General features: G+C 32.3%; 51 protein-coding genes (1 of these 51 only partly in view). 30 read left to right on the top strand and 21 right to left on the bottom strand.

Features of this window, described 5'->3' with window-relative positions:
- Positions 1-9: 9 nt before the first annotated feature.
- Positions 10-999 carry a type I glyceraldehyde-3-phosphate dehydrogenase gene (gap, locus tag O9267_RS06290; protein WP_298177259.1) on the top strand — a complete coding sequence of 330 codons (990 nt, stop codon included), beginning with the start codon at positions 10-12 and terminating at the stop codon, positions 997-999.
- 100 nt (positions 1,000-1,099) lie between these two features.
- Here the strand turns inward: gap and O9267_RS06285 are convergent, their stop codons facing one another.
- The 4 genes from O9267_RS06285 to O9267_RS06270 are packed head-to-tail and all read right to left on the bottom strand — an operon-like array spanning position 1,100 to position 3,434.
- On the bottom strand, positions 1,100-1,912 hold the full coding sequence (locus O9267_RS06285) for a purine-nucleoside phosphorylase (protein ID WP_298177256.1): 813 nt from the start codon (positions 1,910-1,912) through the stop codon (positions 1,100-1,102).
- Positions 1,884-2,921, bottom strand: coding sequence for a tetraacyldisaccharide 4'-kinase (gene lpxK / locus O9267_RS06280; RefSeq protein ID WP_298177254.1), 1,038 nt, complete (start codon positions 2,919-2,921; stop codon positions 1,884-1,886). Before lpxK ends, O9267_RS06285 begins: the two co-directional genes overlap by 29 nt.
- A 1-nt stretch (position 2,922) precedes the next feature.
- The gene (locus tag O9267_RS06275; protein ID WP_298177252.1) at positions 2,923-3,204 is read right to left on the bottom strand and encodes a Txe/YoeB family addiction module toxin; all 282 of its coding nucleotides are present in this window, start codon (positions 3,202-3,204) and stop codon (positions 2,923-2,925) included.
- On the bottom strand, positions 3,180-3,434 hold the full coding sequence (locus O9267_RS06270; RefSeq protein ID WP_298177250.1) for a DUF2683 family protein: 255 nt from the start codon (positions 3,432-3,434) through the stop codon (positions 3,180-3,182). Before O9267_RS06270 ends, O9267_RS06275 begins: the two co-directional genes overlap by 25 nt.
- Positions 3,435-3,548: 114 nt before the next feature.
- Here O9267_RS06270 and O9267_RS06265 point away from each other — a divergent pair, with 114 nt between their 5' ends.
- The 6 genes from O9267_RS06265 (at position 3,549) to O9267_RS06240 (ending at position 9,211) form a co-directional block, all read left to right on the top strand.
- Positions 3,549-4,112 (top strand): hypothetical protein, encoded by a 564-nt coding sequence (locus O9267_RS06265; protein ID WP_298177248.1) that lies wholly within the window; start codon positions 3,549-3,551, stop codon positions 4,110-4,112.
- Between the two features lie 13 nt (positions 4,113-4,125).
- Complete coding sequence (locus O9267_RS06260; protein WP_298177246.1) at positions 4,126-5,241, top strand: Nif3-like dinuclear metal center hexameric protein; 1,116 nt, start codon at positions 4,126-4,128, stop codon at positions 5,239-5,241.
- A gap of 3 nt (positions 5,242-5,244) precedes the next feature.
- Positions 5,245-6,024 (top strand): hypothetical protein, encoded by a 780-nt coding sequence (locus tag O9267_RS06255; protein WP_298177244.1) that lies wholly within the window; start codon positions 5,245-5,247, stop codon positions 6,022-6,024.
- A gap of 57 nt (positions 6,025-6,081) precedes the next feature.
- Entirely contained in the window at positions 6,082-6,930 is an 849-nt protein-coding gene (locus O9267_RS06250; RefSeq protein ID WP_298177242.1) for an alpha/beta hydrolase, read from the top strand.
- A 162-nt stretch (positions 6,931-7,092) separates the two neighbouring features.
- Positions 7,093-8,502 (top strand): FAD-linked oxidase C-terminal domain-containing protein, encoded by a 1,410-nt coding sequence (locus O9267_RS06245; RefSeq protein ID WP_298177240.1) that lies wholly within the window; start codon positions 7,093-7,095, stop codon positions 8,500-8,502.
- A gap of 271 nt (positions 8,503-8,773) precedes the next feature.
- On the top strand, positions 8,774-9,211 hold the full coding sequence (locus tag O9267_RS06240; RefSeq protein ID WP_298177238.1) for a hypothetical protein: 438 nt from the start codon (positions 8,774-8,776) through the stop codon (positions 9,209-9,211).
- 93 nt (positions 9,212-9,304) lie between these two features.
- On the opposite strand, the gene O9267_RS06235 is transcribed toward O9267_RS06240, so the two are convergent.
- The 8 genes from O9267_RS06235 to O9267_RS06200 form a co-directional block, all read right to left on the bottom strand.
- Positions 9,305-10,552, bottom strand: coding sequence for a peptidylprolyl isomerase (locus tag O9267_RS06235; protein WP_298177236.1), 1,248 nt, complete (start codon positions 10,550-10,552; stop codon positions 9,305-9,307).
- 47 nt (positions 10,553-10,599) lie between these two features.
- Entirely contained in the window at positions 10,600-11,709 is a 1,110-nt protein-coding gene (locus O9267_RS06230; protein WP_298177234.1) for a peptidylprolyl isomerase, read from the bottom strand.
- Positions 11,710-11,724: 15 nt separating this feature from the next.
- Positions 11,725-12,291 (bottom strand): gliding motility-associated peptidyl-prolyl isomerase GldI, encoded by a 567-nt coding sequence (gldI, locus tag O9267_RS06225; RefSeq protein WP_298177231.1) that lies wholly within the window; start codon positions 12,289-12,291, stop codon positions 11,725-11,727.
- Position 12,292: 1 nt separating this feature from the next.
- Positions 12,293-13,300, bottom strand: coding sequence for a bifunctional oligoribonuclease/PAP phosphatase NrnA (locus O9267_RS06220; RefSeq protein ID WP_298177229.1), 1,008 nt, complete (start codon positions 13,298-13,300; stop codon positions 12,293-12,295).
- Positions 13,301-13,351: 51 nt separating this feature from the next.
- Complete coding sequence (crcB, locus tag O9267_RS06215) at positions 13,352-13,732, bottom strand: fluoride efflux transporter CrcB (RefSeq protein ID WP_298177227.1); 381 nt, start codon at positions 13,730-13,732, stop codon at positions 13,352-13,354.
- A gap of 4 nt (positions 13,733-13,736) precedes the next feature.
- Positions 13,737-14,129 carry a biopolymer transporter ExbD gene (locus O9267_RS06210; RefSeq protein ID WP_298177224.1) on the bottom strand — a complete coding sequence of 131 codons (393 nt, stop codon included), beginning with the start codon at positions 14,127-14,129 and terminating at the stop codon, positions 13,737-13,739.
- Positions 14,119-14,838 (bottom strand): MotA/TolQ/ExbB proton channel family protein, encoded by a 720-nt coding sequence (locus O9267_RS06205; RefSeq protein WP_366521993.1) that lies wholly within the window; start codon positions 14,836-14,838, stop codon positions 14,119-14,121. Before O9267_RS06205 ends, O9267_RS06210 begins: the two co-directional genes overlap by 11 nt.
- Before the next feature lie 237 nt (positions 14,839-15,075).
- On the bottom strand, positions 15,076-15,522 hold the full coding sequence (locus O9267_RS06200) for a cytochrome c (RefSeq protein WP_298177222.1): 447 nt from the start codon (positions 15,520-15,522) through the stop codon (positions 15,076-15,078).
- Between the two features lie 217 nt (positions 15,523-15,739).
- Between O9267_RS06200 and guaA the strand changes: the two genes are divergently transcribed.
- From guaA to yidC, 8 genes are all read left to right on the top strand, one after another.
- A complete protein-coding gene (gene guaA, locus O9267_RS06195; RefSeq protein ID WP_298177720.1) occupies positions 15,740-17,269 on the top strand; it encodes a glutamine-hydrolyzing GMP synthase in 1,530 nt (509 codons plus the stop codon).
- A gap of 18 nt (positions 17,270-17,287) precedes the next feature.
- Positions 17,288-18,076: a LysM peptidoglycan-binding domain-containing protein gene (locus O9267_RS06190; RefSeq protein ID WP_298177220.1), complete on the top strand. Its 789-nt coding sequence runs from the start codon at positions 17,288-17,290 to the stop codon at positions 18,074-18,076.
- Positions 18,077-18,112: 36 nt separating this feature from the next.
- A complete protein-coding gene (locus O9267_RS06185) occupies positions 18,113-20,125 on the top strand; it encodes a LysM peptidoglycan-binding domain-containing protein (RefSeq protein ID WP_298177218.1) in 2,013 nt (670 codons plus the stop codon).
- Positions 20,125-20,526, top strand: a complete 402-nt coding sequence (locus O9267_RS06180; RefSeq protein ID WP_298177216.1) for an OsmC family protein — start codon at positions 20,125-20,127, stop codon at positions 20,524-20,526. The genes O9267_RS06185 and O9267_RS06180 overlap by 1 nt, the downstream gene beginning before the upstream one ends.
- Before the next feature lie 7 nt (positions 20,527-20,533).
- Positions 20,534-20,974: a DUF805 domain-containing protein gene (locus O9267_RS06175; protein ID WP_298177213.1), complete on the top strand. Its 441-nt coding sequence runs from the start codon at positions 20,534-20,536 to the stop codon at positions 20,972-20,974.
- Positions 20,975-21,208 carry a DUF3820 family protein gene (locus tag O9267_RS06170; RefSeq protein ID WP_298177211.1) on the top strand — a complete coding sequence of 78 codons (234 nt, stop codon included), beginning with the start codon at positions 20,975-20,977 and terminating at the stop codon, positions 21,206-21,208.
- A 110-nt stretch (positions 21,209-21,318) separates the two neighbouring features.
- Positions 21,319-22,929 (top strand): CTP synthase, encoded by a 1,611-nt coding sequence (locus O9267_RS06165; RefSeq protein WP_298177210.1) that lies wholly within the window; start codon positions 21,319-21,321, stop codon positions 22,927-22,929.
- Between the two features lie 204 nt (positions 22,930-23,133).
- Positions 23,134-25,029, top strand: coding sequence for a membrane protein insertase YidC (gene yidC, locus O9267_RS06160; protein ID WP_298177209.1), 1,896 nt, complete (start codon positions 23,134-23,136; stop codon positions 25,027-25,029).
- Between the two features lie 52 nt (positions 25,030-25,081).
- Here yidC and O9267_RS06155 read toward each other — a convergent pair whose 3' ends face one another.
- Entirely contained in the window at positions 25,082-26,053 is a 972-nt protein-coding gene (locus O9267_RS06155) for a fasciclin domain-containing protein (RefSeq protein WP_298177208.1), read from the bottom strand.
- Positions 26,054-26,396: 343 nt separating this feature from the next.
- On the opposite strand from O9267_RS06155, the gene O9267_RS06150 reads away from it, so the two are divergent.
- From O9267_RS06150 to O9267_RS06105, 10 genes are all read left to right on the top strand, one after another.
- Complete coding sequence (locus O9267_RS06150) at positions 26,397-27,098, top strand: hypothetical protein (RefSeq protein WP_298177207.1); 702 nt, start codon at positions 26,397-26,399, stop codon at positions 27,096-27,098.
- A 52-nt stretch (positions 27,099-27,150) separates the two neighbouring features.
- The gene (locus O9267_RS06145) at positions 27,151-28,005 is read left to right on the top strand and encodes a choice-of-anchor J domain-containing protein (RefSeq protein ID WP_298177206.1); all 855 of its coding nucleotides are present in this window, start codon (positions 27,151-27,153) and stop codon (positions 28,003-28,005) included.
- A gap of 98 nt (positions 28,006-28,103) precedes the next feature.
- On the top strand, positions 28,104-29,291 hold the full coding sequence (gene mnmA, locus O9267_RS06140; protein ID WP_298177205.1) for a tRNA 2-thiouridine(34) synthase MnmA: 1,188 nt from the start codon (positions 28,104-28,106) through the stop codon (positions 29,289-29,291).
- 24 nt (positions 29,292-29,315) lie between these two features.
- Complete coding sequence (locus O9267_RS06135; protein ID WP_298177204.1) at positions 29,316-30,935, top strand: S8 family serine peptidase; 1,620 nt, start codon at positions 29,316-29,318, stop codon at positions 30,933-30,935.
- A 2-nt stretch (positions 30,936-30,937) separates the two neighbouring features.
- Positions 30,938-31,876 carry a nitronate monooxygenase gene (locus tag O9267_RS06130; protein ID WP_298177203.1) on the top strand — a complete coding sequence of 313 codons (939 nt, stop codon included), beginning with the start codon at positions 30,938-30,940 and terminating at the stop codon, positions 31,874-31,876.
- 10 nt (positions 31,877-31,886) lie between these two features.
- Complete coding sequence (locus O9267_RS06125; protein WP_298177202.1) at positions 31,887-32,312, top strand: hypothetical protein; 426 nt, start codon at positions 31,887-31,889, stop codon at positions 32,310-32,312.
- Between the two features lie 231 nt (positions 32,313-32,543).
- Positions 32,544-38,942, top strand: coding sequence for a gliding motility-associated C-terminal domain-containing protein (locus O9267_RS06120; RefSeq protein WP_298177201.1), 6,399 nt, complete (start codon positions 32,544-32,546; stop codon positions 38,940-38,942).
- A gap of 10 nt (positions 38,943-38,952) precedes the next feature.
- Complete coding sequence (locus O9267_RS06115) at positions 38,953-39,903, top strand: type IX secretion system membrane protein PorP/SprF (protein ID WP_298177198.1); 951 nt, start codon at positions 38,953-38,955, stop codon at positions 39,901-39,903.
- A 9-nt stretch (positions 39,904-39,912) separates the two neighbouring features.
- Complete coding sequence (locus O9267_RS06110) at positions 39,913-41,787, top strand: OmpA family protein (RefSeq protein WP_298177197.1); 1,875 nt, start codon at positions 39,913-39,915, stop codon at positions 41,785-41,787.
- A 104-nt stretch (positions 41,788-41,891) separates the two neighbouring features.
- A complete protein-coding gene (locus tag O9267_RS06105; RefSeq protein ID WP_298177195.1) occupies positions 41,892-43,382 on the top strand; it encodes a tetratricopeptide repeat protein in 1,491 nt (496 codons plus the stop codon).
- Here O9267_RS06105 and O9267_RS06100 read toward each other — a convergent pair whose 3' ends face one another.
- The 6 genes from O9267_RS06100 to O9267_RS06075 are packed head-to-tail and all read right to left on the bottom strand — an operon-like array spanning position 43,383 to position 46,864.
- Complete coding sequence (locus O9267_RS06100; RefSeq protein ID WP_298177194.1) at positions 43,383-43,922, bottom strand: YceI family protein; 540 nt, start codon at positions 43,920-43,922, stop codon at positions 43,383-43,385.
- A gap of 11 nt (positions 43,923-43,933) precedes the next feature.
- The gene (locus O9267_RS06095; RefSeq protein ID WP_298177193.1) at positions 43,934-44,293 is read right to left on the bottom strand and encodes a hypothetical protein; all 360 of its coding nucleotides are present in this window, start codon (positions 44,291-44,293) and stop codon (positions 43,934-43,936) included.
- 11 nt (positions 44,294-44,304) lie between these two features.
- A complete protein-coding gene (locus tag O9267_RS06090; protein ID WP_298177192.1) occupies positions 44,305-45,165 on the bottom strand; it encodes a DUF5777 family beta-barrel protein in 861 nt (286 codons plus the stop codon).
- Positions 45,166-45,169: 4 nt separating this feature from the next.
- The gene (locus O9267_RS06085; protein WP_298177190.1) at positions 45,170-45,559 is read right to left on the bottom strand and encodes a hypothetical protein; all 390 of its coding nucleotides are present in this window, start codon (positions 45,557-45,559) and stop codon (positions 45,170-45,172) included.
- Positions 45,560-45,565: 6 nt separating this feature from the next.
- Positions 45,566-46,318: a T9SS type A sorting domain-containing protein gene (locus O9267_RS06080; protein ID WP_298177188.1), complete on the bottom strand. Its 753-nt coding sequence runs from the start codon at positions 46,316-46,318 to the stop codon at positions 45,566-45,568.
- Positions 46,319-46,351: 33 nt separating this feature from the next.
- On the bottom strand, positions 46,352-46,864 hold the full coding sequence (locus O9267_RS06075) for an ankyrin repeat domain-containing protein (RefSeq protein WP_298177186.1): 513 nt from the start codon (positions 46,862-46,864) through the stop codon (positions 46,352-46,354).
- A 221-nt stretch (positions 46,865-47,085) separates the two neighbouring features.
- On the opposite strand from O9267_RS06075, the gene ffh reads away from it, so the two are divergent.
- From ffh to O9267_RS06055, 4 genes are all read left to right on the top strand, one after another.
- Entirely contained in the window at positions 47,086-48,432 is a 1,347-nt protein-coding gene (gene ffh, locus O9267_RS06070; RefSeq protein WP_298177184.1) for a signal recognition particle protein, read from the top strand.
- A gap of 143 nt (positions 48,433-48,575) precedes the next feature.
- A complete protein-coding gene (locus O9267_RS06065; protein ID WP_298177182.1) occupies positions 48,576-49,889 on the top strand; it encodes a T9SS type A sorting domain-containing protein in 1,314 nt (437 codons plus the stop codon).
- Positions 49,890-49,926: 37 nt separating this feature from the next.
- On the top strand, positions 49,927-50,811 hold the full coding sequence (locus tag O9267_RS06060) for a bifunctional 5,10-methylenetetrahydrofolate dehydrogenase/5,10-methenyltetrahydrofolate cyclohydrolase (RefSeq protein WP_298177180.1): 885 nt from the start codon (positions 49,927-49,929) through the stop codon (positions 50,809-50,811).
- Position 50,812: 1 nt separating this feature from the next.
- Positions 50,813-51,304, top strand: coding sequence for a GNAT family N-acetyltransferase (locus O9267_RS06055; protein WP_298177179.1), 492 nt, complete (start codon positions 50,813-50,815; stop codon positions 51,302-51,304).
- A 56-nt stretch (positions 51,305-51,360) separates the two neighbouring features.
- Here the strand turns inward: O9267_RS06055 and O9267_RS06050 are convergent, their stop codons facing one another.
- Positions 51,361-53,592 carry a M20/M25/M40 family metallo-hydrolase gene (locus tag O9267_RS06050; RefSeq protein ID WP_298177177.1) on the bottom strand — a complete coding sequence of 744 codons (2,232 nt, stop codon included), beginning with the start codon at positions 53,590-53,592 and terminating at the stop codon, positions 51,361-51,363.
- A 71-nt stretch (positions 53,593-53,663) separates the two neighbouring features.
- Positions 53,664-54,275 carry a hypothetical protein gene (locus tag O9267_RS06045; protein WP_298177175.1) on the bottom strand — a complete coding sequence of 204 codons (612 nt, stop codon included), beginning with the start codon at positions 54,273-54,275 and terminating at the stop codon, positions 53,664-53,666.
- 117 nt (positions 54,276-54,392) lie between these two features.
- Here O9267_RS06045 and O9267_RS06040 point away from each other — a divergent pair, with 117 nt between their 5' ends.
- On the top strand, positions 54,393-57,671 hold the 5' portion of the coding sequence (locus O9267_RS06040; protein ID WP_298177173.1) for a hypothetical protein. 141 nt of this gene lie beyond the right edge of the window; only the first 3,279 of its 3,420 coding nucleotides appear in the window; the start codon lies at positions 54,393-54,395; its stop codon lies off the right edge, out of view.

The raw sequence follows: 57,671 nt of genomic DNA, 5'->3' as shown, positions 1-57,671 counted from the left end.
CTTTTAAACTTGAAGATAAAAATTGCTATTAATGGTTTTGGGCGCATTGGACGAAATCTTTTCAGATTGCTTCTCAATCATCCGACTATTGAAGTTGTGGCGATAAATGATATTGCTGACAATCGCACGATGGCACATCTTATAAAATACGATAGCATTCACGGTGTTTTACCTTACGATGTCACTTTTGATGACAATCATATTATTGTAGATGGTAAAAAGTATTTGTTTTTTCATCAAAAAGAGATTTCAAATCTGAATTGGGAAAATATCGATATTGTTATTGAATCAACTGGAAAGTTTAAAACTTTTGAAGAAATCAATCAGCATATTATTTCGGGTGCTAAAAAAGTAATCCTATCTGCGCCATCCGAAGTGGAAGAAATCAAAACAGTGGTTTTGGGCGTAAACGAACACATTCTCGATGGTAGCGAAACAATTGTTTCCAACGCGAGTTGTACGACCAATAACGCTGCTCCGATGATAAAAGTGATTAACGAACTTTGCGGTATCGAACAAGCGTATATTACAACCGTTCACTCGTACACAACCGATCAAAGTTTGCACGATCAACCGCATAAAGATTTGCGAAGAGCACGTGGCGCAAGTCAATCAATTGTGCCAACAACAACTGGTGCTGCTAAAGCATTGACCAAAATATTTCCAGAAATGGAAGGAAAAATAGGTGGTTGTGGCATTCGTGTTCCCGTTCCAGATGGTTCGTTGACCGATATTACTTTCAACGTTAAACGCGCCGTGACAATTGAAGAAATTAATACTGCTTTCCAAAAAGCATCGCAAACCAACTTAAAAGGAATTCTAGATTACACCGAAGACCCAATAGTTTCGGTAGATATTATAGGAAATAAAAACTCATGCCTTTTTGATGCACAACTCACATCGGTTATTGACAAAATGGTAAAAGTAGTTGGCTGGTACGACAACGAAATAGGTTATTCGAGCCGAATTATTGATTTGATTCAATACATAAATAAGTAGGAGCGAATGGCTTGGGCTTTTTTAAAATCCATTTTCCCGCTTTCCGCTCTACTTCGTGCCACTCCAATCGGGGCTATTTAGGTTTTGTATCGCTACTAAATTAGTAGTTTTTAATCAACTCTCTAATAAGCAATCGAACATGAGGTTCGGCTTTTTGAGCAGCTTTTAAAACTTCGGCATGGTTTACTTCTTCAATGTTTTCTTCGTCGCCCATATCAGTAATTACAGAAAGTCCGAAGCATTCCATTTCCATATGTCGAGCCACAATAACTTCGGGAACTGTTGACATTCCAACACAATCGGCTCCTAAAATTTTCACCATTTTGTATTCGGCTAAGGTTTCAAAAGTTGGACCTTGCAAACCAAGGTAAATACCGTCGTGAACAGTTACATTATTTTCTGCAGCCAGACTTTTGGCTTTAGCCATCATAGCTTTGCTATAAGGTTCGCTCATATTGACAAATCTTGGTCCAAAACGTTCGTCGTTTTTCCCATGCAAAGGATGTTCTGGCATCATATTGATATGATCTTTAATAATCACAATCGAACCTACTTTATAACTCGGATTCACACCACCAGAAGCATTTGATACTACCAATTTGGTCACACCAAGATATTTCATCACTCTAACCGGAAAAGTAACTTGTTTCATGTCGTAGCCTTCATAAAAATGAAAACGACCTTGCATAGCCACCACTTTTTTATCGCCAATAGTTCCAAAAACCAACGCACCTTTATGACCTTGCACAGTCGAAACAGGAAAATTTGGAATTTCGGTATAAGGCAATGTATGTTCAATCTTGATATCATCAGTAAAACTGCCCAATCCTGAACCTAAAATCACACCGTATTCTGGTGTAAAACCTGTTTTTTCTTTGATATAATTAACGGTTTCTTGTACTTGTTCCCACATAATTTGTTATGTTTTTGTCAAAATTATCACTGCTTGCAACAAAACTACTTTTGATTGGTAAATAGAAAAGTGATTTTAAATGGCTGTTTTTTAACCTAACATAATCCTTTTCAGTAGTGATAATCAACTTGTTATTTGCTTTATTTTGTATTTCTATTAAATCTTTTTCTGTAAAAAAATGATGATCAGGATAAACCAACGTTTCGTCTTTTTCAGTCTGCAAATATCCGAAAAACGGTTCAGGTTTTGCAATTCCAGCCAAAAGTAATTTAGCATCACGCTTTATTTCTTCAACCTTTTTACTTTCTAGTTCATTATAAACTTTATCATCATAATCTATATAACTGAAAAATAACCTTTCAACATTGTCATTCTGACGAAGGAAGAACCTCAATTTTCTTCTTATATTTTCTTGTGCAATTTCCGATAAATCTTTGGGACATTTCGTGACAATTATCACATCGGCACGATTGGCGCCATTTCTGCTTTCGCGAAGATTTCCTGTTGGCAACATATAGTCATCGCAAAACAAATCATCATAAGCCGTTAACAAAATATAAAACCCAGCTTTCACTTTTCGGTGCTGAAACGCATCGTCTAGCAAAATCACATCGGGTTTGTCTTCCAAATTCAATAATTGTTCAATGCCATTTTTTCTATTGGCGTCGACCGCTACTTTTATTTCAGGGAATTTTTGATGTATTTGAAACGGTTCATCGCCCAAAATTTCTGCAGTCGAAGTTGAATTTGCTATAACAAAACCTTCAGATTTTCGTTTGTAACCACGACTTAACGTTGCCATTTTATAATTTGGCGAAAGCAATCGGATTAAATATTCAATTTGAGGTGTTTTTCCAGTGCCACCAACGCTAAGATTTCCAACTGCAATAATTGGTATATCAAACGAATACGATTTTAGAATTCCTTTATCAAAAAGAAAATTCCTGATAGCAGTTATCAATCCGTATAAAATGGAAAATGGGAAAAGGATTTTTCGTAGGAACTTCATCTTATTTATCTGAGTAATGTCCCATTGCAGAGATAACAAAAACGGTTACTATATCTTCATCAATTCTATATATCAATCTATCTTTCTGATTAATTTTTCTAGACCAATAACCAGAATATTCATATTTCAATGCCTCAGGATTTCCATAACCTTCATAAGGGTTTTCTAAAAGATCTTCCAGAATTTTATCAATTGCTCTAATGGAAACTTTATTTCCTGATTTTAAATGCTTTTCAATATCTTTTTGAGCAATTTTAGTTACTTTAACCCTAAACTTCCCCATACATCGTTAGGATCAATAGTTATGCAATTACCGTTTTTGATATTTTCTTCAGCTTTTTTAATTTTTTTAATAAAAGCTTCACTATATATACTTTTTTCTTTTTTTACAGCTTTTGAATCAGATTCAATTATTTCAACATCTTTTCCTTCATCAAAAAATGTCTTGGCAAACTCAAGAAAAGCTTTGCCTTTTTTGGAACGCTCGTTTATTTTTATAGTTAAAGTAGTCATATCCTAATAATTTTGAATTACAAATATACAAAAATCGTGCAATATTAATTCCTTTTCAATTTGAATTGATAATCCAACATTTTACTATCTTTGAAAAGTAATTAAATTTGAAAAATGAAGCTTTGTTTTAAATTAATAGTTTTTCTTCTTCTTAGCTCTCAAGTTGTATTTTCACAAGAAAAAAATGATGCTGCAATACTAAAAGTGATTTTAGCTAAATACTATTCTAAAGAAAAAGTAATTGTTAAAGAGCGATTACAACTCTTAAGTTTTTATTGTGAAAAAGCACAAAACAACGAGGAGTTTTTTGAAGTAATTACTAAAAATGAAATTCTAAAAAAGAATTCAGTTGAAATTAAAAAACAGATTAGCATTAAAAAAGCCGAGAATTGGTCAAATGATTTGGCAACCCTTTTTGCAACAGAAAATCAGTATTTGAAGAGCAAAGTCAATAATTGTTTGTCGCTAGAAGAATTCCAAAAAGTATCAAAACGATTTAATGATAACAATCAGCGTCTATTAATTGCCAATAAACCAATTTATTTTGAAAAAAAATATTGCTTAGTAAAAATCACTCTTTATCGAAATATTGAACATAATTATGGTTGTTTTTTAGTATTGGAAAACATCAATTCTAAATGGGAAATAAAAGAGATTTTGAATGAATGGGCAACTTAAAAGATTATAAAAAATGAAAATAAAACAAATACTCACAATCCTAGAAGAAATGGCACCTTTGGCTTATGCTGAAGATTTTGACAACGTAGGTTTATTGGTTGGAAATCAAGAAAACGAAGCAACTGGCGTTTTGGTTTGTCACGATGCATTAGAAAGTGTGATTGATGAAGCCATTACTAAAAATTGCAACTTGGTAGTTTGTTTTCACCCAATTTTATTTTCTGGAATCAAAAAAATTACGGGAAAAAATTACGTTGAACGCTCCATTCTTAAAGCCATTAAAAATGATATCGCCATTTACGCCGTTCATACCGCTTTAGACAATCATAAAAATGGTGTAAACAAAATTTTCTGTGATGCTTTGGGTATAAAAAACACTAAAGTTCTTGTCCCTAAAAGCAACTTCATTCAAAAATTAGTCACTTACACAATTCCAGAAAATGTTGAAAAATTGCGAAATGCTTTGTTTGATGCTGGTGCTGGAAAAATTGGCAATTATGAAGATTGTAGTTTCACTTCGCAAGGAATTGGAACCTATATGGGAAATGAAAACAGCAATCCCGAAATTGGCGAACGATTTGAATTTGTCGAAGCTCAAGAAATAAAAATCGAAGTCACTTTTGAAAAATATTTACAATCTAAAATATTGAAAGCCCTTTTTTCAAATCATGTTTACGAAGAAGTAGCTTACGAAATTTACGATTTGCAAAATTCGCATCAAAATATAGGATTGGGAATGATGGGCGAGCTAGAAAAACCAATGGATGAACTCGAGTTTTTAGCTTTTGTAAAAGACAAAATGCAGTGTGGTGGCATTCGACATTCGGCATTATTGGGTAAAAAGATTCAGAAAGTTGCCGTTCTCGGTGGTTCGGGAAGTTTTGCTATCAAAAATGCAATTCAGGCAAATGTTGACGTTTTTTTAACAGCCGATTTAAAATACCACGACTTTTATCAAGTTGAAAATCAACTAGTTTTAGCCGATATTGGTCACTTTGAAAGCGAAAGATATACAAAAAATTATATTGTTGATTTTCTTAAAGAAAAAATTACTAATTTTGCACCTGATTTGTCGCAAGACAGAATTGTTTTATCAGAAGAAAATACAAATCCAGTTAAGTACTTATAAAATATGGCTACTACAAAAGAATTAAGCGTTGAAGAAAAGTTAAGAGCGCTTTACGATTTACAATTAATCGACACTAGAATTGACGAAATTAGAAACGTAAGAGGTGAATTGCCTTTAGAAGTAGAAGATCTTGAAGATGAAGTAGCTGGTTTGACTACACGTAACGAAAAACTAAAAGCAGATCTTGAAAGCATCGAAGAGCAAATCAAAGCCAAAAAAAGCGCTATTGAAGAACACCAAGAAGCTATCAAAAAATACACTAAACAACAAGATTCTGTTCGTAACAACAGAGAATTTAATTCGTTGACTAAAGAAGTTGAGTTTCAAGAATTAGAAATTCAATTGGCAGAAAAACAAATCAAAGAATTAAGAGCTTCTATGGAGCACAAAAAAGAAGTGATTGGTAGTTCTAAAGAAAAATTGGAGCAAAAATCAACACACTTAAAACATAAAAAAGCAGAATTAAGCGATATTATGGCAGAAACTGAAAAAGAAGAAACCTTCTTAATTCAAAAATCTGCTGAGTATGAAGGACTAATCGAAGAAAGATTGTTAGCTGCTTACAAAAGAATTCGTTCTAGCGTAAGAAACGGTTTAGCAGTAGTTTCTATCGAGCGTGGTGCTTCGGCTGGTTCATTCTTTACAATTCCTCCGCAAACACAAGTTGAAATTGCTGGTCGCAAAAAAATCATTACCGACGAGCATTCAGGAAGAATTTTAGTTGACGCTTCTCTAGCAGAAGAAGAAAGAGAAAAAATGGAAAAATTGTTCGCAACAATATAATTTAAAGTCCCGATTCGTCGGGATTTTTTTTGACTAATTCTGTAATCTTTTGCTTTTTTGAAACTCAAAAAAATTCAATATTATCTTCTAACCAAATCCATTGGATCGTATCTTAATGGACTTAGTTATGTTGCTCCCAACAAAGCAACTCAAAAGGCTTACCAACTTTTTAGTCAGCCACGAAAAGGCAGATTGAGGCATGAAGAATTACCCGAAATTTTGAAAGATGCAACCAAAGCAACTTTAGAATTTCAACATCACAAAATCCAAACTTATCACTGGAAAGGAAACGAAAAAGTAATTCTGCTAGTCCACGGTTGGGAAAGCAATGCGTCACGCTGGAAAAAACTGTTAGAGCATTTAAAACAAACACCTTACACCATCATTGCAGTCGATGCACCTGCTCACGGCTTGTCGTCTGGCAACGAATTCAATGCGATTTTGTACTCTGAATTTATAAATATTGTCGCTCAAAAATACAATCCAAATGCCATTATCGGACATTCGGTTGGCGGCATGGCGAGTTTATATTATCAGTCAAAATTTCAAAATCAAAACCTGGAAAAGCTGGTTTTATTAGGCGCACCATCCGACTTGGAAGTGATTTTCAACAATTTCATAAAAATGCTAAGCCTAAATTCACGCATGCAGAAAAATCTCGAAAAGCATTTTATCCAAAAGTTCAATCTGCAACTTAAAGACTTTTCGGGCATCAATTTTGGTAAAAAAATCTACAGCAAAGGCATTATTGCACACGACAAAAACGACAAAGTTGTTCTGATTTCTGAAAGCGAAAAAATTGCAAGTTCATGGCAACAAGCTAAGTTTATTAAAACCAAAGGTTACGGACATAGCTTGCATAAAACGGCTCTTTATCAAGAAATTATTGCTTTTTTAGGAGCGTAAAGGCTTGGACATTTTAGGAATCCATTTTCCTGCCGCCGTTCCAATCTTTTTTAAGAAAAAAGGATTTCCACTCTGTCAGGGCTAGTTAGCCAATGTATTTTTGCAAAAATCATTTTTCAAAATAAAAAATAGTGTAAATTTACAGTTCAATTACCATCAAAAATGCAACAAAATCTTCATCCCGAAATCATAAAAGAATTAGAAAAAATTGTTGGTGCTGACTACCTTTTTTTAGACGAAGAAACACGTAATCATTATGGTCATGACGAAACCGAAGACTATGTTTTTCCACCAAACGTGGTTTTGAAACCAGCCAATTCCAAAGAAGTTTCCCAAATTATTAAAGTAGCCAATACACATAAAATTCCGGTAACGCCAATTGGTGCACGAACAGGTTTGAGTGGTGGTGCATTGAGTATCCATCAAGGAATTGGTTTAGCAATGGACAGATTCAACAAAATCTTAGAAATTGATGAACTCAATCTTCAAGTTACTGTTGAGCCAGCCGTGATTACACAAGTGCTAAGAGAAGCCGTTGCCGAAAAAGGATTGTTCTATCCACCAGATCCAAGTAGTCAAGGAAGTTGCTGGATTGGTGGCAATGTTGCCGAAAACGCTGGCGGTGCAAGAGCTGTAAAATATGGTGTAACCAAAGATTATGTGCTAAACCTCGAAATCGTTTTGCCAACAGGCGAAATCATTTGGACAGGTGCAAACACGCTAAAAAATTCTACAGGATATAATTTCACACAACTGTTAGTTGGAAGCGAAGGAACACTCGGCGTAATTACCAAAATTGTTTTAAAGTTGATTCCAACAGTTTCTCATAATGTCTTGCTTTTGGTGCCATTTTACAAAGCTAGTCAAGCTTGCGAAGCTGTTTCAGCTATTTTCAGAGCGGGAATTGTTCCAAGTGCATTAGAGTTTATGGAACGCGATGCCATCGATTGGAGTTTGAAATTCATTGAAGGATTAAACATTCAAATAAAAGACGAAGTTCAAGCACATTTATTAATAGAAGTTGACGGAAATTATCCTGATATTTTATTTCAAGAAGCTGAAAAAATTACAAGTGTTTTAGAACAATATGAAATTGACGAAATTTTATTTGCCGATACCGAAGACCAAAAAAATGCACTTTGGAAAATGAGAAGAAATGTGGCTGAAGCGGTAAAATCAAATTCTATTTACAAAGAAGAAGACACGGTTGTACCAAGATATGAATTGCCAAAATTACTAGAAGGCATCAAAACTATTGGAAAAAAATATGGTTTTCAATCGGTTTGTTATGGTCATGCAGGCGACGGAAATTTGCACGTAAACATCATAAAAGGCAATATGTCTGACGAAAATTGGAACACCGAAGTTACCAAAGGAATAAGAGAAATATTTGAATTAACTGTTTCTTTAAAAGGAACTTTATCAGGCGAACACGGCATTGGTTATGTTCAAAAAAACTATATGAACATTGCTTTTACTAAAACGCATTTAGAGTTAATGGAACGCATAAAATCTATTTTCGATCCAAATAATATTCTAAATCCAGGAAAAATATTTCCTGATGTGGAATAACTAAAATTTAAAAGCTCACTAAATTTATATCTAGTGAGCTTTTTTTTAATCTCTTTTTGGACTATTTTTCTTTTCTCTTTTTTCCTCTTTCTTTTCCTTTGCGGTTTTAAGAGGTTCTTTTTTAACTGTTTTTTTTGCGTCTTGACTTTTTGCCATGGTATTTTTATTTAGGATTTCTTCTTAGTTATATGTAAATATACTATTTTATTTTCTACAAAAACAGAAATCTCTTAAAATGTAAATAGTTACTTTTGTAACAAATAAGACTAAAATGAAGATAAATCTAAAAAACGGAATAGACGAATTGCTATTCGGAATGAAACAGACCGATGTTACTGAAATTTACGGATTGCCCAACAAACAATTCAAAGATGACGATGACAATGTAATTTATGTGTACAATGCTAAAAGAGTTCGCTTAACTTTTTACGAAGATGAAGATTTCAAATTAGGATACATTATTTGTTCTAACCCAGATTTGACTTTGTTTGATAAAAAGTTAATCAATCGAAATGTTGAAGAAGTAAAAAATGAACTTTTAGAAAAAGGTTTGAAAACTTGGGAAAATGAAGATTTTGATTTGGCTGAAAATCATTTCAACGAAAGTAATTGGTTTATTCTACAAACAGAATTTGGTGTAATTGCCAATGTAGAAATGGGAGCCATTATAAATGACAACGACGAATTTGAATGGAAATTCAAAAAATAGTTTTAGATTCTGAAACAAGTTCAGAATGACAAATAAAATAAAAAAAGGCACAAAACTCATTGAATTTTGTGCCTTTTGCATTATGTCTTAATCTTATTTTTTTTCAGCTTGTTTTATTGCAGGTGCTGCAACTGGAGCTGGTGGAGTTTCTAACATCTCAACTTCAAAAACAATATTAGAATTTGGTGGAATAACACTTCCTGCACCTCTTTCGCCATAAGCCAAATTGGATGGAATAAACAAAACCGCTTTGTCACCAAAAGACATACTGTTCAAACCTTCAGCAAAACCTGGAATAAAGTTATATTTCCCAGCTTGAGCTGTCATTGGTTGGTAACCATTTGCGTCAGCTCTACGTTGGTCAAATTTTCCGTATTCTTTTGCAACTGATTCAATACAGCTGTCAAATAAAGTTCCGTCTTCTAAATAGCCAGCATAATTGATGTAAACGTTTGTTCCTTCAGCAGGTTTTTTCCCTGAACCAACTTTGGTAACTTTAGTTTCTAATCCTGTTGTAGATTTGGTTGCAGTTGCTCTTAATTCAGCTAACTGTTTAACTTTTGCCGCTTTTACTGGCGCATATTGTTCGTTGTAAGCTCTATTTTTTTCTGCTTCAAGTTCAGCTTGTTTTTTTTGAGCTTCTGCTTTTATGGCTGCTTGTTTTTTATCGTCTTCAGCTTTGTTTGCATAATAATCTGAAAATATTTTTACAGCATCAAACTTTTTAGCGTCTGTACCTTTTCTTGTAATTGTTACTTTATTCATAACATCATCTTGAGCGATAGCATTTACAACGTCCATTCCAGTAACAACATGTCCGAAAACAGAGTGCTTGTTATTTAACCAAGGAGTTTCTTTATGAGTAATGAAAAATTGTGATCCATTAGTTCCAGGTCCAGAATTTGCCATAGAAAGAATTCCACCTTTGTCGTGAACCAAACTTGGGTCGAACTCATCTTTGAAACTATAACCTGGACCGCCAGAACCATTTCCAGCAGGATCACCACCTTGAATCATGAAATCTTTGATAACTCTGTGAAATTTCAATCCATCGTAAAAAGGTTTGTTTTTGAATTTCTCATCAGTTACATATGATTGTTTTCCTTCTACCAATGCAACAAAGTTGGCTACAGTAATTGGCACTTTTTTGTATTCTAATTGTACAACTATTTTACCTTTTGTAGTTTCAAATTCAGCAAAAATTCCTTCGTTAGAATTGGCAGTTGGTTTTGCTACAACTTTAGTGCTTACTGCTTTTTTTGTTACGGTAGCTTTCTTTTTTACTTGAGCAAAACTGCTCATCATTCCTAAAAATAAAAGAACAACAATTTTTAATTTCATTTTCATCATTTTTAATTAATTCAATTTTATATATAATTCTGTAAAATTTACATTTTTTCTAATAATTCAACTTCAAAAATAATGTTCGCATTTGGAGGAATCACTCCGCCAGCACCAGCTTCACCATAACCTAAATTTGAAGGAATAAATAGAATTGCTTTATCGCCAAAAGACATTTTTTCGATACCTTCAATAAAGCCTGGAATCATTCCTTGTTTGTTTCCAAATTGGAATGGAATTGGGCTATAACCATTTTGATTGGCTCTATTCTCATCATACTTTCCAAATTCTTTTGAAACACTTGCGATACTTGTATCAAAAAGTTCGCCATTTTCTAAAAATCCAGCATAATGGATAAAAACATTTTGTCCTATAGTTGGTTTTTTACCCGTTCCTTTTTTAACAACTTGAAATTGTAAACCGCTTGCTGTTTTAGTTGCGCCAGTTTTCAATTTGTTCATTTGAGATACTTTTGCATCAATTACAGCTTTGTATTTTTCTTCGTAAAGCCTTTTATTTTCAGCATTAATAGCAGCTTGTTTTTTTTGCAGTTCAGATTCTTTTGCAAAGAAATCAGAAAAAACTTTTACTGCGTCAAATTTTTTAACAGCTTCACCTTTTCTAATGATGGTAATAGCCACAATATCATCGTTTTGTTCTATTTTGTTTACCACATCCATTCCTTCAACAACATGTCCAAAAATAGTGTGCAAGCCGTCTAACCAAGGAGTTGGGACATGTGTAATAAAAAATTGACTACTATTTGTGCCAGGTCCTGAATTTGCCATTGCTAACAAACCGCCTTTGTCAAATCTTAAATCAGTAATTTCATCTTTGAACTTGTAACCGGTATCGCCAGAACCATTTCCAAGCGGATCTCCACCTTGAATCATAAATTCTTTAATAACTCTATGAAATTTTAGTTTGTCAAAAAATGGTTTTCCTTTAAAATCAGGGTTTACAAAAGTATTTTTTCCTTCTGCTAATGTTACAAAATTGGCTACCGTTACAGGTGTTTTTTCGTATTCTAGTTGTGCAATAATTACACCTTTAGAAGTTTCTATTTTGGCATATAAACCATCTTTTAGATTGCTGTTTTCATCTTTACAAGAAACAAATGTTGCAAGAATAAGAGCAACTAGTAAAATTCTTTTCATTTTTTGGATTAAATATTAATTAGTTTGTGATTTTGGATTAGGATCTTCTTTAAAATCATTTAATGTTACCGTGTACATCAATGGTTCGTTATGACCAATTCGGTTGTTGTCGCCATGGTAGCCAAATCCCATGTGTGATGGGAATAGGAATATAACTTTTTCTTTTTTGCGCATTAATTTGATACCGTGACGTAAACCAATAATGATTTTTTGTTCTTTATCAACATAATAAGTCTGCGGTTTTAGTTCGGCTTCGGAATATATGATGGCTCCGTTTAAGTCTTTTACTTCGTAATTGTAGTAAGCAATATCACCTTTTTTTGGAGAAATTGTATCGTTCAAATTTCTGTTTTCGTAAGCATACCAATAACCTTTGCTAGAAGCTATAAATTTTTTATCAGGATTACTTTTGATAATTGAATCAATTTTGTCTTCTTCGGTAGCAACCAATTTTTTATTTCTCTCAATAGACTCTTTCATAAAAGTTCCAGAAGATTGCGAAATAGGTTTTCTAGCTTGTTGCTGAGAACAACTTACTATAAAAACAGTTAAAATTAGTAGTGTACTTTTAATTACTCTCATGTTATAGAATAGTTGTTTGTGTCAATATTTGTTCAAATTTAGCAACTGTTTCTTTCATACTCAATTGCGATTTTCCACCAGCAGCGTTAATATGTCCACCACCGTTGAAATGTTGTCTAGCAAACTGATTTACATCAAAATTTCCTTGTGAACGAAACGAAATCTTAATGATTTTTTCATCAATATGCTCTATAAATATTGCAGCAAATATAATACCTTTTATTGTAAGTCCGTAATTCACAATTCCTTCTGTGTCGCCTTTTACATAATTATAGTGGTCGAGTTCTTTTTGTGAAAGCGTAATAAATGCCGTTTTATATTGTGGCAGAACTTTCATATTCTGTAACGCTTGACCTAATAACTGCAGTCTTTCGTACGAATTATTATCAAAAAGTAAAGTTGGAATTTCAGTGTTTTCAACGCCCAAATCAATTAATTCAGCAATAATTCTGTGAGTTGTTCCTGTGGTTTTTGGAAATCTGAAAGAACCTGAATCAGTTAAAATTCCTGTGTAAATGCAAGTTGCAATAGTTTTGTCGATAAGTTCTTTTTTGCCGAGAAATGAAATGAAATTATAAATCATCTCACAAGTCGAACCAAATTTTGTATCAGAATAAGTGTAAGTTGCAAATCCATCTGGTTCTTGATGATGGTCAATCATAACAAATGGAACTTGAAGTTTGTTTAGAATATTTTCCATTTCACCAGTACGATGAAGTGCATTAAAATCTAAAACAAAAACCAATTCTGCTTCTTTTAGAACTTTTGTTGTTCCTTCTCTTTCGTTTTCATAAATCAAAACTGATTCAGAAGCTGGCATCCAAGCTAAAAATTCAGGAAAATCATTTGGAGCAATAACCGTTGGCTGATGATTTAATTTGAGTAAAAAATGATACAATGCCAATGTCGACCCCATAGCGTCACCATCTGGGCTTCGGTGCGGAATTATTGCAATTTTCTTAGGAGTGGCGAGCAATAATTGAATTGCTTGAATGTCTTTTTCGTTCATAGACTGCGAAGTTACATTTTTTTCGCAAAAAGAAAAGAAATTAACATCGTCTTAATACTCTAGTTTGGTCAAAAACAAGCCTAACCAAACGGCAAACAATCCGACAATAACACTTAGTGCTATATAAATGAAAGCTGTTGCCGAATTTTGATTCTCAAAAAGCAAACTGTTTTCGTAACCAAAAGTTGAAAAAGTGGTGAAGCCACCGCAAAAACCTGTCACCAAAAGCCATTTGAAATTTGAATTTGCCAACTGATTTTTTTCTAAAAAACCTATGATTAATCCAATCAAAAGACAACCCAAAATATTGGTTATAAAGGTGGCTAATGGAAATGTATTCGAATAATATTTTTGAACAAAAAGAGTTGTCAAATAGCGTAATATACTACCTAAACCGCCTCCAATTGCTATCAAAAATAGGGTTTTTAACATGATGTTATTTTGTTGTTGCAATAACAAAATTTAGTTTTAGTTTAACGCCCATTTGCATTAAATCTACTAAGTCTTGAACTTTGTTATCTGCAGGAACTCTTACCACAACCGTTTTATCGTTGTTAGCAGTCGTTTTTTCATATAAAACCTTTTCCAATTGATCAAATGGTACTTGTTCTTTATTTATATAATACAACTTATCATCAGTAACCGAAAGTGAAATATGATCTTTATTCGTTGATTCGTTAGATTTTGCTTTTGGAAGCGTTAATTTAATTACATTCGGATTTGCTAAAGTCGATATAATCAAGAAAAACAAAAACAAAAAGAACATAATGTCACTTAATGACGAAGTTGGGATTTCGGGGTGAAATCGTCTGTTTTTTCTAATTGCCATCTGGTTCGTGAATTACGTTAATAATTTCTAAAGTTTGTTTTTCAACTTTAAGTGCAAAACTATCAATCATCATGTTAAATAAATGGTATGCAGAGTAGGCAATAACACCGACAACAAGACCAGCACCACTACTAATCATTTTTTCATATAAACCTCCAGAAATGGTTTGAATGTTCAAATTTCCTGTGTTTGAAATGGTATGGAAAATTTTGATAACTCCAGAAATTGTTCCAATAAAACCAAGAATTGGAGCAATACCCGAAATTAATCCCAAATGTCCTAATCCTTTTTCCATTTGAGCAATTTCAACATTTGCAGTTCTTTCCATTACCGATTCTATTTCGCTAATTGGTCTTCCTATGATTGCAATTCCACTTTTAAGAATGTTTCCTGAAGCAGTGTTTTCTCTGCTACAAAGCATCACCGCATTGTCTATTTTGCCAGATTTTAGCTGCGCTTTTACATCAGAAAGTAAATTTGCATCTTGTTTGGTTGCTTTTTTAATTGACAAATAGCGCTCAATAATTACATAAACACAGAAAAACAATAGTAGAATAATAGGAATAATCATTATTCCACCTTTCATTACGAATTCTAAATAAGATATGTTTTCTGTTATGCTAACATCTGTTGTTGCTGGTGTATTTGCAGTATTAGCCAATGAATCTACAACAGTAGTGGCTTGTAAAAAGATGGTTGAAATCATCATATGAAATAATTAGGTTATGTATTTTTACAAAAGTGCATAATTTTTTAAAAACTCTTACATAATATAGCAAGCTTTTTTTAACACATTGTTTAACAATTAAAATTGATAACGAAAAAAAATCGTTTAAAGTATACTTTTAGCATACTTCGGATTAATTTAGGGTATAAAAAAAACTGCAACATTATCAGTTACAGTTTTTCATTCATAAAATTTGTTTTGTTAGTATGTTTTAAAAAATTATCTTCTGTTAGGTTTTTTAGGTGTTTTTTTTACTGCGTTTTCATTTCCGTTTTTCCCTAATTCTCTAATATAATTTACCAATTGCCATCTTTGCTCATCAGATAAAAGTTCGCTATAACCTGCCATGGGAGCTTTACCATTTGTTACTTTCCAAAAAATAGCACCATCTGTTTCATTTGCTACTTCTAATGAAAGAAAATTTGCTGGTTTTTTCTCGAGTGTTAAACCGGCTTCTCCATTTCCTTTTCCATATAAACCATGACATAACACACACATTTCGTTAAATATTGCTTTACCAACTTCAGTAGCTTTTTGGTTATTTAGAAATGGATTATTTAGACTATTTGCACTTTCTGGAGCAATCCAATCGTTAACCTGAGCAAAACTTTTATTACTTGCAATTATGGATGTAAATAATACAAAAAACAAAAAAATATTTTTCATGATTAAAATTGTTTTAAATTATATGTAAAGTTAGTTTAGATGCCTAAAACAGTATATGATAATTATCATCGTAATTAATGTTAGTTAGTCATTTAATAACTGTTGTTTCTTGAGATTTGAATGGAAATAGGTAGTTTTTTTAACTAAATTCATCAAAAAGCTATTAAAATATTGAAGTTTGAATTTTTATTTTCAATCTAGAATACTACTTTTGCACATGCAACACAACGTACTTATCTTAGATTTCGGATCGCAATACACACAACTTATTGCCCGACGCGTTCGCGAATTGAATATTTTTTGCGAAATTTTTCCTTATAATCATTTTCCAGACGATTTAACAAGTTATAAAGCAGTTATTCTCTCAGGAAGCCCATTTTCAGTAAGAGCCGATGATGCTCCACATCCAGATTTGTCTCAAATAAGAGGTAAATTGCCAATGTTAGCTGTTTGTTATGGTGCACAGTATTTGGCGCACTTTAGCGGTGGTGAAGTAGCATCTTCCAATACAAGAGAGTATGGAAGAGCCAATTTGAACTATATCAAAGAAAATGAACTGTTTTTTGAGGGAATTTCTCAGAATTCTCAAGTTTGGATGAGTCATAGCGATACTATCAAAAAACTTCCAACTAACGGAATAAAGTTAGCAAGTACGCATGATGTAGAAAACGCTGCTTATAAAATTGAAGGCGAAACTACTTATGCTATTCAGTTTCATCCAGAAGTTTATCACTCAACTGATGGATTGAAGTTATTGGAGAATTTCTTAGTTAAAATTGCTGAAGTTCCTCAAAATTTTGCACCTAATGCTTTTGTTGAAGAAATGGTCGGTGAACTTAAGGAAAAGCTGCAAAATGACAAGGTTGTTTTAGGACTTTCTGGTGGTGTAGATTCGACAGTAGCTGCTGTTTTATTGCATCAAGCTATTGGAAAAAATTTATTTTGTATTTTTGTCAATAATGGATTGCTTCGTAAGAATGAATTTGAAAATGTTTTAGAGCAATACAAAGGAATGGGCTTGAATGTAAAAGGCGTTGATGCTTCGGCACGTTTTTTGAACGAGCTTTCTGGGATTTCTGATCCAGAAACTAAAAGAAAGACTATAGGAAGAGTTTTTATTGAAGTTTTTGATGATGAATCTAAAATAATTGAAGATGTAAAATGGTTGGCACAAGGAACTATTTATCCAGATGTAATTGAATCTGTTTCGGTAAAAGGACCAAGTGCTACTATAAAATCGCATCATAATGTTGGTGGATTGCCAGATTATATGAAGTTGAGCATCGTAGAACCTTTGAGAATGTTATTCAAAGATGAAGTGAGAAGAGTTGGTAGAACACTTGGAATTGATGATGAACTTTTAGGAAGACATCCATTTCCAGGTCCTGGACTTTCAATTAGAATCTTAGGTGCTATCGATAATGAAAAAGTTCGTATATTGCAAGAGGTTGACGCAGTCTTTATTGATGGTTTGAAGTCATGGGGATTGTATGATAAAGTGTGGCAAGCAGGTGCAATTTTACTACCAATAAATAGTGTTGGAGTAATGGGAGACGAACGTACTTATGAAAAGGTAGTTGCGTTGCGAGCTGTTGAATCTACTGATGGTATGACAGCTGATTGGGTACATTTGCCGTATGATTTTTTAATGAAAATATCTAACGATATAATAAATAAAGTGAGAGGTGTAAACAGAGTTGTGTATGATATTAGCTCAAAACCACCAGCAACAATAGAATGGGAATAATTTAAAAAAAGTTAGTGTATGAAAAGAATTTTTAGTTTTTTACTTGTGGTTTTTTTATTACAAAACTCAAATGCACAGAAAAATAAAAATCAAGAATATGAGTTAATTAATCATACAGTTCAATTTGGTGAAACTGTAAAGTTGATTTCTCAAAAGTATTTAGTTGATCCAGGTGAAATTTATCAGCTAAATAAATTTGCAGTTAATGGTATTTCAAAAGGGATGATTTTGCAGGTTCCAGTGCCAGTAAAAGATCCTGTTGCGGTTGTAGAAAAAGAAGCAAATCCAGTTAAAAAAGTGATTGTAACAAAAGATACTGAAAAACCAGCTGAAACTAAAGTTGCAACAACTACAAAAGTAGTAGCAAAACAACCTGAAAAGCAAGTGGCTGTTATAGATAGAAGTTCAGAAATTGAACATAAAGTGGAGCCAAAAGAAACCTTATATAGTTTGTCAAAAAAATATGGTGTTTCTGTTGATGAATTAAAACTAAGTAATGAAGAATTAGCTCAGTCTGGATTGCAAATTGGAATGATATTAAAAATTCCTTCAACTAGAGCTTTGGGAGCAAATGAGTCATCAATAGGTTCTTCTAAAACTCCTGTCGCTGAAGCAAAGCCTAAAACGACAGAAAAACCAGTTGCTTCTGAAGCAAAATCAATTACACATGTTGTTGAACCTAAAGAAACTTTGTATAGTTTATCTAAAAAATATGGAGTAACAGTTGACGAAATTAGAGTTCAAAATCAAGCAATTTTGGCAGAGGGTTTAAAAATTGGTCAAAGTTTAACCATTACTAAAAAGTAATTTAGTACTTTTATTTTTTCAAAAAATTAATTCGCTATGCACAAAATATTTCTTTGTTTTTTATTTTTAGTAACAAGTGTTGTTTTTGCTCAAGATAAAGTAGTCAAACACACAGTAGAAAAAGGAGAAACAATATTCAAAATAGCTGGAATATACAAGGTTACTGTAGCCGAAATATTTAGGTTAAACCCTGCTGCTGAAAAAGGTATTAAGGAGAACGATATTCTATTAATTTCAGGCTCTGTTACTGAATCTGATGGTAATTCCAGTACTAAAACGCATTTAGTCAAAGCCAAAGAAACATTATATAGTATAGCAAGAGATTATAAAGTTGCATTTGCCGATTTAAAAACCTTAAATGAAGCAACCTTAGTTGATGGTTTAAAAATTGGACAAATAATAAGAATTCCCGAAGATGGTTTAACAACTGTAACACCAACAAAAGAAGTTCAAAAAACTACAGAAATAGTAGAAAAGCCAAAAGAAACTGTTGCTGAAAAACCTAAAAACGACAAAACTAGCAATTTTCATATTGTAGAAGCTAAAGAAACAAAGTTTGGGATAGCCAAAAAATACGGAATGACCGTTGCAGAATTAGAAGAACTAAATCCAGAAATTGTAGCAAATCTTCCAATTGGTTTCAAATTAAATGTTAAAGGAAATGCAGTTTCATCTGAAGTTTCTTCTAACAAAGTTGAAAAACCAAAACCAGTTGTTATAGATTATGAAATAAAGAAGGCGGATAAATCGGAAACGACATCAACTATAAAAAAAACCGGTTATGCTAATTACGAAGTAAAACAAAAAGAAACTTTATATAGTTTAACGCAAACACTTGGAATAACTCAAGATGAGTTAATTGAGCTAAATCCATCACTAAAAGAGGGTGTTAAGGAAGGTATGATTCTACTTGTGCCAGGAAAAGGTTCTATTACAATTATTGGGAATTCTAAATACAAGGATTTAACCAAAACGATTCAATCTCAAAATAAAAAGCAATTAGTATTACTTTTACCATTTAACGCTACAAAAGTTCAAAGCGATACTATCAACAAAATAGCTACTAGACTTAAAAAAGATAGTTTCTTGAATATGACATTAGATTTTTATTCAGGAGCACTAATGGCAATTGAATACGGTAAATCATTAGGGTTAAACATTGACGTTAAAATTTTAGATTCTGAAGAAAGTAAATTAACTTCTAATGTTGAAAAAGTAGTTAAAGAAAATAATTTACAAAATGCGGATGTTATTATTGGTCCGTTTTACCAACAACATGCTGAAAAAGTAGCTGAATTAGTAGCCGAAAAAAATGTTCCAGTAATTTCACCTTTGTCAAAAGAAATTGGAAAACCATTGCCAAATTTGTATCAATCTATGCCGCCAGCAGATTTTGCTAAAAGTGCAATTTTTGATTATATGTTAGCAAAAAAAGGAAATATTATTGTTGTTAGTGATGTAAAGAGACAAGCTAACAAAGATTTTATAACCAAAAATTATCCGTCTGCATCATTTGCAATTGTTTCACCTACAGGCTCATTGGATATAGCAAGTTTTAAATCATTATTCAAAGAAGACGGAATGAATTATGTTGTGCTAGACACAGAAAAAACGGGAATGATACTTTCTACAACTAATTTGATGTTGAATGATATGAAAAATTATGAAATTCAATTAGTTATTATGGAACCAAACGAAACCTTAAATTTTGAAGAAATTTCAATGAAACGATTAACGATTTTAAAATTATTATATCCTTCATTAACAAGAGAAAATGCTTCACCTGAATCTGTTTTGTTTGAAACTGATTATAAAAAGAAAAATAAAATTCTACCAAATCAATTTGCTACAAGAGGATTTGATATAACTTTCGATACAATGCTTCGTTTATCTCAAGGAAAAACATTTGCAGAATCTGTAAATGAAGACAAAACGGAACAATTGGAAAGCAAGTTTGAATATGCTAAAAAAGATTCTGAAGGTTACATAAATAAAGGTGTTTATATATTAGAATACCAAGAAGATTTAACCGTTAAGCCAGTAAATTAATGACTTCAAAAATAACTTATGTAGGCGATTTAAGAACAGTTTGCATTCACTTACAATCGGGAACCGAAATTCTAACCGATGCACCAACCGATAATCACGGAAAAGGAGAAGCTTTTTCTCCAACCGATTTAGTTGCTACTGCATTAGGAAGTTGTATGGTTTCAATAATGGCAATAAAGTCAAAAGATTTGGAAGTTGACCTTAAAGATTCAACTATTTCAATAACCAAAATCATGCAGGCAGAGCCAAGAAAAATTGCCAAAATTGTGGTTGTCCTTGATATAGCAATCGAAACTTCAGAAAAAAACAGAACTATCCTAGAAAGAAGCGCGATGACTTGCCCAGTTTTACTAAGTCTTCATCCAGATATTGAAAAAGAAGTAACTTTTAATTGGAAATAAACATAAAATGGAAAAATCAGAACAAAATTATAATATGCTAGATTGGTGGAAAAAAGTGCATTTGCAGAATTACGCAAACTTTAATGGCAGAGCAAGAAGAGCAGAATATTGGTATGCTTATTTGTTAAATATTATTTTTTTCTTACCTATTTATATATTATTTATAATCGCTGCTGTTAACGAGTCTGAGGTAATGATGATGATAACTGGAGGAATTATGTTGATTTTAGGTCTGCTACTAATTATTCCATACTTAGCTGTTGCAGTTAGAAGACTTCATGATACTAATAAAAGTGGTTGGTTCTTACTATTATCATTAGTTCCAATTGCTTCATTAGTAATTTTTGTTTTTACTGTGCTTGAAGGCGATAAAGGCGAAAATAATTACGGTAGTGACCCAAAAGATTTTACTAATCATGATGAAATTAATCAAATAGGAATCGAATAATTGAATTCACAACAACAAGAACTCATAAAATTAGCACATACCAAAATGCCCTTCGGAAAATACGAGGGGCGTTTTCTTATTGACTTACCCGAATATTATCTTGTATGGATAAAAAATAACCATCTTCCAAAAGGAAAACTAGGCGAACAATTGCAATTAGTTTATGAACTAAGATTAAATGGGTTAGAAGAACTCGTTCGCAACATAAAAAAGCAATATCCAAAACCTCTTTAAATAAGTTTATATTCTTTTAAAATTCTCATTTTCTAATTGGCACATTCACCAATTAAATCGTATTTTTGCATCGTTTTTTACAACAACACAACAACACAACAACAAAAACAATGAATCAAACAAAATACATTTTTGTTACTGGCGGTGTGACTTCTTCTTTAGGAAAAGGAATCATTGCAGCTTCTTTAGCAAAATTGCTACAAGCCAGAGGTTATCGAACAACTATTCAAAAGTTCGATCCGTATATCAATGTCGATCCTGGAACATTAAATCCTTATGAACACGGAGAATGTTTTGTAACCGATGATGGTGCCGAAACCGATTTAGATTTAGGTCATTACGAAAGATTTCTAAACGTTCCAACTTCGCAAGCCAACAATGTTACAACTGGTAGAGTTTATCTTTCGGTTATCGAAAAAGAACGTCGTGGCGAGTTTTTAGGCAAAACCGTTCAAGTCGTTCCTCATATTACCAACGAAATCAAAGAACGCATGCAGTTGCTAGGTAAATCTGGCGATTTCGACATAGTAATTACTGAAATCGGCGGAACTGTCGGCGATATCGAGTCGCTACCTTATATAGAATCTGTTCGTCAACTAGTTTGGGAATTAGGTGAAAATAACGGAATCGTAATTCATTTAACATTGGTTCCTTATCTTTCTGCAGCTGGCGAATTAAAAACTAAGCCAACGCAACACTCGGTAAAAACATTAATGGAAAGCGGAATCAAAGCTGATATTTTGGTTTGTCGTACCGAATATGATTTGTCAGAAGAATTGCGTCAAAAATTAGCACTTTTTTGCAATGTAAAACGCGAAGCGGTAATTCAATCAATCGATGCTAAAACGATATATGAAGTGCCAAATTTAATGCTAGAAGAAGGTCTTGATGTAGTGGCATTAAAAAAATTAAATCTTCCAGAAAAATCAACTCCAGACTTAACGCAATGGAACGATTTTCTCAATAGATTACAAAATCCAAAACACACTGTAAACGTTGGTCTTATTGGTAAATATGTCGAATTGCAAGATTCGTACAAATCTATTTTAGAAGCTTTCATTCATGCAGGTGCGGCTAATGAAACCAAAGTAAACGTAATAAGTATTCACTCTGAATCTATCGATACCAAAACGGCAGAAGAAAGTCTAAAAGGTCTCGATGGCATACTTGTTGCTCCAGGTTTTGGCGAAAGAGGAATTGAAGGTAAAATCGAAGCGGTTCGTTACGCACGTGAAAATAATTTGCCGTTTTTCGGAATTTGTCTAGGTATGCAAATGGCAGTTATTGAGTACGCAAGAACAGTTTTAGGATACAAAGATGCCAACTCAACCGAAATGAATCCTGATACAACCAATCCAGTTATCGACCTAATGGAAGAACAAAAAACCATTACCGATAAAGGCGGAACAATGCGTTTAGGTTCATGGAAATGCGATTTGAAAGAAGGAAGTTTGGCAAAACAAATTTACGGAAAATCCCAAATTGCCGAACGTCATCGTCATCGTTATGAGTACAATAATAAATATGCTACTGAGTTGCAAAACGCAGGTTTAATAAGCTCCGGAATCAACCCAGACACAGGTTTGGTCGAAATTGTGGAGTTGCCAAACCATCCGTTTTTCATAGGCGTACAGTACCATCCCGAATATAAAAGCACCGTTGCAAATCCTCAGCCAATTTTTGTTAGCTTTGTGGCCGCAATGGTAAAGAATAAAAAATAGTTATCGACTTATCAAAGTTAGGAGCGAAACAGTAGTAATGGCAGTAAACCATTTTCCTGCTTTCCGCTCTACAAGGTGCCGCTCCAATCAGGGCTAGTTAGCAAACTATTGGTTACTAAATAATCGTTTTTTAAAAACATTTTTTTAAAAGACATGAAACAATACAGTCTATCAAACGACTGATGTATAAATTATAAAACAATAATGGAAGAAAAGAAGTTAGACAAGAATTCAATTATCGGATTTATTTTAATCTTTGGTATATTACTTTGGATAATGTATCAAAACCAACCTAAACCCGAAGAAATTGCTGCCGAAAAAGCTAAAAAAGAACAAATTCAAAAAGCGCAAAAAGCCAAAGAAGCAATTGCTAAACAAGCAGCAGTTGTAATTGCAGATACAACAGCAACAAGCACCGAAAAACTTCAAAAACTACAAGGAACATTAGGAAGTTTTGCTTATTCAGCTTCATTGCCAACAGCTAAAGAAGGTACAACAACCATCGAAAATGATTTGGTAAAATTGACAATTTCTAACAAAGGTGGTTTCATTTCTGAAGCAACTTTGAAAAAATTTGATAAAATCAAAAAGAATTCAGGAGAATTGGTTTCGTTAATCAAAAATAACAACGCCAATTTCAATCTTGAATTGCAAACCAAAGACAACCGCGTTCTAAATACAAAAGACTTGTTTTTTGAACCAACTTTAACCAAAGTAGGCGAAAATCAAGTGCTTTCGATGAAATTAAAAACAGGAGCAAATGAATTCTTAGAATACAAATACGTACTAAAACCAAACGATTACATGGTCGATTTTGACCTACGTTCTCAAGGTTTGAATACAGCTCTAAATACCACAAAACCCGCCGACTTGCAATGGGATTTAAAATCGTATCGCAATGAAAAAAGTGTTTCTTACGAAAATCGTTATGCCGAAATCTATTATGAGCACGATGGTGGAAAAGTAGATTACGCTGGTCTAGGAAAACAAGAAGATGAGGTTTTAGAGAAAGCTTCTTTCATAGCTTTCAAGCAACATTTGTTCACTTCTATTTTACTTACACAATCACCAATTGATAATGTAAAAGTAAGTTCAACTGACTTGGTAAATGACGATAAAAAAGATACTATTTATACCAAACAGTTCAAATCAACTTTGCCTTTGGCTTTTAAAAATGGTGAGCTAGATTATAAAATGAATTGGTATTATGGACCAACAGATTACAAATTATTAAGCAAATACGAAAAAAATATTGAAGACATTGTTCCATTAGGTTGGGGAATCTTCGGTTGGATTAACAAATTGATATTTATTCCACTATTTGGTTTCTTAAGTTCATTTATGGGATTAGGGATTGCTATTATATTATTCACAATAATTATAAAAGTTGCAATGTCTCCAATTACTTTCAAATCATTCTTGTCTCAAGCAAAAATGAAAGTATTGCGACCAGAAATCACAGAGTTGGGCGAAAAGTACGCTAAAGATCCAATGAAAAAACAACAAGAAACCATGAAGTTATACAGCAAAGCTGGAGTAAATCCGATGGCAGGTTGTGTTCCTGCGTTGATTCAGCTTCCGTTCATGTATGCATCTTTTCAGTTTTTCCCTTCTGCAATGGAGTTACGTCAAAAAGGATTTTTATGGGCAGATGATTTATCTTCATTCGATTCTATTTTAAAATTACCTTTCAATATTCCGTTATATGGAGATCACGTAAGTTTGTTTGCATTATTGGCAGCTATCGCAATTTTCTTTTACATGAAAATGACTTCTGGCGACCAAGTAATGGCGCAACCACAACAAGAAGGAATGCCAGATATGGGTAAAATCATGAAAATTATGATTTATCTTTCTCCTATAATGATGTTAATTTTCTTCAATAATTACGGATCTGGATTGAGTTTGTATAACTTAATTTCTAACTTAATCACAATAGGAATTATGATTGTTATCAAAAAGTATTTTATTGATAGCGATAAAATTCATGCTCAAATTCAGGAAAATAAAACCAAACCTGTAAAAGAAGGTAAATTCCAAAAGCGACTTAGAGAAGCTATGGAACAAGCCGAAGCACAAAAAGCAAAAGGTAAAAAATAAAAAAAGAGCTCCAATTTCGGAGCTCTTTTAGTTTATGAAGATTTATAGGAAATTAAAAATTAGGTAATAATACACCATCTACTGCATGAACTATGCCATTTGAACATTGTACATCCGTAACAACTATATTTTTATTTGCTGTTGAGCCAGCATCGTCAATAGCAGTTCCAGTTATTGAAAATGATTTACCAGTAAATAATGTATTAATTTGTCCAGTTGGTATTGCTGTCGATAATACATTCACACCACCAACCACATGATACAATAGTAAGTTTGTTTTATTTTCATTTGACAAACCAGTATATACTCCCAAAACTGCAGTGCTAAAAGCACTATTTACAGGAGCAAAAACTGTAAAAGGAGATCCAGCAGTTCCATCTAATGTAGCAGCAAGATTTTGTTCAACTAATAAACTAACTAATGTACTAAAGTTTGGATTCGCAACTGCATGGTCTTTAATGGTAGGCAATTGTATGACTCTATTTACAATATGAATAACACCGTTTGAAGCCATTATATCAGCAGTCGTGACTACTGCGCCTTTATTGTTAATACCGCCATTTAGAGTTACTGTACTTCCGCTTTTTTGAACAAACATACTCAAAGTTGGTGCATTTGCTGCTGTTGTTCTTGGAGACAAAGTTTTAACATATGTGCTTGCAGGAATGTCCGCGCTTTTAATACTACTTGCTATTACATGATTTAGTAATATACTCTTTAGTACAGCAACATCAACATTTTCAACATTTATGTTTGGTCCTAAAGCAGTAAAAAGTGTATTAAATGCATCGTTTGTTGGTGCAAAAACAGTAAATGGTCCGGCTCCTTTTAGAGTGTTTGCTAAATCAGTTCTGGTTAGCGCTCTCACCAATGTAGAAAGATTTGGAGTGTTTACTGCTAATGTTGTAATCGTTGTATCAGGTGGTGTTACAACTGGTGCATCTTCATCATCATTACATGATGTGAAACCTAAAGCCATAAATGCTACTAAAGCAAATGTTCTGAATTTTGTTAATTTTTTCATTGTTTTTGTTTATTTATTGTTAGTAATACTTTTTGCTAAATTAATTTCATTTTGTTTAATCTTTGTTAATAAAAACTAAACAAAATGAATTTTAACTAAAAATTTAACTTATGTTTTATTTTTTAACTATCTGTTTTTTAGTGTTTTATTTTGTTTTAATGATTTTTTTGAATCCAGAATCGGTTTTAATGCTAAACAGATTATAAATTTTATTTAAATACATTCTGTCAAGAATCATTATAACTAGCAAAACAGGCATACTTTTTGACTAAGAAAGTTGTATTATTGCATACTAAAATTTACAAAATTGTGTTTTATTAATTATAGCCAAATGAGTTTTAATATGAAATTCTTAAAAATTATTTTATTGTTTTTAGTAACTACAAATGTTAGTTTTTCTCAAAATGATTTTAACAAACTAGACGAAAAAGGCTTAAAAAACGGTGTTTGGAAAGGTTTTTACGAAGAATCAAAAAGACCTCGTTACGAAGGAACTTTTGAGCACGGAAAAGAAATCGGAACTTTCAAGTTTTTTGATGATACCAAAGCGGGAACCGTAATAGCAACTAGAGAATTTAATAAAAAAGATAATTCTTGTTACACCATTTTTTATAATCAAAAAAATAATAAAGTTAGCGAAGGTAAAGTCGTAAACAAAGTCTATGAAGGCGAATGGCTTTATTATCATGAAGATTTGCCTTCAATCATGGCAAGAGAATTCTATAAAAATGGCAAGTTAAACGGAAAAAGAACTGTTTATTTCAAAAATAATAAAGTTGCAGAAGAAGTAAATTATGTAAATGGATTAAAAGAAGGAACCTACAAGCATTATACCGAAAACGGGATTTTATTGGAAGAATCTAATTATGTAAAAGGGGAATTCCACGGTGATGCCATTTTTAGAGATCCTGAAGGAAATGTTGTTGCTAAAGGGAAATTCAAAAACGGAAAAAAAGTTGGAATGTGGCAATTCTATGAGCAAGGAAAGTTAGTGAGCGAAGAAAACATGAGCTATCCAAAAAAAGTTAAAAAAGAGAAAAAATAGTTGTTTTTTAGAATCATTTTTCCCTATTTTTGAAAAAAAAAAACTATTATTTATGAAGAAAGCAGTACTATTAATTGTTTTGTTTTTTGGAATTTGCCAAAAGAACATTGCGCAAACCACTATTTTTTCTGAAGATTTTCAGGAATTGACTAATCTTAGTGCTATGGGTTGGTGGCAATATAATGATACCAATACGCCATTTGGAAGTTATCAAGCGACTTTTCTTAATGAAGCATGGGGAATTATAGAATGGGCTGCCGAATCACCAAATTATGTAGCTTCTTCAACTTCTTGGTTTACAGGAACTACACCAACGCCAGCAGACCGTTGGATGATTACTCCAATTATTGACTTAACAGGGTATTTGGGTGCTCCAGTCTCGCTTTCTTTCAATGCCAGAGCACATGATGTTCCACCTTATGCAGATAATTTCGATTTGAAAATATCAACTACTGATTACGAAAAAACTAGTTTTACTAATCTTTATACTTCAACTTCAAATCCTAATGTTTTAATTTCTCAAACTACTCCAACTGTGATAGATTTGTCAAATTATGGTGGAGAAATGATCTATTTGGCTTGGGTAAATAATTATACTAACGGGAATTTGTTAAGTATTGATAATATTGAAGTTGTAGGGACAGCATTAAGCACAAGTTCATTTACAACAAATAACATATCAGTTTCTCCAAATCCAGTAAAAGATATTCTTTCAATCTCAAATAAAAACAATGTAAAATTGTCAAATTATACTCTAATTGACAATAATGGAAGAATTATAAAAGAAAGTTCTTTAAATGTTGATTCAAACTTTATAATAGATGTTTCTGATTTATCAAATGGAATTTATTTCTTAAAGTTAGTTTCTGAAAATGAAACTTTGACCAAAAAAATTATCAAAAATTAGAATATAATCATCCAAATATATAAAAGACTGTTAATAGCAGTCTTTTTTTATTTAATTAATATCAAGTTTTTTACCTTTGCTTACATAAAATTAGAATTATGAAACGAGTTATCGTTGGACTTTCGGGCGGAGTAGATTCGAGTGTGGCTGCTTATCTTTTAAAAGAGCAAGGTTATGAAGTAATTGGGCTTTTTATGAAGAATTGGCATGATGATTCTGTGACAATTTCTAACGAATGCCCGTGGCTTGAAGATAGTAATGACGCACTTTTAGTGGCCGAAAAACTCGGAATTCCATTTCAAACAGTTGATTTAAGCGAGCAATACAAAGAAAAAATTGTAGATTATATGTTCTCCGAATATGAAAAAGGAAGAACTCCAAATCCTGATGTATTGTGCAACCGCGAAATCAAATTTGATGTTTTTATGAAAATAGCTTTAAGTCTTGGTGCAGATTATGTAGCAACAGGACACTATTGCCGAAAAGGAATCATTGAAAAAGACGGAAAACAAATATTTCAGTTACTAGCCGGAAAAGATGGAAACAAAGATCAATCGTATTTTCTTTGTCAATTATCGCAAGAACAATTAAGTAAATCACTATTTCCAATTGGTGAGCTAACTAAACCTGAAGTTCGTGAAATTGCGGCTAAACTTGATTTGGTCACAGCCGAAAAGAAAGATTCTCAGGGATTATGTTTTATTGGAAAAGTGCGTTTGCCCGAATTTTTGCAACAACAATTACAACCAAAAGAAGGAATTATAATTGAAATTGACACTAATGTTGCAATGTATTCGCTAGAAAAACCAACTTTCAATTCGTTAGAAGAGCAAATAGTTTTTGAGTCAACGCCAATAAAATACAATCCGCAAATGGGAAAAGTTGTGGGCAAACATCAAGGTGCTCATTATTTCACAATCGGTCAACGAAAAGGTTTGAATGTTGGTGGAACAAAAGAAGCGTTATTTATTATCGCTACCGATGTTCAAACGAATACAATTTATACGGGTCAAGGTCATAATCATCCTGGGTTATTTAGAAAAGTATTGCGAGTACAACCATCAGAAATTCATTGGATTCGTGAAGATTTAGCATTGAAAAATGGAGAAAAAATGGAAGTTATGGCTCGAATTCGCTATCGTCAAGAATTGCAAAAAGCGACTTTATACCAATTTGAATCAGGACTTTATGTTTCATTTGATGAACCGCAATCAGCCATTACTGAAGGACAATTTGTTGCATGGAATATTGAAGATGAATTAGTTGGTTCGGGAGTAATTTCATAAATTTACAAACCAAAAACAGAAAATATGAAAAAATATATACTTTTTAGTCTATTAATAATAAGTTTTACAGCAATTGCTCAAGAAGATGCTTGGGTTTATTTTAATGGAAAACCAAATGCACAAACTTTTTTAGATAATCCGCTAACAATGCTAACACAGCGTTCTTTAGATAGAAGAACTGCTCAAGGAATTGCATTAGATATTATGGACGTGCCTGTACATCAACCCTATATTAATCAAGTGGAAGCTGCAACTGGAATTACTGTTTTAGCTAAGTCAAAATGGATGAATTGTGTACACATAAGAGGCAATACATTGCAAAATATTCAGGCTCTTTCAAGTTTGACATTTGTAAGTTCTATTGATTATGCTAATACAAATTTGAATAGACCTGGAGCTAATTCAACTCAAGTTGAAAAAAGAAAGATAAATAAAACTATGGAGACATTAGTCAATTTTAACTATGGAAATTCGGCTAATCAAATTCAAATGTTGAATGGACATTTATTGCATCAACAAAATTTTACCGGTCAAGGAAAAATAATTGCTGTTATGGATGGCGGTTTTCCTGGTGTTGACACAGCTGCTCCTTTTGCTAGATTGAGAGATAATAATAAAATTCTTGGAGGTTATGACTATGTAAACCGTGATCCAAATTTTTATACTGGAATTTCACACGGAACACTGGTTTTATCAACAATGGGCGGTTATGTTGATGGGCAATTGGTAGGAACTGCTCCAGATGCAGCCTATTATTTGTTTATAACCGAAGATGGTGCTAATGAAGAGCCACTTGAAGAATCATTATGGGTTGAAGCTGCCGAAGAAGCTGATAGATTAGGGGTAGATATTCTCAACACTTCATTAGGATATACTGAGTTTGATAATCCGGCATACAATCATACATATGCTGATATGAATGGAGTTACAAATTTTAGTACTCGTGGCGTAAATGCGGCCTTTTCAAGAGGAATTATAAGTGTAAATTCTGCAGGAAATTCTGGAAACAGTGCTTGGTTTTATGTTTCTTCTCCTGCTGATGCTATTAATGCACTTACAGTTGGTGCCGTTAATGCTTCTGGAAATATTGCTAGTTTTAGTTCACGTGGTTTTGAGACCAGTAGTTATATAAAACCAGATGTTGCTGCTCAAGGTGTTGCAAGTGTTTTGTCTAATACAAATGGAACTATTGCAACTGCAAATGGAACTTCTTTTTCTAGCCCAATTACTGCTGGAATGGTAGCGAGTTTATGGCAAGCTTTACCTGCCAAAACAAATGCAGAATTAATTCAATTGATAAAAGAATCTTCAAGTCAATACACTAATCCTGACTATGAAAAAGGATATGGAATTCCTAATTTTAATCAAGCGCTTATAAATGGGACTTTGGGTTTTGTTTCAAATGAATCAAAAGATTTTAATATTTATCCAAATCCTGTAACTAATTATTTTTCAGTTCAATTACCTAATTCTATCGAAAATGTTTCGATTTCTGTTTATAATTCTTTAGGACAAAATGTTTTAGAAAATAAACTTTCAAATAGCAACTCAAAAATTTCATTAGAAGGCTTTGAATCAGGTGTTTATGTTTACAAAATTGAAGCCAATAATTTTTCTAAAACAGGAAAAATAAGTAAGAATTAGGTATGAATAAAATCACGCAACTTTTTAATATACAATATCCAATTATTCAAGGTGGAATGATTTGGAATAGTGGTTACAAATTAGCAAGTGCTGTCAGTAATGCTGGCGGTTTGGGTTTAATAGGAGCAGGGTCAATGTATCCTGATGTTTTGCGTGAACATATTCAAAAATGTAAAAAAGCAACCGACAAACCTTTTGGAGTAAATATCCCAATGTTGTATCCTAATGTTGAGGAAATTATTCAAATTTGTATAGATGAAGGTGTTAAAATTATTTTCACTTCAGCAGGAAATCCAAAAACTTGGACAACGCACCTTAAAGAAAAAGGCATAATAGTTGTACATGTTGTAAGTAGTTCGAAATTTGCTTTAAAAGCGCAAGAAGCAGGTGTAGATGCTGTCGTAGCAGAAGGATTTGAAGCTGGCGGACATAATGGAAGAGAAGAAACAACAACGCTGACTTTAATTCCGATGGTTAAAGAAAAAATTTCAATTCCATTGATTGCAGCTGGCGGAATTGCAACTGGTAAAGGAATGTTAGCAGCTATGGTTTTAGGAGCAGATGGTGTCCAAGTAGGAAGTCGATTTGCTGCTTCGGTTGAATCATCAGCGCATGATAATTTTAAAAAAACAATAGTTGTAGTTCAAGAAGGCGATACATTGGTAACTTTGAAAGAATTAGCACCAGTTCGATTAATCAAAAATAAATTCTTCAATGACTTACAAGAGCTTTATGCAAAATGCCCAACAACAGAAGAATTAAAAACATTGCTTGGAAGAGCAAGAGCTAAAAAAGGAATGTTTGAAGGTGATTTGATAGAAGGCGAACTAGAAATTGGACAAATAGCAGGATTGATAAATGAAATCAAACCAGTAAAAGAAATAATCGACCAAATGATAGCAGAATTTAATTGGGCAAAAAATAATTTTCCTAAAATTTAAACATATAAAAATGAAGTTTAAGCAAATAGTATTTACCGTTTTTTTTCTATTTATAATTCAACTTGGAAAAGCTCAAACGTATAAGTTTATAACAACAGGTTTTAGCGTTTTAGAGAAAAATGAAAAAGGGAGTTGGGGTAAATGGTCTGACTTAGAAAAAGCATCAATTATGATTTCTTTAGATACTGATAAAAATAGAATTATTGTTTATTCACAAGAAATTCAGTTGTATAACATACTTAGTTATGGTGAAAAAGAAGAAAACGACAATGACTTGATTTATAGTTTTGAATGTGAAGATTCGGATAAAATTCCTTTTACAATTTCGATAATAACTAGAAAAAAACAAAGTAATAGAAAGCAATTATATATAAATCAAAAAAATGTAATAGTGGTTTATAATATTGAAAACTTTATAGACAAGAATCAAAAGTAGGCTTCATTTTTTGATTAAATGTGTTTGTAGACTTGTTAATGAAATTGTTTATAACATATCTTTTTTGTTGAAAACCCCGTATTTAAATTATGTAATATTATACTAAAATAATTGGAGCTTTTTCCTGCTTGTAATGTATAATATTATTCGTACTTTTGAAGTGCTTTTTTAGTTGTCTTTAGTTTTAACTAAAAAAGGATACGAGTTGGTAATTTGATAATGAGAATGCTTATGAGAATTAATATTCTTGCAAAAAAAATAAATTCGATTCTTTTATTTCTGCTTTTTTTTGCGGGAACTTTTGTTTCTACAGCTCAATGTCCTACAATTTTAAATACTAATCAAACTTTTTGTAATTCCCAAAATCCAACTATTGCTAGTTTAGCTTATGTTGATAATGGCGGTGGAATAAAATGGTATGCTACTGCAACTGCACCCGCTACGGCTTTTATAAATCCATCAACTTCAATACTTTCTAGTGCAACATTTTATGCTGATAATGCAACGGGTAATTGTGGAACTAGACAAGCAGTTACAGTAACGATTTATAATCCACCAACAGGTCCAAGTGGACAAACAGTTTGTGTTGATAATTTAAATAATGCTACAATTGCAAATTTGTCGTTAACCGGTAATAATGTTCAATGGTATACTACTGCTACTGGTGGAACTCCATTAACGGCATCAACGATATTAATTGATAATACTCCATATTATGCAAGTCAGACTAATCCAATAACTGGTTGCGAAACAACTAGAACATTGGTTGCCGTAAGGGTAAAATTGAAACCTCTAGAGCCAACAGGAGATGCTTTTCAACAATTTTGTAATGATCCAATTAATCCACCAACCGTTGCTGATTTAGTAGCGAGTAGTAATTTGTGGTATTCTGTCCCTACTAATGGTATTCAATTATCGCCAACAACACAATTAGTAGATGGGCAAACTTATTATTGTGAAGCATATGAAATACCATGTTCAAGTGAGACTAGACTTGCAGTAACTGTATCATTGACTGAGCCAAATAATGCTGGTTTAGATGGAGAAATATACATTTGTGAAAATCAAATTACGTCAACGGCGCCTTTTAACTTATTTGATGAATTAAATGGTTCTCCTGAAAATTCAGGTACATGGACTGGACCTGTAATAACAACTAATGGGTTTTTAGGAACGCTAAATGTTGCTGGTTTAACGTCAGCATCTAGTCCTTATGTTTTTACTTATACTGTTGGAAACGGAGCGTGCCCTTTTAATGATGCCACTGTTAATGTAATAATTGAACCAACTCCATCAGCAACTATTTCATTGAGCTCAACAATAATTTGTAGAGGAAATTTGATAACGGTTTCTTTTCAAGGAACACCAAATGCAACTATTACTTATTTAGAAAATGGAATAATAAAGACTATTGTTTTAGATTCAAATGGTTTAGCGAGTTTTCCTCATATTTATACAACAACTACTGTTTTTAATTTAATAAGCATCGCTTCTTCTGGAGTTTTAAGTTGTGTTTCGTCTTTAAATCAAACAATTACATTAACTGTTTTACCATTACCTGAAGTTACAATTTCTCAGAATACTAGAGTTTGTTATGGTGGCTCAGTAACTACTACAATTTCTGGAACACCAAATACTTTCGTAAATTATACGGTTAATGGTCAAAATCAATCAGTTGTTATTGGACCAACTGGACAAGTTACATTTACTAATATTTACACTGTTACAACAATTATTAATTTAGTGAACGCAGCAACATTAGGAACTCCTAGTTGTAGCAAAGATTTGACAGGTTCTATTGTCATCGAAGTAGTTCCAGATTTAGTTGCTTCTGTATCTTCAAATACACCAATTTGTAACGGAAATACTGGAGTTATTACTTTTGTAGGTACACCTAATGCAACAGTGATTTATACATTAAACGGTGGCTCTAATCAGACTATTGTTCTAAATGCTTTAGGAGCTGCAACGCTTAATCAATTATTTTCCTCTACAACAGTTATTACTTTGGTTAGTGTTTCAATAACGGTAGGAACTACTTTCTGTCAAAAAAATCTTTCTGATACTATTACGCTAGAAGTTGTTCAATTGCCAACAGCAGTAATTTTACCAATAATAACAAATCCAATTTGTTCTGGAGATACAGCAACAATTAATTTTTCTGGAACTCCAAATGCAACTGTTTTTTTTACAATAAATGGTACTAATTTATCAGTTGTTTTAGATTCAAACGGATTAGCGAATTATTCAACAAATTTGGTAATAAATTCTACAGTTTCTTTAGTAAACGCTATTACAGGTGGAGTGACATTATGTAGTCAAACATTATCGCAAACGGAGCAAATTACTGTTATTCCAACTCCTTTTGCATCAATTTCTATTTCAACAAATAATCCAATTTGTTCAGGTGGAAACGCAACAGTTGTTTTTACAGGAACACCAAATGCAACTGTCACTTATCATATAGATAACAATCCAAATCAAACATTGACGATTGAACCAGATGGAACAACTGCAATTTCAGGAAATTATACGCAAACGACTGTTTTTAATCTTGTAAGCGTTTCAAGTGGTTCGATTTCTTGCATAAATAACGTTACAGGTAGTGTTACAATAAATGTAATTCAAATTCCTGTTGCAAGTGTTTCTGCTTCAGTTGGTTCAGTTCCTGTTTGTGCTGGTCAAGATGTTATTTTAACATTTACAGGAACGCCAAATGCAATTGTGACCTATCAAGTAAATTCAGGTAATAATCAAATTATCCAAATAGCAGCTACAGGTACTTTGGAAATTCACGCAAATTATTCTGTAACAACAACAATTTCAATGATTAGCGTAGTTGTTCCGGGTAATACACCTTGTAGTCAATTCTTATCTCAAACTATATCAATAAATGTTATTCCATTGCCGCAAGTTGTAGTTTCGTTATTAAATACTGATCCAATATGTGTTGGTGGTAATAAAACAATTGTTTTTACTGGAACACCAGGAGCAACGGTTGTTTATCATGTTGGCACTAATCCAAATCAGACATTAGTCATTGAACCTGATGGTACAACTGAAATTGTGGTTTCATTAACTCAAACTACAATTGTAACTCTTGTTAGTATAACATCTGCGACAATTCCAATTTGTGAAAAACTTTTAACCACAAGTATAACAATAAATGTAATTGATTTACCAACAGCTACTATTTCAATTTCAAGTAATTTAGTTTGCTTTGGTGCAACTGCAGTTGTTACTTTTACAGGAACACCAAATGCAACTGTCAATTATTTAATGAACGGTAATAGTCAATTTATAGTTTTAAATAATTTAGGGACTAATAGTATTTCGTCAACCTATACTACAACTACAATATATACTTTAGTAAGTGTTGTGACTTCGGGAATAACTTTATGTAGTAGCCTTTTATCTGGTAATTATACAATAACGGTAAAGCAATTGCCTTTTGCGACTATAACAGGAACTGCAACAGTTTGTTATGGAGAAACTGCTCTAGTAACAATAAATGGAACACCGAATGCAACAGTAGTTTATTCCTCAAATGGGACAAATCATACCATTGTTTTGAATAATCAAGGTGTATTTACATTTAGTGATTCTTATACCACAACCACAACTATTTCACTAATTAGTGTTACTTCTAATGATGTGCCAAGTTGTACAAAATTGCTTAACAATGCTATAGTTACTATAATAGTTTTGCAACCAGCAATTGCGGGAACTTCTACAAGTATACAAGTTTGTTCTGATGATGGAATTCAAAATTTATTCTTATTATTGGGAGCAACTGCTCAAACTGGTGGTATTTGGACAAACCCAAATGGTTCGGTAGGAACAGGTTTTTTTAATTCACTTATTGATAGCTCAGGAATTTACACATATACTGTACCTGGGATTTCTCCTTGCCCAAATTCAGTCGCTACTGTCACTGTTTTGAAAATTGATAAACCTAATGCTGGTACAGGTGGTTCTCATATTTTGTGTACAAATACAGATCCAATAGATTTATTTACTTTGCTTGGTGGAAATCCTCAAGTTGGGGGAACATGGTCACCAGCATTGGCAAGTAATACAGGCGTGTTTAATCCAGCTATTGATATTACTGGCAATTATACCTATACAGTAAGCGGTGTTGGTCCTTGTCAAGATGCTAGTGCTGTTTTAATAATTAATGTTGTTGATGGGCCAAATGCAGGTATTTCTAATGTAGCTCCATTTTGCTCGAATAGTAATCCTCTTAGTTTATTTACTTTTTTAGGAGGAAATCCAGATGTGGGTGGAGCATGGACACCATCTTTACCAGGAGGAATATTTAATCCTGCAACCAATACACCAGGTTTGTATACCTATTCTTTTAGCGGTACAGGAACTTGTAGTAATGATTCTGCAACAGTTTTAGTAACGGTAAATCCTGTTCCTAGTGCTGGAGAAGATGGAACTGCTTTTTTCTGCACCAATTATGCACCTGCAGATTTATTTTCCTATTTGCAAGGAACTCCACAAACTGGAGGAAGTTGGACACCAACATTAGCAAGTAATTCAGGTGTTTTTAATCCGATGGTTGATTTGCCAGGTGTTTATACTTATACAATTGGTGGCGGTTTGTGTGCAGAGGATACCGCAACGGTTACAGTTTCTGTGGTTCAATCTCCAAATGCTGGTGGATTGAATGCTCCATTGCTTGTAAAAGCTTGTACAACGTCAACAAATGTAGATTTGTTTACTGGATTAAATGGTAATCAAGGTGTTGGTGTATGGACAGATAGTAATAATGTCATTGTTTCAAATATAATTAATCCATCATTGTTGACTGTTGGAAACCATCAATTCACTTATACCGTTAGTGGAGGTGTTTCTCCATGTTCAACCGATTCTGCAGTGGTAACTTTAAAAATTGATCCAATACCATATGCGGGAACATTTAATCCAATCGCTCCAATTTGTAATTCTGGAGGAACAATAGATTTATTTACTTTATTATCAGGAAATCAGTTAGGCGGAACTTGGAAAGATGCTTCAGGACAAACTGTAAATAGTAGTATTGATTATTCAGCTTTTGCTGCTGGAACTTACAACTTTACTTATACAATTTCTAATGAATGCGGAGTTGATAATGAAGCAGTTCATTTTATTTTATTATCAAATCCAGTTTTGGCAATTCCTGATATTACTGTAGTTTCTCCTTATTGTTTGGGTGAAAATTTAGCAGTGAATTTAATTAATATGATTGATGGAAATTATACAATTACTTACGTGCTTTCTGGTAGTAATAGTTCTCCAAATCAAATAGCTACAATTAATGTAGTCGCAGGTAGTTCTAGTTTTGTTATTGATTCTGCACTAATTCCTAATGTAGGAAATACAACAATAACATTTTTAAATGTAGTAAATACTATAACTAATTGTACTTCAAGTTTATCAAATATTTTTAAAGAAATAACAATAAGTCCAATTCCAGATATTGTTGATGCAAATATTTCAATTGCAACTGTTTGTTTTGGAAATGATGTTGTAGTTGTAATTGCTGGAGCGACTAGTTTATCCGATGGAGATTATCTGTTTAACTATACTATACCAACAGCAATACCATCAATAGGAGTTTCTGCGGTTACTTCAATAGTTGCGGGAGCTGGCTCATTTGTCATTCCAGCAGCTTCGTTACCAAATTTTGGCACTTATGTTTTGAATGTAACAGGTGTTTTGAACTCGATAACAGGATGTTCTAATTTGTCAGAATCGGTTACTTCAAATTTTGTAGCCTTGGAAGCACCAAATATTACTGATGCAAATGTGACTGTTGCTAATGATCCAATTTGTATAAATTCTTCAAATATAGTTTCGATTACTAATGCTTTAAGTTTAAATGGTAGTTATACACTAACATATGAATTAACAGGTGCAAATTCAATCATTACAACAATTCCTATTAACTTTACTAGTGGCTCAGGTAGTTTTGAAATACCAAAATCTGTTTTGTCAGTTGCCGGTTCAATTACGGTTACAATTTTAAGTTTGGTTAACCAAATAACTTTATGTGGACTTAATGGCGCAAGTTTTCCTATAGTAACATTTAATGTATATGGTCTCGCTACTCCAAATATTGAAAATAAAGGAAATCAATTTTGCAGAAAAGATTTGCCAACTATTGAAGATTTATCAACTAATATTGCCGAAAATCAACCCGTTTTATGGTATGATGCCGCTATATTAGGTAATGTTTATGCACCAACTGATTTGCTTCAAGATGGTGCTACTTATTATGCAACATTTTCTATTGCAGGTTGTGAAAGCACACCAAGATTACAAGTTACTGTAGATTTGTCTTTTTGTAATGAATTATTAATTCCTGATGGATTTTCTCCTAACTCTGATACTATTAATGACTCTTTTGTTATAGAAAATTTAAGGGAACAATTTCCAAATTATAAGTTAGAAATTTATAATCGTTACGGAAATGTACTTTATAGTGGCGATATAACCACGCCAGATTGGGATGGAACAACTTCTGCGAATGGCTTGACTATTGGTAAAGAAAGCGTTCCAGTAGGGGTTTATTTTTATGTTTTAGAATTAAATAGCGAATTAAAAAAACCAATTCAAGGGCGAATCTACCTAAGTAGATAAAAAAGCAAATATGAGAATAGTATCTATAAAACATATAATCTTTGCATTTGTTATCATGGTTTCTACTATGGTAAGCGCTCAACAAGATCCACAGTTTACACATTATATGTATAATATGAATGTAATAAATCCTGCATATGCAACGCAAACTGAGAAGGTAATTAATGTTGGTGGTTTATACAGAACGCAATGGGTTGGAGCTGTTGGTGCTCCAAAAACAGCAACCTTGTTTGTTCATACACCTATTTCTCAAAAAATCGAATTGGGTTTATCAGTAATTAATGACGAAATTGGAGATGTGGTAAAAGAAAACAATATTTATGCTGACTTTGCTTATGTCATTCCTGTTTCCGAAAAAAATAAACTTTCTTTTGGTGTAAAAGGTGGAATTACTTTGTTTGAAACTAATTTTAATGGTTTTCAGTTTACTGATATTCAAACTGATTTGGCATTTGCAAATAACATTAATAAATCATTTCCTAATGTTGGAGCTGGAACTTATTTTTTTAGTGATAAATATTATGTAGGCTTATCAGTCCCAAATCTTCTTACAACAAAGCACCTTGAAAAAAAGGACGGAATTCAGACCACAGGAGTTGAATCGATACATTATTTTTTAACTGGTGGTTACGTTTTTGATATCAATGAAACTTATAGATTTAAGCCAGCTTTTATGGCTAAAGGTGTTTCGGGCGCGCCAGTTTCAATTGATTTTTCGGCAAATGTTTTGATAAATAACAAAATTGAGTTTGGTGTTGGATATAGATTTGACGATTCTGTTAGCGGTTTGACCACGATAAATATTACTCCAAATTTAAGGGTTGGTTATTCTTATGATTATACGCTTTCAAATCTTGGAAAATATAATTCAGGTTCACATGAACTATTTTTATTATTTAATATAGGGTCTAAAGATGATTCTAAAAATGGGGGTTATGACAAATCTCCAAGATTTTTCTAAAGAAAAAATATGAAAAAGTACTTTAACATATTCTTTTTACTATTCTTTTCTTTTCTGGCAATAGGGCAGAAGGGAAGTCAGAAAAAAGCAGATGGTTTGTTCAAAAAGAAATCTTTTGTTCAGGCAGCGGCTATCTATGAAAAATTAAAAGAAAATCAGTCTTTGCTTCAGAATTTAGGCGATTGTTATTACAATAATTATCAAATGAATGATGCTGTTAGGGTTTATGGCAAATTATTTCTTACCGGAAAAGATTCTATAAATCCCGAAACTTATTTCAAATATGCTCAGGCAATTATGGGAACTGGTGACTACGTTAAGGCTGATGTCATAATGAGTGAATATTTAAAATATAATGTTGATACACCTGTATTTATTTCCAATTTAGCATCAATTGTTCCGTATAATTATAATTTACAATTAATGACTAAAAATACCACAAATGGTGATTTTGGTATTGCGATTTTCGGAGATAAAGTTGCTTTTGCATCAGCAAGAAATAATGCTAACCCAGAGTATGAATGGAATGGGAAACCTTATCTAGATTTATTTACGGCTACTATGGATGAAAATGGGCTATTGACTAATGTGGAGCCTTTTCCAAAAGAAATAAATACTAAAACGCATGAAAGTTCTCCAACTTTTTCAAGTGATAGAAAAATAATGTATTTTAATAGAACAAATGATAAAAAGGTTAAAGTTGGTGATGAAAAATTTGCCAGTGTTAAGATTTTTAAAGCTGAATTTAACAATGGTAAATGGGAAAATATAAATGAACTTCCGTTTTGCAGCGACACCTATTCAACGCAACATCCTGTTTTGAGTAAAGATGGAAAAAAATTATATTTTTCAAGTGATATGCCAGGTTCTATTGGTTCTTTTGATATATATGTTGTCACGATAAATGATGATGGAACTTATGGTTCACCTATTAATCTAGGAAATTTGGTCAATACAATTCACAGGGAACAATTTCCTTTTGTAAATGAAGATGAATCTATTTTGTACTTTGCTTCCGATGGTCATCAAGGTATGGGAGGATTGGATTTGTTTATGAGCGAATCGGTAAATGGCGATTTTCATAAACCGGTTAATTTAGGAGCAACTATCAATAGTAATTCTGACGATTTTGCTTATGTGGTTGATGAACAAACAAATAGAGGTTTTTTATCATCTAATAGAAAAGGAATTGATAATTTATACTCTTTTCAAAGAATAGAAAACGAAGATAATTTTGTATTGCAAGGTGATATAAAAGATAAAAATACTAAAGAATTTTTGCCAGGAACAACAGTAACTTTGTATGATGATAAAGGAAATGTGGCTGGTGAAATGGTTGTAGGTGCAAAAGCTGATTACACTTTTATAACTCAGCCAAATACTAAATATAAAATTCGTGCTGTAAAAAATTTCTACATTCCTTATGAGCAAGAATTTGTTACCAATGAAGAAGGGAAAATGCGTTATTCTATCGAACTTTTTATGGAATGCTATGATGACGCAGAGGAAATTATAACCAAGCGACAAGATGGTAAAGTGCAAATTGTGCTTGAAAATATTTATTTTGATTTTAATAAATGGGAAATCAAACCAGATGCAGCAAGAATTTTGGATGTTCTTTATGATTTGCTTGTCAAATATCCTGAAATGGAAATTGAGTTAGGAGCACATACCGATTCAAGAGCAAGTGAAACTTTTAACCTAATGTTGTCTAACAGAAGGGCTTTAGCAACTTTAGAATATCTCGTTGGGAAAGGAATTGATAAAAGAAGACTTCGTTCTAAAGGATTTGGAGAAGCAATTCCATTAATTAGATGTGGTGATAATTGTTCTGAAGACGAGCATTCTATCAATAGACGTTGCGAATTTATTATTTTGAAATAGTTAGACTAAAGTGTTAATAATTTTGTTTGTAACAAATAAAAAATCAAATTGATTAAAGACCTATTTTGATTAATATTATCGTTGATTTTTAGGTAAAAAAACAAATGAAAATACTATATACTTTTCTATTACTTTTTGGGATTTTTGCTCAAGGAATTTCTCAAAGCAGTAATTCTAAAAAAGCCGATAAATTATTTGCTAATAAGCAGTTTGCTGAAGCTGCAGTTGAATATGAAAAATTAGCCCAGTCATACCCAATTTTATCTAATCTAGCCGATTGTTATTTGTTTCAAAATAAACTATCAGAAGCAATAAATGTATACGATAAATTGATTGCTGATTATAAAGATTCACTTCAATCTCAAAATTATTTTAACTACGCTCAAGCTCTTATGAAAACGGGTGATTATACCAAATCTGACCCAATTATGAGTTTGTATTTGAAGTATTCTATTATTACACCTAACTTTTTATACAATCTAAAGTCGCTTATTCCGTATTCCTATGACATTCAGATGATGTCTAAAAACAATACAAATGGCGATTATGGAGTAACATCTTACCAAGATCAAGTGATTTATGCTTCTGCCAAAAAAGGTAATATGCCTAACTATGCAGGAAATGTTGAATCGGACTATGATTTTGTTGTTGCCGATGTTAATAAGGTTGGTTTAATTATAAATGCGAAGCCTTTTTCTAAAGAATTGAATTCGAAATTACATGAGAGTTCTCCAACTTTTTCAATAGATGGTAAAACCGTTTATTTTTGTAGAACTAATGATAAAAAAGCTAAAGCTAGTGCAATTCATTTTGCAACTAAATCAATCTATAAAGCTGAATTAATAAATGGTGTTTGGATTAGCGGAACAAAGCTTCCATTTTGTGATGTTAAGTCTTCATACGAAAGTCCTATTTTGAGTCGTGATGGAAAACGACTTTATTTTTCAAGTAATCGCGAAGGTTCAATTGGAGGATTTGATATTTTTTATGTAAATATTGATAAGAATGGAACTTATAGTAATCCGATAAACGTTGGAAAAAGTGTAAATACTATTCAAGAAGAAAAATCGCCATATATTTCTGAAGATAATGCAGTTTTATACTTCTCGTCTAACGGACATCAAGGAATGGGTGGACTTGACATTTACATGTGTGATGTTTTTGGCAACGATTATCTAAATGTTTTAAATCTTGGAGCTACTATAAATAGCAATTTTGATGATTTTGCATTCAGTGTAAACAATACTACCGATATAGGATTTATGACCTCAAATCGAGATGGTGGCAATACAAACTTGTTTTCTTTTAAAAGAGTAAAAAATGAAACGAACTTCTTTGTTCAAGGAAATGTTATTGATAAAAACACCAAAAATCCATTGCCAAATACAAACGTTGTTTTGTTCGATATGAAAGGTGTAAAAGTAGCAGAATTGGTGTCAAGCAATAAAACAGAATTTATTCTGAAAGCAAAACCTAACACCAAGTATCTACTAAAAGCTATCAATAACTTATATTATCCTTTTGAAGAAGAAATAATAACTACCAATGATGGTAAAGTTCGCTATACGATTGAGCTATTTAAAATAATAAATTAGTTATTTGGCTGCTAAAGAAAACAAGCAATCGATAGTTATATTTTTGGCAATTTTATTTTTTACCAAATTCGGGATTTCAATATTATAATCTTCAGCTTTTACCGAAAAACTACTTTTAGCTTCCACTTTTCCACTTTTAGTTTCAGTTGTAATTTTGGTTTTAACTTTTTTAGTAACACCATGTATAGTCAAATCACCTTCTAAATCGTAGGTTGTTTTTCCTGTTTTAGATTTGTCATAATTTACAATTTTACCTTTAAATGTCGCTTTTGGAAATTTTGACGATTCAATATAATTTTCATTAAAATGTTCTTCCATCAATGGAACTTTAAATTTGAATGACTTTACTAAAACTAACGCTGCAAAATCACCCGAAGATTGGTCTAAAACACATGAAGCACTATTGGTTTTTGCGGCAACTTCTTCAAGTGCTGGCATTGATGCTTCAAACTTTATTTCGCCTGATCGTGTGTTCAATTTTTGTGAAAAAACAGTCACGGCAGATAGTAAAAGGACAAAAAGGATTGCTGACTTTTTCATAGTAGTAATTTTTAATTAGGATAGTTATTTGCTGCCCAAAGTTTAATCAAATTAATTTTTGATGGACTTAATTTTGTTGCATTACGAGGCATTGACAGCTCGCCAGTAGCTGATTCAATTCTGAAAATTAAATTACCAGATTCGGTAGATAATCTCACGTCATCATATGTTAATAATGGAAAACCGCCAATTCCTGAACCATTATCATGACAACTGATACAATTTGAATCAATTATGGGTTTTATGTCTTTTTGATAAGTTGGATTGGTAACGATTGTTTCACCTTCAATTTCAGAATAAGTGTTTGATTCACAAGAAGTAAAGATTAGCACAATAATAAAAGTAGCTATATAATTAGATATAAATTTCATAGTAATAAAAATTAAAAAACACGGTACATATTAAATCCAAAAAAGATGCCTTTGTCATCCCATTTTCCTGAAGCGTTTGTAAAATACGCGACATCATTCATAGCTTGACTATTAGAAAAAACTAACTGAAAAACGTGACCACCTGTTTCAATATCCATACCAACGGTTAATGGGTTTTGAAAGGTTTTTACATCTGGTTGACTTATTCTAGCTGCATATTCCATGTTTAGACTAATTCTTTTTGAAACTTTATATCTTCCACCGGCCGCCAGCAAAAACTGATCTCTTTTTTCGGTTGTTATGTCATAAAGATTTTTATGCACCCAAACTGGATTTACCTCAAGTGATAATGAGTTAGAAAATTTTCTTGAAACTAAGAGTTGAGAAGTGTATGCCAATCTATTACTGCCCGATAATCCAGGATATAAATCTTTAGAAAGAAGCGTGTTAATATCCATTGAGTTGAATCCGACAATTGTTACAGGAAAACCATTCACTTCTTGATTCATTAGTTTGTACTTAGCTGTAAGTTCATAAGTTTTGTTGTAAGTATGTCTGGCTGCTCCTAGTGTTAGCCAATTTGTTGCGCCATAAAGACCGCCCAATTTTGTATAGGCATTATCCAACCCAAAGAAATTATCTAAACCGTTTGTTAAATCTCCAAATCTGTGTGAAACTAAAAAGTACCATTCACCTTTGGCAGCTAATTTGGTCGATTGCATATTACAAATTTGCATTCCTTTGAAGGCAGCAATTTCAATTTCTTTTTTGTTTGAACTGGCAGAATCTAGTTCGTTTAGCAAATCATCCTGGGCATAAGTGACTCCAAAAGATGAGAAGAGTAGAAAAAATAGTATTTTAGTAACTTTCATAAATTTATTTAATAATTGAACACTCGTCTAATTTAAGTTCTCCCATAAGGTCGTCATATCCCAAAAACCTACCTTTTACAGTGATTAGTTTGTCTTTGCTTTCAGGAGTTACGGCATTTTTCATAGCGCAAATTACAACACCATCAAGAATAAGCTGTTTATCTTCTATTTGAGTTACAACACCTTTTATTTCAATTGCCTTATTCAAATATTTAGTTGTAGCACTTGTGTCGGTAGCAAATTCATTTACGATTTCTTTTGTTGAAACGGTAAATGCTGTTTTTTCGGTTTCTAAATCTCTTGCACCTGATGTCAACATAATTTTATAAGTAACAAAAAGCACCAATCCTAATCCTAGAATTGATGCTAAAACTATTTTAGTTTTTTTTGTCATATTTTGTTAGTTTACAATAACTTTCTTCCAAGACTTCTCAGCATTATTTTTTAGTTCAATTAAATAAACACCAGCTTGTAATCCGTTTACAATTACTTCAGCTTTTTCTGAACTATCTTCTACTTTGATAGTTTTTACCAAAGCACCTGTTTGACTATATACGTTTATTTCAGTCATGTTGGTTTTACTAGAAATTGTAAATGTTCCATTTGAAGGATTTGGATAAACAGAAGAAGCATTCAAAGAGAAATCTTCTACTCCAAGTTGTGTTCTTTGTAAAACTATCCCTGAGTGTGGATTATTTCCATGGTAGGCAAGTGCTTGGGCAGAACCTCTTGCATAAATAATAGGAATTGCAGAATTAGAATTGGTAAACGTGTAATCTCCTGCTGAAACAAGTGCTCTTGTTGCAACAACTGTTCTTGTAGTACCTACAACATTGTCTGAAACGATTGTCCAACTTTGCGAAGCTGTAGCATCAGCAGAAGGGGCAGCAGTGCTTCCAGATGGTGTGTAATCTCTATTTGCAGATGAGTTCCAAATAAACATATCAGAAACAGATGGCATACCATTACTTCCACCAAATCCAAGTCCCATCCATCCACCACTTGGTCCAGTTAGAGTTAAAGTAACAATTGATGTGTTTGTATCAATTTTAACTGTCATGCCAGAACCCGGAATAGTAACAGTTCCTGTCGAAAATTGAGCAAAACCCAATGTACTCAGCATTAGTAAAGATAATAAAGTAATTTTTTTCATAAGTTATTGATTTATTGGTTAGTTATTGATTTATTATTTAAGTAAGTTAATTATTTCGTCATTATTACTAAAAACAGCAAACTCAAAAGCTGTTTTTTGATTTTTGTTTACTATCGTTTTATCTGCTTTGTATTGCAAAAGTAATTTTACTAATTCTATGTTTTTAAACTGAGCTGCATACATTAAAGCCGTTGTTCCTTGTGAATTTGTTAAATTAGAATTGGCACCATTTTCTAATAACAATTTTACCAATTCATTTTTTCCCCTTACAACTGCTGCCATCAAAGCTGTACCTTCATCTGAAACATAATTCAGATTTGATTTTTTTTCAATTAAAAATTTGGCAACTTCAGAATTTCCTTTGTAGCAAGCCAAAATCAACGGACTAAATCCATATTCATTAATTTCGTTTGTACAATTTTTATTTTCTGTGTAAAGAAGTTCAATTTCTTGTAATGTTCCACTTCGAGCTACATCAAAAATATTTTTTTGTTGTGCAAAACAAGTTGATGTAAAGATTGTAAATACTATTAAAAAACGAACCATTTTTCTTATTTTGAACAAATATAAATAATTAAAACCAAAAAAATTGTTAAAAAATCGCTTGTTAACCTTTTGTCAACCTAAATAAAATATATTTTTTTATTTTAACAACATGTGTGATTGAAATTTTTGCTGTTTTTATTTCAATTTTATTCAAATCTATTTAAACTTCAATTTCAAATGCTTAAATTTGCACTTCAATTTTTTAGAAACTCCAATTAATTATGTTCAATAATTTAAGCGATAAATTAGATAAAGCCTTTCATATACTAAAAGGTCACGGAAAAATTACCGAAGTTAACGTTGCAGATACACTTAAAGAAGTTCGTCGTGCTTTATTAGATGCCGACGTAAATTTTAAAATTGCCAAAGATTTTACCACAAGAGTAAAAGAAAAAGCAATTGGTCAAGATGTATTAACAACATTGCAACCAGGACAATTAATGGTTAAATTGGTTAAAGACGAATTAACCGAATTAATGGGTGGTGATGCAGCAGGAATCAATCTTTCTGGAAATCCAACCGTAATTTTGATGTCTGGTTTACAAGGTTCGGGTAAAACTACTTTCTCAGGAAAATTAGCTAATTATCTAAAAACTAAAAAGAACAAAAAACCACTTTTAGTAGCTTGTGATATTTACCGTCCGGCGGCGATTAATCAGTTACATGTTGTAGGTGATCAAATAGGAGTAGAGGTTTACTCAGAGCCAGAAAATAAAAATCCAGTAGATATTTCTCTTAAAGCAATAGCTTACGCAAAAGCTAACGGTTTTAATGTTGTGATTGTCGATACAGCAGGTCGTTTGGCTGTTGATGAAGAAATGATGACCGAAATTGCCAATGTTCACAAAGCAATTCAACCACAAGAAACATTATTTGTTGTTGATGCAATGACTGGGCAAGATGCTGTAAATACGGCAAAAGCTTTCAATGATAGATTAAATTTTGATGGTGTTATCCTTACCAAATTAGATGGTGATACTCGTGGTGGAGCTGCCATTACCATCAAATCGGTTGTGAACAAACCAATTAAGTTTGTCGGAACTGGTGAAAAAATGGATGCTATCGATGTTTTCTATCCAAATCGTATGGCAGAACGTATTCTTGGAATGGGTGACGTTGTATCGTTAGTTGAACGCGCACAAGAGCAATATGACGAGGAAGAAGCAAGAAAATTGCAAAAGAAAATTGCTAAAAACGAATTCGGTTTTGATGATTTCTTAGCGCAAATTCAACAAGTTAAAAAAATGGGTAACATGAAAGACTTGGTAGGAATGATACCAGGTGCTTCCAAAGCCATGAAAGATGTTGAAATTGAAGATGATGCTTTCAAACATATAGAAGCTATCATTTACTCGATGACGCCAAAAGAAAGAAGCAAACCAGCTTTAATTGATGTGAAAAGAAAAACTAGAATCGCAAAAGGTTCTGGTAGAAAAATAGAAGAAGTCAACCAGCTAATGAAACAGTTTGACCAAATGAGCAAAATGATGAAAATGATGCAAGGACCAGGTGGAAAAAACATGATGAAAATGATGGCTGGAATGAAAGGCGGAATGCCAAAAATGTAATAGACTAAAATATTTATTGATTCTTTATTTATAATTAAACACTGAATAAGATGCTAGCCAAAAAAATAAAATTTAATGTTTTTAAATTGAGATACTTTTTTTTATTTTTTTTATTTTTCAAATGCACAGTTTATTCACAACGTGTGGGTACTGGATTAAATTTTTCAATTTTTAGTTGTGACAACGGTTTTGTAAATGCTATTGGAAGTAATGGAAATGGTCAGCTAGGAATTGGTATTAATTCAAATCAAAGCTCTTTGGTTCAGCCACTTTTAAATGGAAACTTTACAGCAGTTGCAGCAGGAAACGGTCATTCTTTGTTTTTAAAAAATGACGGAACCGTTTGGTCTGTTGGTGCAAATTCTCTCGGGCAACTTGGCAATGGCACTACTGTAAGCAGTTATATCCCTAATCAAGTGTTGCTTATGACTAACGTTGTTTCAATAGCGGCTAATTCGTATTATTCTATTTTTTTAAAGAATGATGGAACTGTTTGGGGTGTTGGAGACAATACTGCAAGAATATTTGGAGACGGAACTTCTGTAAATAAAACGATTCCAATTCAAATAGTTGGACTTTCAGAAATTATAGCAATTAGCGCTGGCTTATATCATGTATTATTTCTAAAGGGTGACGGTACAGTATGGGCAATTGGAGGTAATTACTACGGACAAATAGGTAATCAACCTTTATTTGGTGTTGACATTCCAACTCAAATAACAGGATTAGATAACATTATTCAAGTTTCTGCTGGGGGTACTCATTCATTGTTTTTAAAAAATGATAATACTGTTTGGGCAACAGGTTCTAATAATTACGGACAAGTAGGAAATAGCGTCAATGTAGGTACATATAATTATTCGCCATTCAAAATTATGGAGTTATCCGGGATAGTAAAAATATCAGCTGGATATTTACATTCCCTTTTTTTACAAAATAATGGAATCGTTAAGGCTGCAGGTTTCAATAACAGTGGTCAGCTAGGGATAGGTAACAACATTGATACTAATAATCCATCCCCCGTTCTTAACATCACAAATATTTCAGATATTTATGCTGGTAGTAGTCACTCTGTTTTTGTAAAAAATGATGGTGCAATTTTTAATGTTGGAAGTAATGGTAGTGGGCAATTAGGTAATGGTACAAATATAAATACTAATATTGCTGTTAATTTAAATGGTGGTTGTAGTATAAATTTACAAACAACAGATAATGATTTAGATAAAAACATTGAAGTATTTCCTAATCCAATTATTGATGAACTATCAATTAATTTAACTAAGGAAAATCTTAATGGAGTTGCCAGTTTATATAATTGTAATGGTATTTTAGTTGAAAGTATATTACTCACTAATTTGAAAAATGTTTTACGCACTAATTTTTTAAGTTCAGGAATTTATATTTTGAAAATTACACTAAATAAAGTTACTATTGAAAAAAAGATAATCAAATCTTAAATTATAGAGCTAAGTGTTTAATTAAAAGTATTTTAAAATGACTCTGTTAGACGGAAAAAAAGTATCAGAAGATATCAAAAACGAAATTGCTGCCGAAGTTCAGAAAATGAAAGACAATGGCGAAAAAGTGCCACATTTAGCTGCAATAATTGTAGGTAGTGATGGTGCAAGTTTGACTTACGTTGGCAGCAAAGTAAAAGCTTGCGAAAGAGTAGGATTTGAGTCTACGATGGTGAAGTTGCCAAGTACAACTTCAGAAACGGAGTTGCTTAAAAAAATTAAAGAGTTAAATCAAAATGATGATATTGATGGTTTTATAGTACAACTTCCACTTCCAAAACAAATAGATACGCAAAGTATTATTAATGCGATTGATCCAAGCAAAGACGTTGATGGTTTTCACCCAGAAAATTTTGGAAAAATGGCTTTGGATATGAGTACTTTTATTCCAGCAACTCCTTTTGGAATTTTAGAACTTTTAGAAAGATACAATGTGCCAACCGATGGAAAACATACAGTAATTATTGGTAGAAGTCATATCGTAGGTCGTCCGATGAGTATTTTGATGGGAAGAAATCATTTTCCAGGAAATTCTACGGTTACTTTAACCCATAGTCATACTAAAAATATTAACCAAATTACATCTCAAGCAGATATTATTATTACGGCTCTTGGTGTTCCAAATTATCTAAAAGCCGAAATGGTAAAAGATGATGTAGTAGTAATCGATGTTGGAATTACACGTGTTGCCGATGAAACTTCTGAAAAAGGATACAAAATTGTTGGCGATGTTGACTATGAAAATGTTTCTAAAAAAGCATCGTTTATAACACCAGTTCCTGGTGGAGTAGGACCAATGACAATTGCAATGTTGCTAAAAAACACACTTTTGGCAAGAGAACAAAAACGATTAAGAAAATAAAATGACAATTTCTGTAGCTACTAGAGAACAACTTGTTGAGGTTCAAAAGTTGGCACAAATTATTTGGCCAGCAACATACAATTCTATTCTTTCACAAGAACAATTTGACTATATGATGGAAATGATGTACAGTCTTTCATCGCTTAAAAAACAACTTGAATGTGGAAAAGTATTTTTGCTAGTTGAAGATGAAAATCGTTTTGTTGGTTTTGCTTCTTATGAATTACATGTTGAAGCTTCAAATACTACTAAAATTCACAAACTTTACGTTTTGCCCGAAACACAAGGAAAAGGAATTGGTCGAAAATTGATAGATTATATCAAAGAAATTTCCATAAAAGAGAATGATAAAGTTTTGCAACTTACCGTAAATCGTAATAACAAAGCCAAAGATTTTTATCTTAAATACGGATTTAAAATCACAGAAGAAAAAGTTTTCGAAATAGGAAACGGTTATGTAATGGATGATTATGTGATGGAATTCATTTTATAAAAAAAACCTTATCCGTTTTCACAAACAAGAATTTAAGAGACTTATTTGAAAAATATTTAAAGTTTAGCAGTTGTAGTTTTGGTTTCGCCATTTCTTATGTAAACAATAGTGACTTCTTCGCCTGAATTTAGTTTTGCCAAGCATTCCATATAACTGTATACTTCTTTTATAGTATAATCTCCGATTTTTATGATAATGTCGCCTTCTTTTAATCCCGCTTTTTGCGCTGGTCGATCATCTGTTACGCCGTCTACATGTAAACCATCACCATGATCGGTATAATCAGGCATGATTCCTAATGTAACTTTGTATTTTGGTCTAGTTTTACCAGCATTTACTTTTGTTTTTGTAAATTCAATTTTGTCCATCATTGAGATTTCATTCACAATTCTGAATGCGTAATCAACAATACTTGTCACACCGATATAATTGATTTTATCTTCGTCATCACTTGGTTTGTGATAATCGTTATGAGTTCCTGTGAATAAAAATAATACGGGAATATCTTTCAAATAAAAGGATGTATGATCTGATGGTCCAACACCACTTTCATCAAGTGTTATATTGAATCCAGCAGGTTTCAAGCGTTCAGTCATTTTACTAAATTCTGGGTTAGTTCCAACGCCACCAATTGTTAATTCTTTTTTATCATTCAAACGTCCAATCATATCCATATTTAGCATTGTACTTACATTAGGATACAAAGTTTTAATAGTTTCTGCCATTTTTTTAGAACCTATCAAGCCATCTTCTTCTCCAGAAAATAGCGCAAAAATATAATTGGCTTTTTCAACCGTTTTATTTTGCGAAAGCATTCTCGCTAATTCCAAAACACCTGCAACTCCTGATGCATTATCATCTGCACCATTGTGAATTTCGCCATCCGAATTTGGTTTGGTTGAATGATGATGTTCGTTCAATCCTAAATGGTCATAATGTCCACCAATTATAATAGTTTTTGAAGCTTTGTTATCTAAATAACCAATAACATTTCTTCCTGTATTTACTTTTAATTCGGTTGAATCTTTTGGGTTAATTTTTACTTTATAATCAAATGTTTGAATGTAGTTTTTTCTTAAATAAGGTTTTATTCCCAAAGACTTTAATTCTTTTACTAAATAATCGGAAGCAATTTTTTCTTCTTTAGAACCTGTTAATCTTCCTTTTAAGTCATCTGATGCTAAATACGAAATATTCTTTTTCAAATTAGCAACTTTCGCCTTTTCAGTTTCGTCTGTATCAACCCAATCAGCAATAAAAACATTGGTTTCGCGAGCCGCTTGTTGCTGACGATTACTTGACCATACTAATTTTTTTCCATCAGGTGAAAACATTGGAAACGCATTAAATTCGCTTTCCCATGTAATTTGTTCAATATTATTTCCATCTAAATCAACCATATAAAGTTGAAAATCATAGCCGCGAGTTGAGTGATGATTAGATGAAAAAATAATTTTTTTATCGGATGGATGAAAGAATGGTGCCCAATTGGCTTTTCCTAAATGAGTAACTTGTTTAATATCTGAGCCATCAACATTGCATGTATAAATTTCCATTTCGGTTGGAGCTACAACATTTTCTTTGAGCAAATCGGTATAATCTTTTATTTCTGCGTCAGTTTTTGGTCTAGAAGAACGAAATACTAACTTTTTACTATCATGCGAAAAGAAACTTCCGCCATCATAACCTAATCCAAATGTGATTTGTTTCAAATTTGTTCCGTCGATGTCCATCGTCCATAGCTCCAAATCGCCACTTCTGGTACTTGTAAATGCTATTTTTTTTCCATCTGGTGAAACTACTGCTTCCGCATCATAACCTGGTGAATTAGTAAGTTGTTTCACAATTTTTCCATCTAAATCTGACATGTAAATATCAAATTCTGGATAAACTGCCCAAAGATATTTTCCATCGTGTGGTTTTGGCGGTGCTGGACATTCATTTGCTGATGCATGTGTGGAAGCATAAATAATATGTTTTCCATCGGGCATAAAATAGGAACAAGTAGTGCGACCTTTTGCTGTTGAAATTAATTTCAAATTATCAGATGAATATATTTTGGCTTGCAAATCATATAAATAAATTTGATCACAAGGAATTCCTGCTTTCGGATTAGAAACTTGCATGGTAAGCATTTGCCCATTGGGACTGAAATAGGCTTCGGCATTATCGCCACCAAAAGTTAGTTTTTGAATGTTTTTTAGGTGTTTTTCTTGCGATATTGCAGTTATAGAAATTGAAGTTAGAACTAGTAGAAATAGGTTTTTCTTAAATGAAATTAGATTCATAAATTTGAATTTATTTTTAAAGAATTGTTTGTGTGTAAATATAGTAAAATTGATTTTTAATAAGTATAAATTTATTTTTCATCAAGCATTCTGTTTTTGATTAGTTCAATATTTCGTATTCCACCAATTGGAGCAATTTTGACAGTTTTTTTACCTTTTGAAACATAAAAATAGTAGACACTATTTGATTCTAAAATACTTACAATTTCTGATTCTCCAGTGTTATAATTTAGTTTGTAATCATAATGTAATTTGTTGTTTTTTATCTTATCCGATGTTATAAAACCTTCTGCCGAACCAAATCCTAAATAAATAGACAACAAACAAATAGCAAGAAACTTCAATGAAACCATAAGATAATAATTCTTAATCTCATCATCTGGCAAATCATCCTTAGTTTTTTTTAATTCGAATATCTTTTTCACCCAACTTTTGTGACCATGGTTAAACAAAATAGTCGGTAGATTATAGCAAAATACAAAGAATAATATAATGACTATAAATATTATTGGATGCGAAAGAAAAGTGGCTATTGGACTTATCAAAATATCCATAATAGATGAATAATTGAGAATATTTATTCCAATTTGGTAAAAGAAAACGGTTTCTTTCAAAATGCCCAACACTACAAGATAAATGTAACCTAATGGAAGTATTGCTTGTATTTTATCAATGTGTTTCATGGTTGTTATTTATAGTCTGCGTAAATATATAAATTTTCTCAAAGCAAGCACAATATTCACGCTTTTGCCAATTCTTTTTTTACAATAATAAATACTACTTTTGACGTTATAGTTAGTATGGCAAAAAAGTATTTAATCGTCGCTTTTCTTTTCTGTTTTTCTGCGCTTTTGGCTCAAGAAAACGGTTCGACTTATGCTACAAAAAAAATTGCTTTTACCAAAGACACAATCGCTATTGAAAAAAACAGTATCAATGATTCTTATTTCAAGATTTTTGATAAAAATGAAAGTGTTATTGATTCTAGTTTATACAAAATAAATTTCCAAAAAGGAAAACTTATTTTCAATCCTAATTACATTTCACAAGATTCACTCACGATTCAGTATCTTAAATTTCCTGATTTTTTGACCAAAACTTATTCTATTTATGATGAAAGTAAATTGGTTCCTAACCGCGAAGGAAATTTATATTCAATTCAAGAAGCAAAACTCAATGCTTTCAAGCCTTTTGATGGTTTGAATACTTCTGGAAGCATCACTCGTGGTGTTACGATTGGAAATAATCAAAATGCGGTTGTAAATTCTAACTTGGATTTGCAAATCACCGGTAAAATCTCTGATAAAGTCAGTCTTCGCGCTTCTATTCAAGATAGTAATATTCCACTTCAAGACAATGGATACTCGCAAAGATTAGATGAATTTGATCAAATTTTCATTGAACTTTTTTCAGATAAATGGGCTATTCGTGCTGGCGATTTATTTTTAGAAAATCGAAAATCAAGGTTTCTAAATTTCAATAAAAAAGTACAAGGTTTGTCCACCAATTTCAACTTTGGAAATGACGAACATAAAACCAATGTCTTTGCATCGGGTGCATTGGTGCGAGGTCAATATGCCAAAAGTGCTTTTGTTGGACAAGAAGGCAATCAAGGTCCGTATAAATTACGTGGAACTAATGGTGAACTCTTTATTTTGGTAATTTCGGGTTCTGAGCGAGTTTATGTTAACGGAATTCTGAAAGAACGCGGCGAAAACAAAGATTACGTTATCGATTATAATGCTGGAGAAATCACATTTACGTCTTTATTTCCAATAACTTCCGAAATGCGAATTTCTATTGAATACCAATATTCCGATAGAAATTATACTCGTTTTGTGACCTATTTTGGCGCTTCTCATGAAACCAAATCGTGGAGTATTGGTGCTAATGTTTATTCAGAAAATGATATTAAAAATCAGTCGTTACAACAAAATTTATCTGAAGAACAAGCGCAAATTCTTGTAAATGCTGGCGATAATTCTACCTTAATGACTTCGCCTTCAGCCTATGAAGATAGTTATTCTGAAAATAAAATTTTATACAAAAAAACTAGTATTGATGGTGTTGAAGTTTTTGAATATTCAAACGTTTCAACAGATATTTTATACAATGTTCGCTTTACTTTTCAAGGCGAAAAACAAGGAAATTATGTTCTGAAAAACGGAAATGCAATTGGCAAAATCTATGAATATGTTGCACCTATTGCAGGTGAAAAACAAGGAAATTATGAGCCTATCATAAGGTTGATTGCGCCAACCAAAATTCAAATTGCTAATTTATTTGGAAAATTCAATCCTACTGAAAAAACGTTGGTCGATTTTGAAATTGGAATTAGCAACAACGATTTGAACTTATTTTCAACACAAAATGATAATGATAACAATGGTTTAGCTGGTAAAATAAATGCCAAACAACGCCTTTTTACCAAAAAATGGGAAGTTGATGCTTTTGCAAATTTTCAATTGGTTCAAAAAGATTTTAGAACTATTGAACGACTTTACACAATTGAATTCAACCGCGATTGGAATATTTCATCGCTTGAAGGAAATCAAAGTTATTTGGTTTCGGGTTTGAATTTTAATTTACCACAAAAAGGAGCATTTACTTATCAATATGAAAACCTAAATTTTTCTAGTAATTTTTCAGGAAATCGACATACAATCAACGGAAATTTCAAATTAAAAAATTGGACGATGAACAATTTAAGTAGTGTAATGAAAAGCGATGGAACAACCGCTAAGTCAGATTTTATTCGTCATCAAACGCAGGCTAAATTTCATTTTAACAAAAATTGGATTGGTTCATCAGTTCGACTTGAAGATAATAAAGAAAAACTAAAAACGACTAATTCTTATTCGGCTTTAAGCCAAAAATTTACCGAGTTTGGAACATTTGTTGGTCGTGGCGATAGCACAAAAGTTTTTGTTGAAATTGGTTATTTGCAAAGAGCTAATGATAGTTTACAAAGCGGATTTGTGCAACGTGTTAACCATTCGCAGTCATATTATATGAAATCAAAATTGATTCAAAACGAGAAAAGTGATTTGTCGGTTTACATCAATTATCGAAACTTGAAATATGAAGACCAATCGATTGCTGATGAACCTTCGTTGAATTCGAGAATTTTGTACAACGATCAGTTTTTCGGTCAATTATTGCAAACTACAACAGCATTTGAAACCAATTCGGGTTCGATTTTTCAACAAGAATTCACCTATTTAGAAGTCGAACCAGGACAAGGTGTTTACACTTGGAATGACTACAATAATAACGGAATTCAGGAATTAGAAGAGTTCGAAATAGCTCCTTTTCCAGATCAAGCTAAATATGTTAGAGTGTTTTTACCGAATCAAAATTTTGTAAAAACTCATCAAAATAAGTTTTCAGAATCAGTAACTTTCAATCTCCAAAAATGGCAAAACGAAAAAGGTTTTAAGAAATTACTATCTTATTTTTATAACCAAACTTCCTTTTTAATTGATAGAAAAATTAAACGAAAAGAGGACAATTTCGATTTGAATCCGTTTAGCAATTCCGAAAACGATTTGTTGGGTTTGAACACGAGTTTTAGAAATAGTTTGTTTTACAATCGTGGTAAACAAAAACATTCCACAACTTATACTTTCTTGAATAGTCGCGCTAGAAATCTGCTTTCAATTGGTTCGCAAGAAAGCAAAAACCAATCACATCAATTGCAATACCAGCATTTAGTTCAAACTAATTGGCTATTTGAAGCCGACGGAAAAACCATAAAAACGGCAACTTCTATTAAAGATATTGGATTTACAGAAACAATTTCGTCAAGAAATTATGAAATAAAAGGCTACCAATTCATGCCAAAAGTTTCCTATTTATTTTCAAAAAATGCTAGTTGGGATTTATTTTACGAATTTCAGAAAAAAGACAATCAAATTGGTGAATTTGAAAGCTTGAAACAATCACGATTTGGAACTTCTTTCACTTTTTCAAATGAAAAAAAATTAACAATGAACGGTGAGTTTTCTCTTTATAACAATGACTTTGTTGGAAGTCAAACAACACCAGCAGCTTTTCAAATTCTAGAAGGTTTACAATCA

It is taken from the genome of Flavobacterium sp., assembly GCF_027531705.1.
Classification (GTDB): domain Bacteria; phylum Bacteroidota; class Bacteroidia; order Flavobacteriales; family Flavobacteriaceae; genus Flavobacterium.
This window is presented reverse-complemented; position numbering and strand designations above follow the sequence as displayed.

What these genes read in the sequence shown, in the direction of transcription:
- O9267_RS06075 (WP_298177186.1), bottom strand. Translation starts at nt 46,864, where the DNA reads ATGGTTCGTTTTTTAATAGTATTTACAATCTTTACATCAACTTGTTTT.
- mnmA (WP_298177205.1), top strand. Translation starts at nt 28,104, where the DNA reads ATGAAACGAGTTATCGTTGGACTTTCGGGCGGAGTAGATTCGAGTGTG.
- lpxK (WP_298177254.1), bottom strand. Translation starts at nt 2,921, where the DNA reads ATGAAGTTCCTACGAAAAATCCTTTTCCCATTTTCCATTTTATACGGA.
- O9267_RS06120 (WP_298177201.1), top strand. Translation starts at nt 32,544, where the DNA reads ATGAGAATTAATATTCTTGCAAAAAAAATAAATTCGATTCTTTTATTT.
- O9267_RS06085 (WP_298177190.1), bottom strand. Translation starts at nt 45,559, where the DNA reads ATGACAAAAAAAACTAAAATAGTTTTAGCATCAATTCTAGGATTAGGA.
- O9267_RS06190 (WP_298177220.1), top strand. Translation starts at nt 17,288, where the DNA reads ATGAAAAGAATTTTTAGTTTTTTACTTGTGGTTTTTTTATTACAAAAC.
- O9267_RS06265 (WP_298177248.1), top strand. Translation starts at nt 3,549, where the DNA reads ATGAAGCTTTGTTTTAAATTAATAGTTTTTCTTCTTCTTAGCTCTCAA.
- O9267_RS06105 (WP_298177195.1), top strand. Translation starts at nt 41,892, where the DNA reads ATGAAAATACTATATACTTTTCTATTACTTTTTGGGATTTTTGCTCAA.
- O9267_RS06090 (WP_298177192.1), bottom strand. Translation starts at nt 45,165, where the DNA reads ATGAAAGTTACTAAAATACTATTTTTTCTACTCTTCTCATCTTTTGGA.
- O9267_RS06255 (WP_298177244.1), top strand. Translation starts at nt 5,245, where the DNA reads ATGGCTACTACAAAAGAATTAAGCGTTGAAGAAAAGTTAAGAGCGCTT.
- O9267_RS06145 (WP_298177206.1), top strand. Translation starts at nt 27,151, where the DNA reads ATGAAGAAAGCAGTACTATTAATTGTTTTGTTTTTTGGAATTTGCCAA.
- O9267_RS06240 (WP_298177238.1), top strand. Translation starts at nt 8,774, where the DNA reads ATGAAGATAAATCTAAAAAACGGAATAGACGAATTGCTATTCGGAATG.
- gldI (WP_298177231.1), bottom strand. Translation starts at nt 12,291, where the DNA reads ATGAGAGTAATTAAAAGTACACTACTAATTTTAACTGTTTTTATAGTA.
- O9267_RS06275 (WP_298177252.1), bottom strand. Translation starts at nt 3,204, where the DNA reads ATGGGGAAGTTTAGGGTTAAAGTAACTAAAATTGCTCAAAAAGATATT.
- O9267_RS06245 (WP_298177240.1), top strand. Translation starts at nt 7,093, where the DNA reads ATGCAACAAAATCTTCATCCCGAAATCATAAAAGAATTAGAAAAAATT.
- guaA (WP_298177720.1), top strand. Translation starts at nt 15,740, where the DNA reads ATGCAACACAACGTACTTATCTTAGATTTCGGATCGCAATACACACAA.
- O9267_RS06095 (WP_298177193.1), bottom strand. Translation starts at nt 44,293, where the DNA reads ATGAAATTTATATCTAATTATATAGCTACTTTTATTATTGTGCTAATC.
- O9267_RS06110 (WP_298177197.1), top strand. Translation starts at nt 39,913, where the DNA reads ATGAAAAAGTACTTTAACATATTCTTTTTACTATTCTTTTCTTTTCTG.
- O9267_RS06260 (WP_298177246.1), top strand. Translation starts at nt 4,126, where the DNA reads ATGAAAATAAAACAAATACTCACAATCCTAGAAGAAATGGCACCTTTG.
- O9267_RS06185 (WP_298177218.1), top strand. Translation starts at nt 18,113, where the DNA reads ATGCACAAAATATTTCTTTGTTTTTTATTTTTAGTAACAAGTGTTGTT.
- O9267_RS06175 (WP_298177213.1), top strand. Translation starts at nt 20,534, where the DNA reads ATGGAAAAATCAGAACAAAATTATAATATGCTAGATTGGTGGAAAAAA.
- O9267_RS06180 (WP_298177216.1), top strand. Translation starts at nt 20,125, where the DNA reads ATGACTTCAAAAATAACTTATGTAGGCGATTTAAGAACAGTTTGCATT.
- O9267_RS06050 (WP_298177177.1), bottom strand. Translation starts at nt 53,592, where the DNA reads ATGAATCTAATTTCATTTAAGAAAAACCTATTTCTACTAGTTCTAACT.
- crcB (WP_298177227.1), bottom strand. Translation starts at nt 13,732, where the DNA reads ATGTTAAAAACCCTATTTTTGATAGCAATTGGAGGCGGTTTAGGTAGT.
- O9267_RS06270 (WP_298177250.1), bottom strand. Translation starts at nt 3,434, where the DNA reads ATGACTACTTTAACTATAAAAATAAACGAGCGTTCCAAAAAAGGCAAA.
- O9267_RS06100 (WP_298177194.1), bottom strand. Translation starts at nt 43,922, where the DNA reads ATGAAAAAGTCAGCAATCCTTTTTGTCCTTTTACTATCTGCCGTGACT.
- O9267_RS06235 (WP_298177236.1), bottom strand. Translation starts at nt 10,552, where the DNA reads ATGAAATTAAAAATTGTTGTTCTTTTATTTTTAGGAATGATGAGCAGT.
- O9267_RS06060 (WP_298177180.1), top strand. Translation starts at nt 49,927, where the DNA reads ATGACTCTGTTAGACGGAAAAAAAGTATCAGAAGATATCAAAAACGAA.
- O9267_RS06165 (WP_298177210.1), top strand. Translation starts at nt 21,319, where the DNA reads ATGAATCAAACAAAATACATTTTTGTTACTGGCGGTGTGACTTCTTCT.
- O9267_RS06045 (WP_298177175.1), bottom strand. Translation starts at nt 54,275, where the DNA reads ATGAAACACATTGATAAAATACAAGCAATACTTCCATTAGGTTACATT.
- O9267_RS06130 (WP_298177203.1), top strand. Translation starts at nt 30,938, where the DNA reads ATGAATAAAATCACGCAACTTTTTAATATACAATATCCAATTATTCAA.
- yidC (WP_298177209.1), top strand. Translation starts at nt 23,134, where the DNA reads ATGGAAGAAAAGAAGTTAGACAAGAATTCAATTATCGGATTTATTTTA.
- O9267_RS06230 (WP_298177234.1), bottom strand. Translation starts at nt 11,709, where the DNA reads ATGAAAAGAATTTTACTAGTTGCTCTTATTCTTGCAACATTTGTTTCT.
- O9267_RS06285 (WP_298177256.1), bottom strand. Translation starts at nt 1,912, where the DNA reads ATGTGGGAACAAGTACAAGAAACCGTTAATTATATCAAAGAAAAAACA.
- O9267_RS06205 (WP_366521993.1), bottom strand. Translation starts at nt 14,838, where the DNA reads ATGATGATTTCAACCATCTTTTTACAAGCCACTACTGTTGTAGATTCA.
- O9267_RS06155 (WP_298177208.1), bottom strand. Translation starts at nt 26,053, where the DNA reads ATGAAAAAATTAACAAAATTCAGAACATTTGCTTTAGTAGCATTTATG.
- O9267_RS06150 (WP_298177207.1), top strand. Translation starts at nt 26,397, where the DNA reads ATGAAATTCTTAAAAATTATTTTATTGTTTTTAGTAACTACAAATGTT.
- O9267_RS06210 (WP_298177224.1), bottom strand. Translation starts at nt 14,129, where the DNA reads ATGGCAATTAGAAAAAACAGACGATTTCACCCCGAAATCCCAACTTCG.
- O9267_RS06115 (WP_298177198.1), top strand. Translation starts at nt 38,953, where the DNA reads ATGAGAATAGTATCTATAAAACATATAATCTTTGCATTTGTTATCATG.
- O9267_RS06055 (WP_298177179.1), top strand. Translation starts at nt 50,813, where the DNA reads ATGACAATTTCTGTAGCTACTAGAGAACAACTTGTTGAGGTTCAAAAG.
- O9267_RS06200 (WP_298177222.1), bottom strand. Translation starts at nt 15,522, where the DNA reads ATGAAAAATATTTTTTTGTTTTTTGTATTATTTACATCCATAATTGCA.
- O9267_RS06135 (WP_298177204.1), top strand. Translation starts at nt 29,316, where the DNA reads ATGAAAAAATATATACTTTTTAGTCTATTAATAATAAGTTTTACAGCA.
- O9267_RS06080 (WP_298177188.1), bottom strand. Translation starts at nt 46,318, where the DNA reads ATGAAAAAAATTACTTTATTATCTTTACTAATGCTGAGTACATTGGGT.
- ffh (WP_298177184.1), top strand. Translation starts at nt 47,086, where the DNA reads ATGTTCAATAATTTAAGCGATAAATTAGATAAAGCCTTTCATATACTA.
- O9267_RS06125 (WP_298177202.1), top strand. Translation starts at nt 31,887, where the DNA reads ATGAAGTTTAAGCAAATAGTATTTACCGTTTTTTTTCTATTTATAATT.
- O9267_RS06220 (WP_298177229.1), bottom strand. Translation starts at nt 13,300, where the DNA reads ATGAACGAAAAAGACATTCAAGCAATTCAATTATTGCTCGCCACTCCT.